Genomic DNA, 46,777 nt, shown 5'->3' on the forward strand with positions numbered 1-46,777 from the left:
CTTGACGTTGTGTCGAAGAAAGCCTTCCGCTTCCGGGTGATAGTCGGTGGCCGTGATATCCATCAGACGCTGATTCAGGACCAGGCTCGCCAGACCGATTCCGCACCCGATTTCCAAGATTCCCAAGCCTTCGACGTCCTGGTCGTGCATATGGTGGGCGAGAATCTCTCCCGATGGCCAGATGACGCCGAACAGCGGCCAGAGTGCCGAGGAGATACCCCGTTTCAGGGCCTCTCCGTCATCATCCGAATACTGTTGTTTGTCGCGCAGCGTCCGAACATGAATATCCGTATCGCCGAACTCGATGGTTTTGTAGCACACGCGTATTTTGGGCAAACAATGGACCTTTGATGTGAACGTCCTCTACGGCCCAAAGTGCAGCTCATAGCGGTTGATGTGACGGCCAGCGTTTAGACAGCCGTGATGGGTCGGTTCGAATGCCGGATTTCAGTTCGACGGGCAGGGATTCGACCGCGATCCGGCCGGCGGATACAGCGGCTGGCGCGCCTTCGCCTACTATCCGGTGCCCGGAACCTACTATTGGCGAGGTGGCAACTCGCCGAAGGGCAGGTCCATCTGGCCGCCGATCTCTTTCCCGACTGCGAGGCGGCCGAGCGGCGAGAGTCTGAGAATAACACCGTCAAGGCGGCACCTGGAGATTATGAGCGCGGACTCTTTCGAGCCCGACGGTACTCCCAAGGACGCAGCATTCGAGCGTCTACACACTGATCCTCCTCTTGAAAGTGGACTTAAGTTCGCTAGCGCACCGAAGTCGCGATCCGTTCGGGATAGAGTGCTGAGAACCGGGGGATCGTAGGCGGGCCGGAGTCATGCAGGCTCAGCGTCGAACCGCCGCACTCGATCTAACACGCCCGGCATCCGTCGTCGCGCCTAAGCCGATGACCTCATTGTGGCGCAGCGACAGCGGAACGAACCGCTAACAGGTAATGATGATGAAAAAGCTCGGAGCACTGATTTTTCTGATCGCAATGGCTGGATTGTCCGGCTGCAATACCATCGAGGGCGCTGGCAAGGATATTCAAAGCGGCGGTGACGCCGTGAGCGATACGGCCAGGGACGTCAAAAAAGAGATGTGAAGCGGCGCAGAGGCCACGACCAATCGTCAACCACTGGAGCGCGCGTGATGAATCTTTAGCGATATAGCACCGCTCTCCGGTTCGGTTATCTGGTCGGGCAGGGGCGCCGATATGGATACTCAGAAATCTTGTTACCCGCTGTCGAGAGATCACCCCATGACCAAAGAACGCAAAAGCAACAAAGAAGCAAAGAAAAAACCGGGCCAGACGCTGAAAGAGAAGAGGAATGCGAAGAAAAACAAGGAGGAATCCAAGACCTTGCTGGGTAACGTCAAGGGTGGACTGGTCTAGGCGGAGGACGGAAGAAACACCTTTGTTCCTGGACCGTTGCAATGGATCTCATTCGCCCAAATAGGCTCGCGAGGGCCAGTTTAGATCGAACCGAGTGGCCGACGCCCCAGCGAAGACGGGCAATCATCAACGACTGGTGGATAGCGATGAGAACGACAACGGCGATGCTGGTGGGGCTGTCGGTCCTGGGGGTGTCTGGTTCGGGTCTGGAGACCGCATGGGCGGCGTCCGACTCCACGCCGAACATCCTCTTCGTGATCATGGACGACGTGGGCATCGATCAGATGCGGGTGTTCGGCTACGGCAGCGTCAGTTCGCCGAGCACGCCGACCATTGATCGGATCGCCCGATCCGGGGTCCGCTTCCGCAACACCTGGTCGATGCCGGCCTGCACCACCAGCCGGGCGGTGGTGTTCGACGCCCGTTTCCCCTTCCGTACCAACGTCCTCGGCGCGCTCGGTCCCGACGACCTGGCCAACTCGATGGTCTCGCCCTTCGAAATGACGACGCCGAAACTGCTGGCGCAGCAGGGGTACGAGAGCGCCATGTTCGGCAAGTTTCATCTCGCCCTTCAGGGCAAGGATCCGGCCGGCGATGCGATGCCGCACAACCTCGGCTGGGACTATTTCGCGGGCTGGCTCGACGAGACCGGCGATCCCTCTTCGATCGACCTGACGGCCGGGGGCGTCGCCACGGACGGCAAGACCTATTCCTGCGGCTTCGTGCCGGGATCGCGCGCGGGCGGTGCCGATGGCGGCGCCTGCTACATGGCGGATGGGTCCTGCCGCAACCTGCGCGGCGTGGGATCGGTCCCGCCCGGTCGTCTCTGCCTGGATGCGGGCGGCATCCTGGATCCTGACAAGCGCTGCGAGACCTCGCCGCCCGAATATCTGGACTTCACCCGGCTCAACGGCCATTACGTGTCCCCACTGGTCTACAACTATCCGGACGGCTCGGTTGAGCGGGTGCCTCCGACCGACGCGCGCGCGCGTCGCTTCCGCGCAACCCTGGCGGTCGACGAGGCGATCGAATGGATCAACACTCGCCCGGAGGGGCAGCCCTGGATGGCGACGGTCAGCTTCGCCTCCGTCCACACCCCGATCATGCAGCCGCCCGTGGACCGCTCGCTTTTAGCCAACGTCAGGAGCAGCGACATGGACTGCTCCGACACGCTGGTGCAGCGCGTGCTGTCGAAGCTGATGCTCGAATCGCTCGACGCCGAACTGGGACGCCTGCTGCTGTCGGCACATCTCGCGTCCATCGGCCCGAGCGGCAACCTGGTCTATCGGCCGGAGCGCACCGATACTATGCTGATCGTCCTCGGCGACAACGGCAGCCTGGGGTATACCGTCAGGCGTCCATTCGATACCTCGCGCGCCAAGGGTACCGCCTATCAGACCGGCGTCTGGGTGCCGCTGATCGTCGCCGGTCCTCTGGTGGAGCGTCCGAGCCGCATCGTTTCCTCCATGGTGAACATCGCGGATCTCTACGCGCTCTTCGGTGAGATCGCCGGCATCGACGATGTCCGGAAGGCCGTCCCGAGACCGATCGACTCCGAACCCATGCTGCCCTATCTGATCGACCCCGGTCAGGACGGCATCCGGCAGTGGAACTTCACCCAAGTGGGAACGAATCTGCAAGCGAACGGAGCCATCAACGGCCCCTGCACCATCAGCAGCACCTGTACCCAGATCCCGGTCACCAAGGGCGTCTGCGAGGACAACAACGGGACCTGGTGGGGAACCGGTCTCGACGCGCCGGACACCGAGGGCGCGCCGTCCGAGGGCTTCAGCTATTGCTGCGAGGTCGATGCCTTCCTGGTCGCCAGGGGCGAGGAGCCCTACGATATCAGCCCGCTCTCGGCGGTCGGCATCCGCAACGATCGCTACAAGATCGTGCGCAACAGCCTGAAGGCCTATGTCTCTCTGGACCAGCCCTGCGTGGACACGACCACCACGGAATTCTACGCGATCGACGAGGAGATCCCGAAGCCCCAACTCGACGAGGCGGGCACCGAGCTTCCGCTCGACCAGCTGACCGCCGATCAGCAGCAGAATTTCGACGCACTCTCGGCGCAGCTGGAGACGCTTCTGGCGTCCCAGAAGGCGTGCCCGGGTGACGGCAATCTGGACCTGATCGTCGACCAGAAGGATCTTGACGACTGGCGTCATTACAGCGAGTCGAGCGGACTTTCGAGCGTCTACGACTTCAACCTCGACGGACTGACCGACGCAGCCGACGAGGCTATCATCAAGCAGAACCTGGGGCTGCAATGCCCGAACGATTGAAACGTCTCGTGGGCGATGGCCTTCAAGCGGCAAGCTGCTCCAGTCGGTGCCAAAGAACTGCAGACGCATCAAAGGGATGAGTGTGAGTGCATCAGGGCTGTAACGGTCACATGAAGTGAACATGCTGGCCCCTGCCGTCTTTGGGTTCGCTACGCTGCCGAGTCGTCCGGGATAGCGATCCGAACGTCGCCGCTCAACCATCCGGCGCTTTTTCGTGTTGGATCCTGTCAACACCGATAAGAAGATTCGAGTAGTGTATAGATCTCTCATTCGGGAAGGGCCTCCGCTTCCCGGCCGACGATATTCTAAGGAGTACGGTGATGGCCTCAGAACCGATCATCCGCGCCATGACGCGCAACGAGCTGGACACACTGGTGGACTGGGCGGCCGAGGAGGGCTGGAATCCAGGACTCAATGACGCCCAGATCTTCTGGGATACCGACCCCGATGGTTTCATCGCCGCCGAGCGCGATGGGGAGTTGATCGGCGGCGGTTCGATCGTCGCCTATGGCGAGCGCTTCGGTTTCATGGGGTTCTTCATCGTCCGTCCCGACCAGCGCGGCCAGGGGCTCGGTCGCCAGCTTTGGCACATCCGTCGCGATCGCCTCATCGCGCGGCTTCGCGAGCCTGTCACGATCGGCATGGACGGTGTGTTCGGCATGCAGGACTTCTATTCCCGTGGCGGTTTCGTACTGAGTCACCGGGATCTGCGTTTCGAAGGGGTTGGCTTCTCGGTCAAGCGGGATGCGCGTCTGGTCGATCTGGCCGAGGTGCCCTTCGAGCTCCTGGCCAGCTACGATGCCGCCCACTTTCCCGCCCCGCGCGAGGAGTTCCTGCGCGCCTGGATCGCCCAGCCCGGCAGCCGCGCGCTTGGCGCGATGGATGGCGTCGGGCTCCAGGGGTACGGCGTCATCCGTCCCTGTCGCCAGGGCTTCAAGATCGGACCGCTGTTCGCCGCCGACATCCAGACCGCCGAGGCGCTGTTTTACGGGCTTGTCGATCATGCGCCCGGCGCGCCCATCTTCCTCGACGTGCCAGAGAACAATCCCCAGGCATTGGCGCTCGCCGCGCGCCATGGTCTGCACGAGGTCTTCGGTTGTGCCCGCATGTACCTCGGTCCCTTTCCGACTGTGCCAGACGCGGAGGTTTTCGGGGTCACCACCTTCGAGCTCGGTTAGCCATGGACGCCTGGCATCCGCGCGATCTCCAGGGCTATGGCCGCCATCCACCCCACCCGCACTGGCCTTGCGGTGCGCGTCTAGCGCTACAGTGCGTCGTCAATGTGGAGGAAGGGGCCGAGCGCACCCTCCTCAACGGCGACGACGGTTCGGAGGACTATCTGTCCGAGCTGTCAGGTATCCGGCGGCGTTTCGGAGAGCGCCATTACAGCGCGGAAGGGCTGCACGACTATGGTGCCCGGGTCGGCTTCTGGCGTCTGCTGCGTCTGTTCGACGCGCGCAAGATCCCCTTCACCGCCTTCGCCTGCGGGCGGGCGCTGGAACTCAATCCCGAGATCGGCGCTGCGCTCGGCGAACTGGGGCACGAGGTCGCCGGTCACGGCTACCGTTGGATCGACTATCGCGATGTCGACGCGGCGACCGAGCGCGAGCACATCGCCCACACCTGCCGGATCATCGCCGAGACCTGCGGCCAACGACCGGTCGGCTGGTACGGCGGACGGGTCAGCCCAAACACCCGCAGGCTCCTGGTGGAGCACGGGGGCTTTCTCTACGACTCCGATGCCTACGACGACGAGCGGCCCTATTGGCTGACCGAGCGCGGCCAGTCTCACCTGATCGTGCCATACAGTCTGGTCACCAACGACATCCGTTATCTGCTGTCTCCCGGTTGCGCCACGGGGGACGATTTCTTCATCCTGCTGCGCGATGCCTTCGACACGATGAGGGCAGAGGGCCGGGAGCGCCCGGCCATGATGAGCGTCGGGCTGCATTCGCGGATCAGCGGCCATCCGGCGCGGGCGCGGGGCCTGGCACGTTTTCTCGACTATGCCGCCGGATTCGATGACATCTGGTTCTGTCGCCGGCGCGAGATCGCCGAGCATTGGGTCGCGCACTTCGGGCAGCCGACGGCCAAGCGGAGCACTGCATCATGAGCCTTTCACCGACCCCAGGTTTCGAGCCGAAAAAAGACACATGGCGAAGTTCCCTCGGTCCGCACGGCCGCGCGGGTGCGGTTCTGATCGCGGTGTTGCTCGGCGGTTGCGCGCAGCCGCTGGGCACGACGCGACCGTCCCTGACGCTGCGTGTGACCGCACCGATCGAGATCCCTCCGCAGCGTGCGCACGCGATCCTGCAAGGCGGACGGTTGGCCAACTACGGCAACCGGACCGAGCCGTATTGCGAGCTGGAGGTCCGTCGGGTTTCGGGCGAGGAGCCCCAATGGATCCGGCAGGGCGAGTTCCAGGTCGGTCGAATCAGTCAGCAGGTCCTGATCGATCCCACGACCCGGATTCCAGACTTTCTCGTGGTCAGGGGCTGTTCGGATCCGGTCTTCCAGGAAAGCGTCTGGTGGCTGGAGTCGCCTGCGCCGAGCGAGGTGCTCTTTCTGCGCTGCATCGCGCCTTACTTCGATTGCCGCTCTCGGTCGATCAGGTCCAGCAGGTAGTCGGTGAGTATCTGAGCGTCGGTATTGGCGAACCACTCCATGGGAGCGCCGACCCTGGGGGCGAGGCCAGGACGCCTTGAGTCGCTCGCCGAACTCTTGTCTGCTACCGGCCGATTCCTAGACCGCATAAAATACGTGGATTAGGACAGTCGAGTCGAACCAACCCTCATGCCAGAAACGGGTCAGCCATTCGGATTCAGCCCCGCCGCGCGTTTTCTGCTGGTCGCCGGCGCCTTTGTCGTGGTCATTGCCGGACTCAAGGCCGCCTCCAATCTGATCACGCCCTTCCTGCTCGCGGTCTTCATCGCCGTGGTGCTGCAGCCGCCCATCCGCTATCTGCGCCAGCACGGTCTGCCCGGCTGGGCGGCCATGCTGCTGGTCGTGGCGGTGCTCATCGGGGTCGGCGGCGCCATGGTCGGACTCTTCAGCGGGTCGCTGAACGCCTTCAATACGAGCCTCCCGGACTATCAGGAGCGGCTCAAGACCATGACCGGCGAAGCGGCGAGCTGGTTGGACCTCGTCGGGGTGCATGTCTCAAAGGATGCGCTGAACTCGATGATCGACCCCGCGCGCACGCTCGGTCTGGCGGGCGATCTGATCAAGGGGTTGGGCGGGGCGCTGGCCAACGCCTTCCTCATCCTGCTGACGGTCGTCTTCATCCTGCTGGAGGCCAACAGCCTGCCCAACAAGCTCCGGGCTGCACTGCGCGCGCCAGAGGTTTCCATGGGGCATCTGCGCGAGGTGCTCCAGACCATCAATCGCTATATGTTCATCAAGGCCAACACCAGTTTGGCCACCGGGTTGCTGATCTGGATCTGGTTGACCTTTCTGGGCGTCGATTTCGCGGCCATGTGGGCGACCCTCGCATTCCTGCTCAACTTCGTGCCCACCATCGGTTCGATCATCGCTGCCGTCCCGGCGGTACTGCTGACGCTGGTCCAGCTCGATTTGGAATCCGTACTCCTGGTGACCGCCGGCTATCTTGGCGTCAACGTCCTGATCGGCAGCTTCGTCGAGCCGCGCGTCATGGGACGCGGGCTCGGACTTTCGACTCTGGTCGTCTTCGTTTCCCTGGTCTTCTGGGGCTACGTCCTCGGCTCGGTCGGCATGCTGCTGTCGGTTCCCCTGACCATGGCGCTCAAGATCGCGCTCGACGTCAATCCTCAGACCCGCCCCTTCGCCATCATGCTCGGCCCGGAGATCGAGGCCAAGCACGCCTTCGACTCGGCTCGACGCGAGATCGCGAAAATAGACAAGGACCAGACCTAGAATTTCACGCAGTCGACGAAGTAACGTACCTCGCCGTCGACCGTTTCCTTCACCAGTCCGTGGATATCGGTCTCGAAGCCGGGGAAGCTGGTGTTGAATTCGCGGGCGAATTTCAGGTAGCGGACGATGGTGGCGTTGAAGCGCTCGCCCGGGATGAGGAGCGGAATGCCGGGCGGGTAGGGGGTCAGCAGCACGCTGGTGATGCGTTCTTCCAGGTCGTCGATGCTGACCCGATCGATCTCGCGGTGCGCCATTTTGGCGAATGCGACGGCCGGTTTCATGGCCGGGACGAAATCGGAGAGATACATGTCGGTGGTCAAGCGTGCGACGTCGTTGGCCTTGTAGATGCCGTGGATCTGGTCGCAGAGATCGCGCAGTCCCACCTTTTCATAGCGCGGATAGGCCTGGATGAATTCAGGCAGCACGCGCCAGAGCGGCTGGTTGCGGTCGTAGTCGTCTTTGAACTGCTGCAGCTCGGTCACCATCGTGTTCCAGCGGCCCTTGGTGATGCCGATGGTGAACATGATGAAGAAGGAATAGAGACCGGTCTTCTCGACCACGATGCCGTGCTCGGCCAGATATTTGGTGACGACGCCCGCCGGGATGCCCGATTCGGCGAACTTGCCGTCAACGTCCAGTCCCGGAGTGATGACGGTCGCCTTGATGGGGTCGAGCATGTTGAAGCCGGGGGCCAGGTCGCCGAATCCGTGCCAGCGATCGCCGGCCTTCAGGACCCAATCCTCGCGATCGCCGATGCCTTCCTCGGCCAGATAGTCCGGTCCCCAGACCTTGAACCACCAGTCGGCTCCGAACTCCGCATCGACCTTGCGCATGGCGCGGCGGAAGTCGAGCGCCTCCATGATGGATTCGTGTACCAGCGCGGTCCCTCCCGGCGGCTCCATCATGGCGGCGGCGACGTCGCAGGACGCGATGATGGCGTACTGCGGACTGGTGGAGGAATGCATCAGATAGGCCTCGATAAAGCTGTTGCGATCGAGTGTTCGGGATGCGGATTCCTGCACCAGGATCTGAGAGGCCTGCGAGAGTCCTGCCAGCAACTTGTGGGTCGACTGGGTGGCGAAGACCATGGATTCGTCGCAGGCCGCCCGGTTCTGTCCGATGGCGTGCATGCCGACGTAGAAGTCGTGGAAGGAGGCGTGCGGCAGCCAGGCCTCGTCGAACAGCAGGGTGTCGATCTTGCCGTCCAGCAGCGATTTGATGGCGTCGACGTTGTAGAGCACGCCGTCGTAGGTGCTTTGGGTAATCGTGAGCACGCGCGGCTGGGACTTGATGCCCTTGGCGAAGGGATTGGCATCGATCTTCCGCTGGATGTTCTCCGGGCGGAATTCATCGAGCGGGATCGGACCGATGATCCCGTAATGATTGCGCGTCGGCATGAGGAACACCGGAATCGCGCCGGTCATGATGATCGAGTGGAGGATCGACTTATGGCAGTTGCGGTCCACCACGACGATGTCGTCCGGTGCGACCGTCGAATGCCAGACGATCTTGTTCGAGGTCGAGGTGCCGTTGGTGACGAAGAACAGGTGATCGCAGTTGAAGATGCGCGCGGCGTTGCGCTCCGAGGCCGCTACCGGTCCCGAATGGTCGAGCAATTGTCCCAACTCGTCGACGGCGTTGCAGACGTCGGCGCGCAGCATGTTCTCGCCGAAGAACTGGTGGAACATCTGTCCGACCGGGCTCTTGAGGAAGGCGACGCCGCCGGAATGTCCAGGGCAGTGCCAGGAGTAGGAACTGTCTGCGGCATAGTGGGTGAGGGCGCGGAAGAAGGGCGGCGCCAGGCTGTCGAGATAGGCTCGGCATTCGCGCATGACATAGCGCGCGATGAACTCGGGCGTGTCCTCGAACATATGAATGAAGCCGTGCAGCTCCTTCAGGACATCGTTCGGGATGTGGCGCGAGGTGCGGGTTTCGCCGTAGAGGAAGATGGGGATGTCCTCGTTGCGGACCCGAACCTCCAGCACGAACTCGCGCAGGGTGGCGAGCGCCTCTTGGATCTCTTCCGGTGAGCCGCTGCCGAATTCCTCGTCATCGATCGAGAGGATGAAGCAGGAGGCGCGGCTCTGCTGCTGGGCGAACGATCTCAAATCGCCATAGCTGGTGACTCCGAGGACCTCCAGGCCCTCGCTTTCGATCGCCTTGGCGAGGGCGCGAATGCCAAGACCGCTCGTGTTCTCGGAGCGGAAGTCCTCGTCGATGATGACGACTGGAAAGCGAAAACGCATCGCGTTCTCCTGATGAGAATCAAAATACCCTGGGGATGCTAGACCCTGGAAGCCGGTGTTTGAACCGCAAAGGCGCAAAGAGCGCGAAGATATTCTTTGCGTCCTTCGCGCCTTTGCGGTTCAAGTCTTTTGGAAGTCGAATGGGGCTGCCTTGGGCCGGGCAGCCGTTCTCGATCAGTGCGGTTTGGGGGCGACGGCGATCATGGGATTCGCCGCCGAGACCGTGACGGTGGCCGTCGAATCGGCCAGTTCCGTCTCCAGATCGCGCACGCTTCCGTCGAATGAGCCCGCGCTGCCCGGCTCGATCTCCTTGACCTCGGTGGGCAGACCGATCCGGTCGAGGATGGCGATGAAGGGCTCGGGATCCAGCTCCTCGACGTTGACCATGGTCTTGGTGTCCCAGGTGCCATCGGCGATTAGCATGGCGGCGGCCACCGGCGGCACGCCGGCGGTGTAGCTGATGCCCTGCGACTCGACCTCCTCATAGGCAGCCTTGTGGTCCGAGACCTGATAGATGAGGACCTCGCGGGGCTTGCCGTCCTTGATGCCCTTGACGAAGTTGCCGATGCAGGTCTTGCCGGTGTAGTTGGGCGCGAGCGTCTTCGGATCGGGGAAGAGCGCCTTGACCACCTTGAGCGGCACCACTTCCTGGCCGTCGGCGAGCGTGACCGGCAGATGGTTGAGGAAACCGAGCGTGCGCAGCACCGTGAAGACGTTGATGTAATGATCGCCGAAGCCCATCCAGAAACGGATGCTGTCGGCATCGATGTTCTTCGACAGCGAGTGCAGCTCGTCGTGACCGTTGAGATAGATGGGGGAGGGGCCGACCACCGGCAGATCGTAGACGCGCTTGACCGAGTGGGTCGGATACTCCTTCCACTGGCGGTCGATCCAGGTCCAGACCTTGACGAACTCGCGGAAGTTGATCTCGGGGTCGAAGTTGGTCGCGAAGTACTTGCCGTGGCTGCCCGCGTTGACGTCGATGATGTCGATCGTCTCGATCGTGTCGAAGTAGCGCTTGACGGCCAGTGCGCAGTAGGCGTTGACCACGCCCGGATCGAATCCGGCACCGAGGATGGCGGTCACGCCCTTCTCGGCGCAGCGGTCCTTGCGCTTCCATTCGTAGTTGGCGTACCAGGGCGGATCCTCGCAGACCTTGTCCGGATCCTCGTGGATGGCGGTGTCGATGTAGGCGACACCGGTCTCGATGCAGGCCTCCAGGATCGACATGTTGAGGAATGCCTGGCCCAGATTGATGACGATCTGGGAGTTGGTCTCCTTGATCAGTGCAACGGTGGCCGGGATGTCGAGCGCATCGATCTGACGCGAATAGAGCTTGCGGGACGGATCCTTGACGTGCCCCTTGCGCTTGATGCTCTCGATGATGTCATCGCACTTCGACTGGGTGCGCGAGGCGATGCAGATGTCCCCGAGGACATCGTTGTGCATCGCGGCCTTGTGGGCGGCGACATGGGCGACGCCGCCGGCGCCGATGATGAGGACATTCTCTTTCATGCGTTCTCTTCTCGCTCAGGAAAGACTGCGTTTGAAATCGTCGTACCCGAAGGTGCGGACTACCTCGATCGTCCCGTCCAGGCGACGGACGGCGATCGAGGGCATGGCGACTCCGTTGAACCAATTGGTCTTGACCATGGTGTAGCCGCCTGCGTCGGCGATGCGGACCTCGCTGCCGACCCGCAGGGGCTCCGCCAGGCCGAATTCGCCGAAGACGTCGCCCGCCAGACAGGTCCGGCCGGCGATCATGACGCGATGCGGGCCCGCTGCGGGCGCGGCGACCGACGGGGTGGTGCGATAGACCAGATGATCCAGCATGTGCGCCTCCAGGGAGGCGTCGATGATGGCGATGTCCAGCTCGTTGTGAACCACATCGATCACGGTCGTCACCAGCTCGGTGCTTCGGGTGACGGCGGCCTCGCCAGGTTCCAGATAGACCTGGACGTCGAACGTCCGGCTGAACTCGCGCAAGGCCGTGCAGAACCGTTCCAGCGGATATCCAGTTTGGGTGAAGGATAGACCGCCGCCGAGACTGACCCACTCCATGCGGCGCAGCAGGTCGCCGTATTCGCGCCCGATGGTGTCGAGGGAGGCGCAGATGCTCTCGACCTCGGTGTTCTCGCAGTTGAAATGGAACATGAGCCCCTTGAGCAGGGGAGCGACCTCGGCGAGTGCATCCTTGTCCGCGACGCCCAGTCGGGAATAGCGGCGCGCCGGATCGGCGAGGTCGAAGTGCGAATAGCTGATCCCCGGATTGACGCGCAATCCCAGGTTGCGCCCCTCGACCTCCGCATGGTGCTGCCGCAACTGCGAGAGCGAGTTGAAGATGATCTTGTCGGCGAACGCGGCGACCGCTTTGACGTCGTCGCGGGAGAAGCCGACGCTGTAGGCATGGACCTCCTTGCCGAATTCCTCGTAGCCCAGACGGGCCTCGAACAACGAGCTGCTGGTGGTTCCGTCCAGGTACTGGCGCATCAGGTCGAAGACGCACCAGGTCGAGAAACACTTGAGCGCCAGCACCGATTTGGCGCCCGAGGCCTCACGCACACGCTGGATGAGTTCGAGATTCTGCTGGAGTCGGGACTCGTCGATCAGATAATAGGGCGTCGGCAGGTCTTTCATGTAAGGTGTTCGGTGGTCGTCGGGGGTGTCTTTTCGGGGGCGTGAAGTCTAGCATCGATCTGTTTCAAAAAAAGGGCAACGCGGCGCATCTGTCGCCTGGGTGCAGCTCAGCGAAACCCATGGGCCGCATGGGGGCTCCACCCCGACATCCACCGATGAGACTAGCCTGGACTCAGACTATGCCAAGACCCGAAACACCGCTTATTGCCGCCGATATCCTGATCGAGCTCGTCGATCGCCCTGGGCGTCCGATCGTGCTCATCGAGCGTCGTTTTCCACCCCACGGCTGGGCGATCCCCGGCGGTTTCGTCGATGTCGGCGAGCGGGTGGAGTCGGCCGCCGTCCGCGAGGCATTGGAGGAGACGTCGCTCAAGGTGAGCCTGCGCGCGTTGCTCGGCATCTATTCGGACCCGCGCCGCGATCCCAGAGGCCATACGGTGACCGCCGTCTATGTGGCCGAGGCGAGCGGCGAGCCCAGTGCCCAAGACGATGCCAAAAACCTGGCGATCGTTTCGCTCGGCGATCTGCCCGGCGAGCTCGCCTTCGACCATGCGCTGGTGCTCGATGACTATCGACGCTTCCGCGAGACCGGGGTGGCCGCGCCTCTTCGAGTCGAGAACGATCGGGATCGTCTCTGACCGCTTCGTGGTTCATTCGGATATCCGAATGCCCCAGGAATTCCGGTTTTGCGGGCTGATGCTCCTTGACCTCGATGCCGTTAACCTACGCTGAGTGAGACGTCCAGCTCGGATGCCGGAGAGAACGAACAGATGATCGGAGAACTGAGGATCACCCAACTGGTCGAGAACGCGGCCGGTGCGCCGGGGCTGCTCGGCGAACATGGCGCCGCCTTTCTCGTCGAGGCCGACGACCGGCATCTGCTGTTCGATACCGGGCAGGGCATGGTGCTGAGACATAATGTCGAGCGCCTGGGACTTTCGCTCGAACGGGTCGAGTCGATCGTCCTCAGCCATGGTCATTACGACCATACGGGAGGTTTGCTCGACGCCTTGGAGCTGACCGGTCCGGTCGATCTCTATCTGCATCCAAAGGCGCTGAGCCCGAAATTCAACCGCAATGGCCGCCCGATCGGCTCTCCAGTTGAGGATCTGGAGACGTTGCGTCCGCTGACCCGGCGTCTGGTCGCGTCCACCGAGCCGACTCACGTCGCGCCCGGAATCCTGCTCAGCGGAGAGATTCCCCGCACCCATCCTATCGAGGATACCGGCGGTCCCTTCTATCGCGATGCCCAATGCACCGAGCCGGATGCGCTGGCGGACGATCAGGCGCTGATCCTGGATACGGCGGCGGGATTGGTGGTTCTGCTCGGATGCGGACATTCCGGGTTGGTGAATACGCTCGACTGGGTGCGCGAGCTGTTACCGGATCGTCCACTGCATGCGGTCCTGGGTGGCATGCATCTTTTGCGCGCGGATCGGGCCCGTCTGGAATTTACCGCCCAGTCACTCGCCGAGCGTGGGATCGCCTATTTGGCTCCCAACCATTGCACCGGGCTGGCCGCAATCTGTCATCTCCGCCAGTGCTTCCCGGCCCAGTTCAGGGAATCGCCTGCCGGAATGCGACACGATTTCGGTAATCCCGGCGCGCGCTGAGGTCCTCTTCACCATGAAGCGCCTCAATGCATCCAATGCGGTCGTTCAAGGGCTGATCGCATTCTTGATTGCCCTGCTGTTTTCGCTCGTAATCTACTGGTATAGCCTGCGCTCCTCGGGGCAGACCTTTTTTCGCGCCCTCGATCTTCAGGAAGATGCTCAGCTTACCTTGAAGGCAGCCGCGCTCGATCGCGAAATCGAACGTCTGAAGCAGATGACGCAATTTCTCGCGGCGCTACCGCCCATTCCCGGAATTGGGCGGACCCTGCTTCACGGCGGGGTCGATCCGGTCAATGGCGAGACATTCAGCGTCTGGAAGGGGCGGCTCGATCAGATCTATCTCGGTTTTCTGAAGGCCGAGCCCAGGGTCTTTCAGGTGCGTCTCATCGGGGTACGTGACGGAGGGCTCGAACTCGTCAAGGTCGAACGGTCTTCGAATGACGAGCCGCTCGTCACACCGCCCGAAGGGCTGCTGCGCAAGGGGCAGCGAGCCTATTTCATGAGTGCCGTCCAGAGTGCACTGGGGACCTTGACCGTTTCCGAGATCAATCTGAATCAGACTCAAGGCACGCTCGAAACACCCTCTCGGCCGACTTTGCGGTTCTCGACACCCGTGGCGAACGAGAAGGGCGAAATCTTTGGCGTGGTCGTGGTCGACTACGATCTGACCTCGATACTGAAGAAGCTGCAAGAAGCCGATGGCGACACCCGTTATTTTCTGACGAATACGCGCGGGCAGTATCTGCTTCATCTGGACGAGTCGGCGTTCGGGCATGCGCATTCCCCTGGGGACATCGTCCGGTGGCAGGATGAGTTCCAACGACTGCCGGCTTCGATGCTTCCACCTGGATTCGCGGCTAGCCAGTTGGTGAGGGATGTGGCTTCCCAGGAGGCATTTCTCTATTTCGAGCGCGAAATTCTGGGGCTCGGCGAGAAGCGCAACATCACCTTGCGAGCCATCTATCCCGTCACGACGGCGATACTGCAGACTCGAAGCGATGCCCTGGCGGAGATCCTGGTCATCAATTTGATCGTCTATCTCTTGATCGCTCTGGTCGCCTGGCTCTACTCACGCACGCTGGCCTTGCAGCACCAGGCACAGCTCCAGCTCGCCTTGAACCAGTCGTTGGAGCAGGCGCGCGAGGCGGCCGATCTGGCGAACCAGGCCAAATCCGAATTCCTCGCCAACATGAGCCATGAGATTCGAACCCCGTTGAATGCCGTATTGGGATTGAGCCACCTATTGGGGCTCGGGACCATGGATCACGAACAGCGTGAATACGTCACCAAGATTCAATCGGCGGGCAAGGCGTTGCAGGGAATCGTCGACGACATTCTCGACCTGTCCAAGATCGAGGCGGGCGAGCTCTCGATCGAGTGCGCTCCATTCAACGTCGTCGAGCTTTGCGGCGAGTCGGTGCGGATCGTATCGGGAGCGGCTGAGCGCAAGGGGTTGTCACTGAACCTGACGATCGATCCGAGAATTCCGATTCTTCTGCTCGGCGATCCGATTCGACTGCGTCAGATACTGCTGAATCTGCTCAACAACGCGGTGAAATTCACCCGTTCCGGTGGTGTCGAGCTGCGTGCGACGATTTCGGACCTGTGCGAGCATCATGGCTCCTTATGTCTGGAGGTTGAGGATACCGGGATCGGTATTCCAGCCGAGTTTAAAGAGATGCTGTTTCGGCCTTTCGTTCAGGCGGACAGCTCCACCACGCGTCGTTTCGGCGGAACCGGCTTGGGTCTTGCGATCGTGCGCCAGATCACCGGTCTGATGGGCGGAACGGTCGAGGTCGAGAGCCAGGAAGGCGTCGGCAGCACCTTCCGTATCCAGGTCCCTGTCGATGTGCCTGATGCGCAGCAGCTCGATACGTTCGATTTTGGAATCAGGCGCTTGGAGATTCTCATCGCGGAGGATGACGAGAATCAGCGCCGGGCCTTGATCGCCATGGCGGTCTCGCTGGGATGGCATGCCGAGGGGGTCGCGGACGGACAGGCTCTGGTCGAGCGCGTGCTTGAGCGCGAGGCTTCCTCGGCCCCTGTCGATTGTCTGCTGTTGGATTGGCGCATGCCCAAATTGGACGGCTTGGATGCCTTGCACAAGCTCTGGAAGGTGCTCGGCTTGCAGCGGATTCCGGGGGCCATCGTGGTGACCGCACAGGAAATCGAGGCGTTGAAAGCCGAGCCGCATGCCGATCTGGCGGACAGCATTCTGCAGAAGCCGATCGACCCTTCGTCCCTGTTCAATCAGGTGAACGAGGCCGTGGTCAAACGCCGGGGCTGTAGCGACCGCGTCCTTGAGGGTTCGTCGTTCCGATCGACCGGTATCCAATGGTTGGCGAACGTCAAGCTGTTGTTGGTGGACGACAGTGAACTCAACGTCGACGTCGCGCGACAGATACTGGAACGCCAAGGCGCCTTGGTTCGGGTCTGCGCGAACGGGTTGGAGGCGGTGGATTGGCTTTCGAATCCCGATCACGAGGTCGATGCCGTGCTGATGGACGTGCAGATGCCGGTCCTGGATGGAATCCTCGCGGTTCAACGGATCCGGAACGAGCTGCAGTTGACGAGTCTCCCGATCATTGCGCTCACGGCAGGCGCGCTATCGAGTGAGCGTCAGCGCGCGTTGGATGCGGGAATGAACGATTATGTCACCAAGCCGTTCGAGCCGGACCAGATGGTCCGTGCGTTGCGTCGTCATATCGAATTGGTGCGCGGCGCACCCTTGCCCACGACGCATGATGCCTCGGCAGAAGGGACGTCACCCTCTTGGCCCAATATTCCGGGGCTGGCGATGCCTGAGGTCGAGCACCGCATGGGCGGCGATTGGCCGCTGTTCCTGGCGACGTGCAAGCGCTTTCTGGCAGAGTTCGCCGATTTCCAAGAGGCATCGCCGGTTCCGACGAACGAGTCCGAACGCGCCGTGCTCGCCGATCGTCTTCACAAACTGGCTGGCAACGCGGGGCTCATCGGGGCGCGAGCACTCTTGGGTGTGGCCAAGGAGTTCGAGTCGAGAGTCCGGCGGTCGGGCGGTGCCGATTGCTCCGGGTGTGTGACCAAGCTCGCCAACGCCTTGCGCTCGGTGGCGGAGGCGATGTCACCTTATATCGATGAGGCCGGTGGCACATCGGTTACGAACGCGTTCACGCCGGCGACGGACGCCGAGATCGCCTCGCTGATGGCGATTTTTGCGGAGCGCAATCTGGCCTCGGTGGCGGCGTTCGATGCGCTCGGCCCGAGGTTGCGGGCGCGGTTGACCGAGGATCGCTTCCGCGAACTGGAGGTGTCGGTTAGGGCATTGCAGTGCGAGCAGGCGATTAGGATCCTCCTGGAATCGATTCCATCGCTCGCGGATGTGTCTGATTCGCAATCCAATGCGGAGGCAGGTTCTTGAGTAAAATCCTCATCGTCGATGATGCGCCAGAGAACATCCTGGTGCTCGGGAAATTCCTGATGCGCCGTTTCGAGGTCGTGATCGCCACCTCGGGCGAGGACGCGTTGTCGGTCGCCCGCGAGCAGTCGCCATCACTGATTCTGCTCGACGTCAAGATGCCTGGGATGGATGGCTATCAGGTGCTGTCCCGGCTGAAGGCTGACCCGGAGATGCGGAGGATTCCGGTCATCTTCGTCACGGCCGACAGTAGCGCGAGAAGCGAGACCGAGGCGCTGCGCAGCGGCGCGGCGGATTTCATTCACAAACCCGTGAATCTGGATGTGCTCGAATCGAGAGTGTCGTTGCAGCTCGCCCTTCGGGACCAGGAGCAGGCCCTGCTGGAGCTCAACGAGGCGCTCGAATGCAAGGTCGAGGAGCGCACGCGGGATCTCCGGATCGCGAAGGAGGAGGCGGAGGCGGCCAACAGCGCCAAAGGTCATTTCCTGCGCAATGTGTCGCATGAAATGCTGACGCCATTGCATCAGATCTCGGGGCTGCTTCAGCTGATCCAGATGAAGGCCAATCACCCTCAGGTCACCACTTGGGTCGACCAGGCTGCCGATTCCGCGCGGCGACTGACGTCGATGATCAATTCGGTGCTGAGGGTGGCTCAGCTGGATTCGCAGTTGACGGCGACCGATATGGCCCCGGTGGATATTCCCGCGCTCATCGACACGGTGGTCGGGGAGTTGCAGGAGGCGGCTGCGGCGAAGCAGTTGTTGCTGGATCTGCGTCTCGATCCACTCCCGGATGCCTTGATCTCTGATGCATCGCTCATTCGCTCGGCCCTGCATGCCTATCTGGAGAACGCGATCAAATTCACGGAGACGGGCGCAATCGAGATTGCGGTGAGCGTTTGTGAGTCGGCGGAAGGCGAGGTGGTCGTGCGGTTTTCGGTCAGCGATACCGGAATCGGGTTCGATCAGGATGTTCAGAGGCGTCTCTTCCGTCTGTTCGAGCAGGGCGACAATTCGCTGACCCGTCCATTCGAGGGTGCGGGTTTGGGGCTGGTCACGGTCAAGAAGATCGCCGAGCGTCTGGGCGGAGCGGTGGGCTGCGAAAGTACACCGGGAGAGGGAAGCCGATTCTGGTTCTCCGTGCGCATGACGGGCAACCGATAGGCGCGGTCCGCGCGGCGATGTCCTCGCTCTGCGGGCCGGAACGCGAGACCCGCACCAGCCAGCGCCACGCTGGGGTGTTTTCGGGGTATATACTAGCTGACCTTGGCCAGAGCCCCGCCAGGGGCTTCCTTACGTGTTTAGAAGCCCTGGGGGCGTATCGAGTGGCAACTGAGTTTTTGATGGGTAACGAAGCGATCGGCTTGGGTGCGATCGCTGCGGGTGTGGGCGTGGTGACCGGCTATCCGGGCACGCCATCGAGCGAGATCCTTCCTACGATCGCCCAACGCAATCCGGGCGGTATTCACGTCGAGTGGTCGACCAACGAGAAGGTGGCTCTGGAGGTGGCGGCCGGAGCGGCCTACGCCGGGGCGCGAACCCTGGTGACCATGAAGCAGGTCGGACTGAACGTAGCCTCCGATCCACTGATGAGCCTCGCCTATGTCGGCGTCAAGGGAGGAATGGTCATCGTCGTCGCCGACGATCCGGGTCCCATCTCCTCCCAAACCGAGCAGGATACCCGCACCTTCGGGCTCTTCTCCAAGCTACCGGTCTTCGATCCGGCCTCTCCGGAGGAGGCCTACGCGATGATCGGCGATGCCTTTGCGCTCTCCGAACGTTACGGGACCCCGGTGCTCTTTCGTCCGACGACCCGCGTCTGCCACGGCAACGCACCGGTCGAGGTCGGGGAGAGCGGGGCACCGGCGGCCCCCGAGGGTTTCGTCAAGGATCCCAAGTGGGTCATCTTTCCCCGGCTCGCTTATCAGAGCCACCTTCGTATCGAGCAGCGGCTTCCACTGATCGCCGATGAATTCTCGGACTATCGCTTCAATCGCTTGAACGGATCGGGCCGGCTCGGTATCGCCACACAGGGTATCAGCGGAGCCTATGTCGCCGAGGCGCTCGCTGCGTTGGGCGATGCCGTCCCCGAGCACAAGCTGCTGCGGGTCGCAACGCCACATCCGTTCCCGCGCCGCCTGGGGCTCGATTTCCTCGAAGGATTGGACCAGGTGCTGGTCGTCGAGGAGCTGGACCCGGTGATCGAGCGCGAGCTGCTGCGGTTGGCGGGCGAGTGCCATATCCCGGTGACCGTGCTCGGCAAGGGCAGCGGTCATGTCCAACAGGCCGGTGAGAACGGCGTCGATTCCGTGACCCAGGCGCTGGCCGGGTTCCTCGGGGTTGAATTCACACCGGCCGCGACCTGCGCCGCCGCGCCGGACATCCAGGTTGCCGAACCTCCAGTGCGTCCGCCGGTGCTCTGCGCCGGTTGTCCGCATCGCGCCTCCTTCCTGGCGGTCAAGGAGGCGATGCGCAAGCGCAAGGCGGTCTTCGCGGGCGACATCGGCTGCTACACGCTCGGCAACGCCAAGCCGCTCGATATGGTGGATACCTGTCTCTGTATGGGTGCGAGCGTCACGGTCGCCCAGGGTCTTCATGTGGTCGAACCGGACAGGGTGCATTTCGCCTTCATCGGTGACTCGACCTTTTTCCATACCGGGATTCCTGGCGTCATCAACGCCGTCTACAACCAGACGCCGATCGTGCTGGTGGTCTTGGACAACTCCACCACCGCCATGACCGGATTGCAGCCGCATCCGGGAACGGGCGAGACCATGATGGGCACGATCGCCGCTAAGATTGACATCGCGACCGTGCTGCGCGGTCTGGGCGTCCAGCATATCGAGTCCTGCGACCCGCTCCAGCACGAGGCGTCCAAGGAGGCGGTATTGCGCGCGGTCGAGGCGACGGCGCAGGGCGTCTCCGCGCTCATCTTCGAGGCGCCCTGCATCCATGTCGCGCCGTCCGGTCCGCGCTATGTGATCGACGAGGAGGCCTGTCGCTGCAATCTCTGCGTCACCCGCCTCGGCTGTCCGGCCATCAGTCGGGTCGACGGCCGGATGCGGATCGACGACGATCTGTGTTACGGCTGCGACCTCTGTGCGCAGATGTGCCCCTTCGATGCCATCGAACGGATCGCACTAGTGGAGGAGGGACGATGAGCCTGCATACGAACATCATCATCGCCGGGGTCGGCGGTCAGGGGACGGTGCTGGCCTCCAAGCTGGTGGCGCGCGCCGCCATGGACGCCGGACTTCAGGTCCGCACCTCCGAGACCATCGGCATGGCGCAGCGTGGAGGCTCGGTCGTGAGTCATCTGCGCGTTTCCGATACCCCCATCGCCTCGCCGCTCATGGCACCCGGCATGGCCGACGTACTGATCGGCTTCGAGCCGGGCGAGGCGGTCCGCAGCCTCGGCTATCTGCGTCCGGGCGGTACCATCGTCACCAACGCGCATCCGGTCGCGCCCGTCGCAGCGTCTCCAGCCAGCGCCATTTACAGCGGCCAGGCGATGCTGGAGCGACTCGACGGCTGCGGTGCGCGATTGGCGGTGGTCGACGGAGACGCCATCTGCGCCGAGATCGGCTCGACGAAGGTGCTGAACGTCGCCTTGCTCGGCGCGGCTGCGGCATTGGGCGCGCTCGGCTTTACGCTCGAACAGCTCGAAACCGCCATCCGTGAATCGGTGCGGGCGCGTTTCGTCGATCTGAACATCCAGGCATTGCATGCGAGCGCCAGATCCGTGAGCGCCGCCTAATCACCGACAACGCCTTTCAGGCGAGAGTAGAGAGAATCTCCGTGAGCGAATCCCCATTCAAGACGCCGGCACAGCTCGATGCCATCCTCGGTCTGGTCAACGGAATCACCGACAAAAGTCCCTTCTATCGCGAGAAATTCGCGGGCATCGATCTCCACGGTATCCGAGGCTGGGAAGATTTCGAGCAGCTTCCATTCACCGAAAAGGCCGATTTGCGCGATGCCTATCCGCTTGGTCTGCAGGCCGTTCCGGATGAGGCGGTGGTGCGTATTCACTCGTCCTCGGGGACGACCGGCACCCCGGTCATCATTCCTTATACCCAGCAGGACGTTGCGGATTGGGCCGAGATGTTCGCCCGCTGCTACGGCATGGCCGGCGTGACCAACAGGGATCGCATCCATGTCACCCCGGGTTACGGTCTTTGGACGGCCGGGCTCGGTTTCCAGGCCGGCGCGGAGCGGATCGGCGCCATGGTCATCCCGATCGGTCCGGGCAACACGGATCGTCAGTTTAAAATGATGACGGACCTCAAAAGCACGGTGCTGTGCGCGACCTCGTCCTACGCGCTGCTGCTGGCCGAGGAGATCGAGCGGCGCGGTATCGGCGACAAGGTCCATTTGCGCAAGGGCATCATCGGCTCGGAGCGCTGGAGCGACAAGATGCGCCGCCGCATCGCCAACGAACTGGGCGTTCAGCTCTACGACATCTATGGGCTGACCGAGGTCTATGGTCCGGGCATCGGTATCTCGTGCGACCATGAATGCGGCATGCATTACTGGAACGACTTTCTCTATTTCGAGATCATCGATCAGCACAGCGGCAATCCGGTTAAGGAAGGGGAGATCGGCGAGCTGGTCATCACCACGCTGCGCAAGCAGGGCGCGCCACTCGTTCGCTACCGCACTCACGATCTGACGCGCTTCGTCCCCGGCGACTGTCCCTGCGGCTCGACCTTCCCGCGCATCGACGACATCCTTGGCCGCACCGACGACATGGTGAAGGTGAAGGGCGTCATCGTCTATCCGGCCCTGATCGACGAGATCCTGCATCAGATCGAGGGCGCGAGCAGCGAGTTCCAGGTCATGATCGACCATCTCGAAGGCAAGGATGTCATGACCGTCCTCTTCGAGACGCTGCCGGGCGCACACCTGGAAGGTGTGGAGGCCGAGCTGCGCCGTCTCTGCAAGGAGCGCGTCGGACTGAGCGTCGTTCCCAAGGCGGTCGCCATCGGCGATCTACCGCGCAGCGAAAAGAAGACCTCGCGGGTGTTCGACAATCGCTATTGAGCTTTCACCTTAGCGTGCACGCCCGCTCGCGCTCTCATTTTCACGATATGGTCGTGCTGTCAAGGTTCGAAATGGAACCTTGAGGCACGCGCTCCAAAACGTGAAGCTGAAGGTCCAGACCAAGATCGCACAAGGATGTGCATCCCTATCAACACGCTAATACGCTCGCTGCGCCTGACTGGAGAAGAACCGATCCTTGCACCTCGTTATGGGCAATCCGTCGAGGGCGAGGCAAGAGGTCCGCTTAGATGCGGCCGCGATCGAGCAACTCTTGGAGCGAGTGGGCGGTCCGGTGGAAGGCGAGCGGAGCGGGCTGGCCAGACTCGCCGAAGTGGATGCGATCCTGTCGGTTGTCCCCGAGGGGGAAAGCTGGGCGCGGCTGCAGCGCATGCGAGCCAATATCCTGGTGCAGATGCCGGGAGAAGGTGCGGCCGACTACATCGAGCAAGCGCTCGGCGCCTACGAGCAAGCCCTGAGGTTCTGCTCTCCCGAGACCAACCCTGTGACCTGGGCGCGGACCCTGAGCAACTGCTCAGTCGCCTGGCGGCGCCGTATCAGAGGACGGCGCGCGGAAAATCTCGAGCGCGCAATGGCCTGTCTCGCGCGCATCGGGGACCGCCTGAACCCGGAACGTCACCCACGCCTGTGGGCCTCCTCTCAAGCCAATCTGGGTAACGCCTTCCTGCAGCGAATCGTCGGCGATCCGCGCGAGAACATCGAGCGGGCCATCGATCGTTACCGGTGCGCGCTGACGATCTTCACCCCCCATGACTATCCGGATCTCTACTGCCGCTGTGCGGCGAACCTGGCCCACGCCTACGAGATTCGGATCGCCGGCGATCGCGAAGAGAACATGGAGGATGCGATCGCGCTCGGACGCCTGGCGCTCAGGATCCATGAAGCACTCCCCGCCAATACCGAGTGGGCGCGTCTCCACAACAATCTGGGAAGCATGTACCGCTCGCGCATCGCCGGGGATCGGGCCGAGAACGTCGAATCCGCCATCGGACACTATCGCGCGGCGCTGCGCGTCTGGAAGCGCGCCGGTTTCGCCGACGACTGGGCGCGCGTGCAGCACAATCTCGGTGTTGCATACCGCAAACGCGCTCGGGGCGATCCGGAGGCCAACCTGAAGCGCTCTCGGGGCCACCTGCGCGCGGCGCTTTCGGTACGCACGCTCGAACGCTTTCCCTCGGATTGGCTGCGCTCCCAGCACAGCCTGGCCCTGACCGAGACGCAGACCGGCAACTGGCCGCAGGTCGAGCGCATTGCCCGAGACATCATGCGATTCCTGGGGGATGCCATCGCCGGACTCGGCAACTGGTACGAGATGCGTCGCCTGATCGGTGCCGCCAGCGCCACCAAGAATCTTGGGGTGCTTGCCATTGCCGAGCAGGGAAATCTCGCGGATGCGTTCGCATTCCTGATCCAGGGGCGGGGGCTCGTGCATCGGGCGCTGCTCGGGGCCGGACAGACATCGGGTGCGCTCGACGCGGGCGATGCCGATCCGAGTTTTCCGCCTCCAGGGGAGGCCGTCATCGCCTTCTGCGTCCCGCCCCTGGACGGGCGCGACCTGCCGGTGTTCGTCGCCTGCGCGGACGATCGGGCGCAACCCGTGCGGCTGGTGCGTTTGACCGGACTCGACCGCGCGGCCCTGGAGTCGCTCTTCGAGCGCAAGGCCGGCCGCGAATCGAGCTGGCTCGACGGCTACCAGGTGCTCCTCGAACAGGGCGACCCCGCCGCATTCTCCCGGGCCATGGAGCGGGTCGCCCAGACATTGGACGGGGATCTCGCCCCATTGTGGCAGGTCCTGGATGCCTTGCCGGCCTCGGTTCGACGCCTGCGAATCGCCCCCTCCGGCGCCTTATCGCTGTTTCCTCCATCGATGTTGCGCGGCGGCGAGCGAAAGATCCTGAATCGCTTCGATCTGGTGAGCGCGGTGGGCGGGCTATCCAATGCCTCGGCGTTTGTTGCGCGGGATACTGGTCGGCGCCGGTTGCTCTCGGTCGCCGATCCCACCGGCGATCTGCCACACAGCCGGGCCGAGGGAAACATGCTGGGCGCCCTGTTCGAGAGCGAGGCGAGTCTGCTGGGCAAGCGCGCCACCAAACAGCGCGTGCTGGACGCCGTCTCCAGGGCCGGACCGCTGGATTACCTGCACTTTGCCTGTCACGGCCGCTTTCGGTGGCGCCACCCGGAGGCATCCGGTCTGATGATGGCAGGGGGTGAGATCCTGCGCCTGTCGGAGATCCTGGGGCGCATCCGACTCGGGTCCGAGACGCTCGTGGTCCTGTCCGCCTGCGAGACGGGGATTGCCGAATACCGCGAACTGCCCGACGAGACCTACGGTCTGGCGCTCGCCTTTCTCGGGGCCGGTGCGAGCGCGGTCATCTGCTCTCTGTGGCCGGTGTCGGATCGATCCACCAGGCTCCTGATGCTCAAGCTGTACGAATACCTGCATGCCGGGGTATCGGCCCCGGCCGCCCTGCGTGCGGCTCAGAGGTGGCTGAGGGATGCGCCCGGAGACGAACTCCAGTCGCTGGTCCAGCAATTGGATCCGAGGGTTCGAGCGGCCGGCGATCTGAATGCCGACTGCGGCTCGGGGTCGATGCGAATCAAATGGGTATCGGACGATCCTCCGGGCAGAGCGCCCGGAGAGCGCCCCTTCGCGCATCCCTTTCACTGGGCCGGCTTCGTGTGCATCGCCTGACCTCCTTGGTGTGCGGCCCGATTCAGGGCTTCGACAGCACCAAGAGGTTGACGCCTCCCAGATAATGGCGCTGGTGACATTCCTGGACCTCGAAGCCCGTGTCGCGCGACTGTCCGATCAGCAGGTCCATCTCCACGAAGGCGGCTCCCGGATTGTCGGCGAACTCGAGATTGAGACGCTCGAATTCGGGAAAGTCGGGGTGCGCCAGCAGTTCTCTGGACGATTCCCGGAGCAGGCGCGCCATGTCCAGTCGCGGGTTGGGCGTCACCAAGACGAAGCGCCCACCCGGGCGCATGATGCGATGGATATGCGCCAGGACGTCGAGCGGACGTGGCCACGCATAGTAGCTGTGAATGGAGACGGCGCTGTCGTATTGCCCCTGTACCGTTTCGATCGCGCCCTGCTCGATACCGAATCGCTCCCGGTCCAGCCGCTCGATCGTCCAGCGCGCCATCCGCACCATGTCCGGAGCCAGATCAACGCCGGTGTAGGAGGTCACCGCCGGATCGTCGGCCAGGAAGGGTGCGATCCGGGCGGTGCCGCAGCCGCAGTCCAGAACGTCTCCGTCGAGCTGGGCCGCCGCTTCGCGATAGAGGGACAATTGAAAGGAGGTCGTGACGGAGGCATGGGAGCGGGCGTAGCCGTTCCACAGCGTGCTCGGATAGGCTTCGGCACTCATCGCGCGTCCTCCTCCCGAACCCGCACGGCCGCTGCATCGCCGGATCGGCTCGCCCCGCTCCAGGAGAAGAAGCGTGGCCGCGTCCGGTCGAGCCACCATTCCATACACACGTAGGGATGGTTTCCGCCGAAGGTGAGATCGCGGAATGAGATCGCGACCTGGGCGTCCATCAACCGCCGGTAGAGCGTGACCTTGTTGTCCGGGACGAACATCAGATAGAGCTGGATCCCCCAGGTAGCGCCGAGCTCGAAATAGGCCCGATAAAAGGCATTGAGTAAGCCCCGGCCCTCGTCGTCGATCATGAAGCGGCCCAGCTCCGCGAACTGGATGCCGTCGCGCCGATAGCCGTCCACCAGCCGATCCACCAGGGCGGCCTCCGGGATGCCCAGGGCGCCGTCGAAGGCGATCCGAGCGGTCGCGCACACCCGTCCCTCGGGGGAGCAGGCGTAGATGACGCAGGATTGGGCGTCGTAAGGGTCGTTGCGCAGGGTGTTCACATCCGGAAACTTGCGCGAGTAGACGCGCTGACGCAGATCCCAGATCCCGTCTCGGATGCGACGCTGCTCGATACCCTTGGACCCAGGCTCCAGGACGAGTTCGGTGCCGCCTTGACTCATTCGGATCTCGCACAGGCTTCCCTGAGCGTCGCTCCAAGGCGGGGCGACGCACGCCGCTACCGGCAGCCTGTCGAGGACTGCCGCTGGGTTCTGAATTGTCATGCTTTGACCTCCGTTCGAAGAAGAAAACAGATGGTCAAGACGTCCTGACTGCTAATGCGCGAAGGGCAAGTTATCCCTGGACGCGGCTGTTGTGGGAACGGTTAAGGCGCTTTTAAGACGGTTAAGGGGTTGTCTGTCGCTTGCGCAGCCGGTCCATCTGAATCGCACCCTGATACGGCGCTGCAGATGCTCACCGTTTCTATGACTTCGCCCTCTTTCCCGGCCGGGGCGACTCCGGTATTTTTGGACCTCTTAGTCCCTATCGCGTGTGGAAGTGGGCCTCAATGGCAGCTCGACGAAATCGCTGTGTGACGCTCGATGCGGAGAAAGTGCGCTCCTATGCACGCAAGTTAGGGATCGATTCGCCGCAGCAGTTGGAGATCCTCTACCGAAAGCGGATCCGCGTGCCCGAGACCATGAGCGTCGGTATCGTGCGCAAGGCATGGAACGGGGAGTGCGTGGATAAGGAGCCGGCCCGCAAGCTCGCCGATTGTCTCGGCTTGAACGATTTCTTGCCGCTGTTGCGAACCGATCCGGAGGTCGGTCCTTGGGGGCGTTTGATGGCCGACGAATCGTTGCGGGCCAGCATCCTGAAGTTTGTTCCGGCGGCGGATACCGATCTGCGCCTGGTGCGTTTGGAGAGCGGGTCCCGCGAAGAGGGTCTGCCCAGAGTGTCATTGAAGACCGCGTGGTTTCTTCTCTGCTCCGGGAGGCGCGACCAGGAATTGTTCTTGCTTATTCGCAGTCGCACGCGTTTCGTGCAGCTTGCGCCTTTGGAGGGTGAGCCGTTCGTCAATCGTTTCGAGGGGAGCGGTCTGCGCTATCCCGCCCAAGGCAGCCTGGAGTTCGAAGCTTCCGACGGCATGGGCTGGCGTCAATTCGTGGCTCTGCGCGCACATCGCATTCCCATGCCCTTACGCGGACCGCTCACCGGCTATGACCTCACCTTGAACGAGCTGGATCAGCTTGCGCTGCGCGTGTCGATGCCGGTTCAAGGTCGCCCCGACCTCGCCGTGGATACCTTCGAGTTCGTGCTCGACCACTTCGCGGCGTAACGAGTCCAACGTATGCAACTGATTGTCGATTACGTCAGCGAACTCTGCGACGCGAAAGGCGTCGAGCAATGTTTCGAAGCATTGGAGCGAGCCGTCATCCGGCTCGGATTCGACGGCATTATCTATAGTTCGTATCTTCTGTGTTCCCAAAAGGAGGAGGGCGCTTCTCCCGTGCTCCTGCGCTCGGAAGGCTTCGATGCGGCCTTTCTGAAACACTATGTAGAAGCCGGGCTCACCGATCAGGACTTCACCATCAAACGCATCCTGCAGGGTGACGTGGCGCCGATCGATTGGTGGCTTGAGGACGAGCGCGGGATATTGGAGCCTCAGGAGCGAACCGTCATCGAGATCGCTCGCCACGACTACGGCCTATACAATGGGATCTCTATTCCGACGCTCAGCGACAAGGAGGAGATCGCTGGCGCCAGCCTGGTGAGTCGCGACAAGGAAGCGAGCTTCCGCAAGCTGCTCGATGAGCATTTCCAGGTGCTGCGCAATCTCGTTCGTCTGTTCCACGACCGTATCTATGCCGATCCGCTGTGCCGCAAGACCATGATGCTCGCCCATCTCTCGGACCTTTCCGAAAAGGAGCGGAAGATCCTCGAGTTCCTGACCACCGGACGTCCGTTGAAAAATATCGACGGCAAGGAAATCACCCCCGCTTACGCCAACAAACTGCTGAGTGGGCTGTCCCAGCGCCTGGGGGCGACCAACCGTCAACAGTTGCGCTACCTCCTCGGCCTGTATCGCATTCACGATTTGTGGGCGTCGTGACCGCGCGGTCGGGCATCGCTCGGGAATTGAGTAGATAACCCGATTGGAAAACTGACGGCCGGCCAGACTTCCGAAGAGACCGATCGATAGACCAACGAAAGACGTCCGTATCGCGTATCGAGTCTAACGATCTTCGCTCCTCACCTCGATCCGGAGATTCCATGACCTTCTACGGCATCCTCGATATCGGTGCCTGGCAGGCGGTGCTTGTCACCCTTGCACTGACCCACGTGACGATCGCTGCAGTGACGATTTTCCTGCATCGCTCCCAGGCCCATCGCGCGATCGATCTCCATCCGGTCGTGTCGCATTTCTTCCGTTTCTGGCTCTGGCTCACCACCGGCATGGTGACGCTGGAGTGGGTCGCCGTGCACCGCCGTCATCACGCCCGATGCGAGACCGCGCTGGATCCGCACAGCCCCCAGGTCTTCGGTCTGCGCAAGGTGCTGACCGAGGGTGCTGAACTCTATGCCGAGGCGACTGGCGATGCCGATACCCTGGAGCGCTTCGGAAAGGGGGTGACGAACGACTGGGTGGAGCGCAACCTCTACAGCCGTTTCCGCTCGCACGGTCTGGGTCTGATGCTGTTTGTCGATCTGCTGTTGTTCGGCGTCTATGGCGTTGTCATCTGGGCGGTGCAGATGCTGTGGATTCCTATCTGGGCGGCCGGCGTGGTCAATGGCATTGGCCACTATGCGGGCTATCGGAACTTCGAAACGCCGGATGCCTCGACCAATTTCATGCCCTGGGGAATCCTGATCGGTGGGGAGGAACTGCACAACAATCATCACGCCTTCCCGAGTTCGGCGCGTCTGTCGTCCACGTGGTGGGAGTTCGATCTGGGATGGCTCTACATTCGTCTGCTCTGCATGCTGCGGCTGGCGAAGGTGAGACGGGTCGCCCCCGAGCCGATCATTATTCCGGGGAAACGGCAGATGGATCTGGATACGCTGAGCGCCATCATCCTGAGCCGGATGCACGTGATCGCCCGCTATGGTAAGGACGTGCTGACGCCGGTCGTGCGCGCGGAACTCTGTCGCGATGCGCATCATTGCCGGCGTCTCGTACGCAGGTCGAGAAAACTGCTGGCGAAAGAGGGCTCGCGCCTGGATGCCGCCGCGCGGCTGCGTGTCGAGCAGCTACTGTCTCAGCACCAGACCTTGGCGACGGTCTATCAATTCAAGGAACGCTTGCAGGATATCTGGGAGCGGCGCGCGCCGACTCAGGAGGCGCTGCTCGACATACTTCAGGATTGGTGTCAGCAGGCGGAGGCAACGGGCATCCAGGCGCTCGAGCACTTCTCGCTCAATCTGCGCGGCTATTCACTGGAAGGTGCCCGCGCCGCCTGATCGGGTGCGCTTCCGTCGAGCCTGCCCGTGAGTTCCAGTCTGTCGAGACAGCGCTCGACGGACCGACAGAGGATCTGGTGTCCCTTGGGGCTGTAGTGGATGTCGTCTCGGGCGAGGAACAGTGCGCCGAGATCGCTTTGGCGGGCGAAATCGTCGTAGGGGTCGCAGTAGTGCAGACCGCGTTGGTCGAGCAGCTCACGGACCAGTCTGCGCGGGGCACCGAATTCTGCGGGATTGCGCAGCGCGTTCAGCTCCGGAAAGAGAATGAAGCCGAAGGGGGTGTACCTGCCTTTCAGCAAAGCCGAGAATGCGTCGAGCCCGGTTTCGAACCGCTGTCTGTTTTCGTCGGACTGCCAGCCCGCGACCACGGTACGCATCCATTTCGTGTGATAGTCCTCGCGCTCGTCGGCATTCAACATGGCATAGGTGAATCGCGTGCGGATCTCGCGCAGGAAGCGCACGGCATAGGTTCGGCCGATACGCTCCTGCACGCGGGCGACCCAGTCGGGCTTGTGCCATTCCTTGGCATAGCGCTGGGCACGTCGTGCCGGTCCGTTGTCGTCCATTGACGCGAAGTCGTTCAGGGTGATGCCGACCAGGACCGCATCCGGGTTCGCACCCAGGAAATTCAGACGCGCCAGCGTCAGATAGTGGCCGAAGGTATAGGAGTTCACGCCCAGGTTGAGTAGGCGTTGGCCCGTCTGGCCGGTTTCGTCCGCGCGGTCGAGGCACTCCGTGAATCGCTCGTCCTGGCGCACGCCCGCACCGAACACGACCGAGTCGCCCAGTACCGCGATCCGCATGCCATCACCGGGTTGTGCCTTGAAATCGCGGTCGCGGAACCCCTGAGCGTTGATCTCGATCGGGATGTCCTGGTACGCAGAGCCCTTGAAATGCCCCGAGAAATTCGGCTGGTAGCTATAGCCCAGTTGGGGATGCGCGACGATCAGACCTGCGGGATAGCCGTAATCGCTGATCGGCTGGCTGATTTCGAGCTTGTAGAACGCAAATCCCGCCCCCTCCAGAAGGAGGAAGACTAACAGCAGCCAGACCAAGACGAACAGCATTCTTCGCATCAGGGTATCCGCAGGTTGTTTTGTTTGCGTACTTGGGCGATGGCAGGGAATTCCAGGGCCACTGAGTCAGCCCATTGGGAATTCGCTATACTGCGCGCCCAATGTCCCTGTCGGTCCAGCGAAGTCCATGGCTGTCAATATTCTCGGTATTTCCGCATATTATCATGACAGCGCCGCATGCCTGGTGCGTGACGGCGAGATCCTGGCCGCCGCACAGCAGGAGCGCTTTTCGCGTAAAAAGCATGACGCCGACTTTCCGGTCGAGGCGATCGGCTACTGCCTGGAGGAGGGCGGTCTTGCGCTGGCGGATCTCGATCATGTCGTCTTCTACGATAAGCCGCTGATCAAGTTCGAGCGTCTGCTGGAGACCTATCTGGCCTATGCGCCTAGCGGACTGCGCTCGTTTCTGGCCGCCATGCCGATCTGGCTGAAGGAAAAGCTCCTTCTCAAGAGCCTGCTGCACAAGGAACTCGCCGCGCTCGGCGACATCGCAGCGGCGGATCTGCCCCCGCTGCTCTTTACCCGACACCATCAGGCGCACGCGGCCTCGGCATTCTTTCCGAGTCCCTTCGAGCGTGCTGCGGTGCTCTGTATGGACGGCGTCGGCGAGTGGGCCACCACCTCGGTCTGGCTCGGTGACGGTAATCGGCTGACGCCTCAGTGGGAGATCCAGTTCCCGCATTCACTGGGGCTGCTCTACTCGGCCTTCACCTACTTTACCGGCTTCAAGGTCAACTCCGGCGAGTACAAGCTGATGGGGCTGGCTCCCTACGGCGAGCCGAAGTACAGGGACCTGATCCTCGATCATCTGCTGTCGCTGAAGGACGACGGCACCTTTCGCATGGACATGCGCTATTTCAACTACGCCAACGGCCTGACCATGACCAACCGGGCCTTCGATCGGCTCTTTGGCGGTCCGCCGCGCCGGCCAGAATCGCCACTCACGCAGCGGGAGATGGACTTGGCCAGCTCCATTCAGTCCGTGACGGAGGAGGTCGTGCTGCGCCTTGGGCGGACGGTCCATCGGGAGCTGGGCGTCGACCACCTCTGCCTGGCCGGCGGCGTGGCGTTGAATTGCGTCGCCAACGGGCGATTGCTGCGGGAGGGGCCATTCAAGGAGATCTGGGTTCAGCCTGCGGCGGGCGATGCCGGTGGTGCTCTGGGCGCTGCGCTATCGGTCTGGCACCAGTATCTGGACCGCCCCCGGTCTGGCGCCGACAGCGACCGCATGCAGGGTGCCTATCTGGGTCCCTCATTCGACAATGACCGGATCGAGACCTATCTGAATGGCGCGGGCATCCCGTACCAGCGCATGGACGACGACGCCTTGATGACACGGCTGGCGGCGTTGCTCGATGACGAGCAGGTCATCGGCTGGTTCCAGGGCCGAATGGAGTTCGGCCCGCGCGCATTGGGTGGGCGCTCCATCATTGGCGACCCGCGCAGCGCCCGAATGCAGTCGGTAATGAACCTCAAGATCAAGTATCGGGAATCCTTCAGACCCTTCGCGCCGGCGATACTGGCGGAGCGGGTGTCGGACTGGTTCGCGCATGAGGGGCAGAGCCCCTATATGCTGATGGTCGCGCCGGTCGCGGAGTCCCGGCGTATCGCCATGACCGACGACCAGCAGCGGCTGTTCGGCATCGACAAACTGAAGGTGCCTCGCTCGCAGATCCCGGCCATCACCCATGTCGACTACTCGGCCCGGCTTCAGACCGTGCATGCCGAGACCAATCCGCGCTTCCATCGGCTGATCGCGGCCTTCGCCGAGCGCACCGGCTGTCCGCTGTTGGTCAACACCTCGTTCAACGTGCGCGGCGAACCCATCGTCGGCTCCCCCGAGGATGCCTATCGCTGCTTCATGCGCACAGAGATGGACTATCTGGTGCTGGAGAATTGCCTGATTACCAAATCCGAGCAGCCGGCGCAACCACGCGATCAAAGCTGGCAACACACGTTCGAGCTGGACTGAGGTACCGCCCATGCATCCTATTCCCGAGCTCGATGCCCAGGGACTTCGCCATTTCGCGCTGACCACCGCCGCCATCGTCGTGGCGCTGTTCGGGCTGATCCTGCCCTGGCTGTTCGACCTGCGGTTCCCGATCTGGCCATGGCCCTCGGCCGCCGTCCTGATGCTCTGGGGGCTGGCCGCACCGCGTTCGCTCCGCCCGGTCTATCGCGGCTGGATGCGTCTGGGGCTCCTGATGAGCCGCGTGACGACACCTCTCATCCTGAGCCTCGTCTTTTTCGTCGTTTTCGTGCCTGCGGGTTTCATCATGCGTCTGGCCGGGAACGACCCCATGAAGCGTCGTCTGCTGCTGGATGCCGAGAGCTATCGCGAGCCAAGCCAAGAGGCCACACCTGAATCCATGGAGAAACCTTACTGATGCTGGATCTTCTCAAAGACCTCTGGGGCTTCATGCGCGAGCGCAAGAAGTTTTGGCTCGCGCCGATCATCATCGTCATGCTGCTGCTCGGCGTCTTGATCGTCTTGGCGCAGGGTTCGGCTGTAGCGCCCTTCATTTATACCCTGTTCTGAGTCAGGGCCTCACCATCGGGCGGCGCCAGGTTCTGCTGGCGTCGGCCTCTGATTTGACCGGGTCTTTTCCGCATTCGACGCGCCGTCGCGCTCGCTAGAAGCGCGTGCCCATCATTCCCGTTTCCCATAACCAAATCGCAACAACATTATGCCAGTTCAACATTTTGTTAATAACACACACAAATAAAACAAACGACACCACCCAAAAAAACCGGACCATTCAGTCCGGCTAACAAAAAAGAACGAAATCTCAACGAGATCAGCCACTCTGAACATCAGTTCGCTGATGATGCTTGATCCAGATGAAAGCGGTTCCAATGACGGCCATGGTAGCTGTACCCCCAATCACGATCAGCAAGGCATTGTCATCCAGGAAGGCGATGATGACGCCGCTGAAAATGAGGAAAAGCCCGAAGACCGCCATTTTCCAGTCCAGATACACACCACTCAGAATGCTGGCCAGCCCCAGGATATAGATGATGACGAAGCCATCCGTCTCGGCCTTGAGGAAGTGCTGGACATCCGACTGAAAGAGCAGGTGAACAACCAGTAGCAGCGCGCCCCAGTGCACCAGCTGCCGCAAGATGTAGCGAGACCGAGTTTGCCAGATGTCGCCGGCGTGGTGGCCCCAGCTACTCACGGTGGAAACGATGGCGACAAGCGGAATAAAGTAATTCCAGATGTCTTTTGTTGAGGCTGGATTGTGGTCGGTCATGGCGATGAGTACGACCGCAATCACGTAGAGCACCAGGTAGGGAAGGGTCGCCATACCGAATTTGCCGACAGGAGTCGTGGGGCGTGGAATCAGACGATCGATTCCTTCGGTGATCGTACTACCGAGCTGCGCGAGCTTCTCTGAATGGATCAGCTTATCGATAGGGATACGCTTTTCGAAATGTGCGAGTTGATTCGACATGACTGTGATCTCCGGTTCGTATCGCGGGAATGCCTGGTTCGAATTTCAAGATGCCGGACGACCGGCCTCCTGGACTCGAACCGTTACGACGCGTCCGATCGCGCCGCTCTGACCAGCGCATTGCATCTTGTTTGCCAACATCGATGAGGCCGCATCGATGCAGGATGTCTCGCGCCTGCATGGCTGGAGTCGGGGGGAGATCGAGTCACTGTCTGGTCGACGAGACCCAAGGAGCTTGGTGCAAATTCACCAACGCACCTCGAAATTCGACGCCGTAGCCCGGATGAACGCAGGCGCATGATTCACCCTTACGGACGTGTAGAGCGGTCGAGTCTGAACTATTCCTGGTTTTCGCTGCGCGTTACCCAGTCTGGGCCGCGTACAGGTTGGCTCGATACGTGCTGAGAACAGGCCATCGACCAGGTGCGCAAGCGGCATGCGTGCCTGGGCTCATGGGTCGGCCATTGTTCCTCAACCTTAGGGGTACGCGTCATGTATCCATCCTCCTCGACACACTCGATGATCCTGCATCCCTTTTCCAGCATCATGCTCGAACTGGCACTGCTGATGACCATGGTTCTCATCGCCCGCTGGCTCACCGATCGCTACCGACAACCGGCGGTGCTTGGCGAACTGCTGATCGGCGTCCTAATCGGCAACCTGGGATACTGGGTCGGTCTGCCCTTTTTTAGCTTCGTCATGAACTATGGCGCCGCCAGTCCGGTGTTCGATCAGGTCTGGCAGGGCGGCGTCTCCGTCGCGCAGGCGGCAGGGCAGGTCTTCGGCGCCGGGGAGCTGGCACCGGGCGGGCGCGGACATGAGGTGCTGCGTTTGCTCACTGGGGACCATGCCCTGGCCAACGTGAATACCAGCTTGAGCCTGTGGCTCTTCTCCAGCCTGGGCATCATCCTGCTGCTCTTCCACGTCGGGCTCAAAACCGGCATCCATCAGCTGCGCAGCGTCGGATCGGACGCAGCACGGGTGGCCGTGGCCGGCGCGTTGGGTACACTGGTGATCGGGCTTCTGGTGATCTGGATGCTGCCGGTCGATCTCTCCGGCGCCGGGCGCTTCTTCATTGCCGCGACCCTGAGTGCGACCAGCATCGGGGTCGCCACCCGCATGCTCGAAGACATCGGCAAGGCCGACACCTCCGAGGGGCGGATGATCCTCGGCGCCTGCGTGCTCAACGATATGATCGGACTGGTGCTGCTCGCGCTCTCTATCGAGCTGGTCGTCAAGGGCCATCTGGACCTGCCCGCCGTCGCCTGGCTATTGGCCTCCAGCGGCGCCTTTCTCGCCGTCATCGTGCTCTTCGGGGATCAGTTGGGCCGCCCCCTGGCCCAGCAGCTCAACCGCATCCGGCCCGCCGAGAACCGCTTTCTCGCGCCGCTCGCCTTCGCCTTACTGCTCGGTTGGCTGTGCAGCTCGCTAGGCCTCAGCGGCACCGTCGGCGGCTTCGCGGCCGGGCTCATCCTCTCGGATGATTCCTTGCGCGACAAAACCAAAGAGATGCTGATGCCGCTGATTGCTGTCTTCACGCCCATCTTCTTCCTGCTGATCGGCATGCAGGTCAACCTGACGGTCTTTCTGCAGTGGCATACCCTGCTGCTGACCGCTGCGCTGCTCCTAGCGGCGGTGCTCGGCAAGCTGCCCGCCGCACTGCTGGCCGGACCGGAGGTCGACCGCGCAACCGTTGCGCTCGGCATGCTGCCGCGCGGCGAGGTCGCGCTCATCTTCGTTGGGGTAGGGCGCTCGCTCGGCATCATCGACGACAGCGTCTTCGCCGCCCTGGTGGCGGTCATCATCCTGCTGGCTTTCGGCTCCGGTCTTGCGCTCAAATGGGCCTTCGGACCCAGATCGGCCCGCGCTAAAGCCCTGCTGGCTCGGCTAGGCCGAGGCCAACGAATGGCGCATTGATGGGTCGAGAGTGTATTGAGCCGACTGAGGCGGCATCATCATGCGAATGCGGGATATGCGAAGAATGCAGCAAGACAGTCTCCATGGATCAGATCGCACCGTTCGCGCGGACGAGCCCCTTAACGACGATGCCAGCCCGGAACCCGAAACGCCGCAGGAGGCGGAGACCGGCTGGCCCAAGGACATCGGTCTGGTGCTGCGCTGGCTGCTACCCGTCCTGGCGCTGACGGCCGTCGGCGTCTTGGGCTGGCATGAGCTGCGGCAACTGGATATCGCTGGGATCCATCGCTCCTTTCAGTCCATCAGTTTGGCCGTAACCACCGCGCTGCTGCTCGCCGGGCTGGCGACTGCCTCGCTCAATACGCTGTACGATCTCCTCCTGCGGCGCTGGCTGATGCTGTCGTACATCAAGTCCTCCGACCTGATGCGCTGTGCCTGGGTCGCCAGTGCCCTGAACAATGTCGTCGGCTTCTCCGGGATGACCGGCTCGGGCATCCGCTATCTGGGGATGACCAACGCGGGCGTGCCGCCGGCCAAGGCGGTCGGCAGCGCGGCGCTGGTCGTGATCAGCATGCCGCTGGGGCTCTCCGTCCTGGCGACGATCCTGCTCCTCGCTCACCGCGATATGCTGCAATGGACGGCGATCCCCGAGCCTTTGGCCCTGAGCGTACTGGCCGCCGTGAGTCTCTACTGGCCGCTGTTCATGCTGATCGCCGGACGCGGTCCCTTGCATCGTCGCTGGCTCGCGGACACCCCGTCGCTGGGGACCGCACAACGGTTCGGTCTGGTTACGGTCTCCACGCTGGACTGGATCGCAACCGGGGTGCTGCTCTGGCTCTGTCTGAGCGCGGCGGGTGTAAGCCTGCCGCTCGACACGGTCCTGATGGCCTTCGCACTGGCGATGACCTTGGGGCTGGCGAGTCTGGTTCCGGGCGCGCTGGGAGTCTTCGAGGGAGCCATGCTGCTCATCCTGAGCCGGGTCGGCGCGGACTCGGCCAGTGTGGCCGCTGGACTCGTGCTGTTCCGTGTCGCCTACTACTTCGTTCCCTTCCTGTTCGCCGCCCAGTTGCTGCCGGGAACGCGTCTGCTTTCGGATGGACGCCGCATCGAGGAACTGTCGGGGCGCTTCAAAAGCCATCCGGTCCTGCGGATCGGCCGTATCCCGTTGCGTCTTCTCGGCCACCTGAGCACTCAGATCCTCGCCTACGCCACCTTCGCGGCAGGGGTCGTCCTGCTGCTGTCCGCCGCATTTCCAGGGGTGACGGAGCGCCTGGCGGTGCTGGATCGCTTCATGCCGCTGCTCGCGCGCGAGGGATTTCATTTCTCCAGCGTCGTGGTCGGAACCCTGCTGCTCGGTCTATCGCGAGGAATCGGCGCCGGAATGCGCGGCGCCTATCATGCCACCCAAACCCTGCTCCTGAGCGGCTCCATCATCAGTCTGCTCAAGGGGATCGACATCGAGGTTGCGGCTTTACTGCTTGTACTGGCGATGCTGCTGCGCGCTAATCGGGCGAGCTTCGATCGTCAGGGCTATGCACTGACCAGCGCACGCAATCTGCGCTGGATCGCCGGCGTATCCCTGACCCTGCTGGCGGCGGCCGGTTTGGGCAGCGTCCTCTATGGTCCCAGCACCCTGCTCAGTCATCTCGATCAGTTCGACCATCATCTGCACTCAGCCCGCTATGCGCGCGCGTTGCTCGGGATGGCGGTGACCTTTCTCGCCTGGCTGGCCTGGACTTGGTACTCCATGCCGAAGCCCGCCGTGGATCTGCCCGATCGGACAGCCTTGGAGCGCGCGGCGGACTTCTACACAGGTGTCGGCCACACGACTTACTCCTATCTGACCATGCTGGGGGACAAGTACCTCTTCTACTCGCCTTCGGGTAAGGGACTCATCCAATACGGCATTCGCCGTGGACATCTGATCGCCCTTGGGGATCCCGCCTGCGACGAGGCCGACCTTCAGGAGACCATCTACGCTTTTCGCTCCTTTGCGGATGCCTACGATCTGGCGCCGGTCTTCTATCAGGTCGAGGAAGGCCATCTGCACCACTATCACGAAGCGGGGTTCCGTCTGCTCAAGCTCGGCGAGAGCGCCCATGTCTCGCTCGCGGACTTCACGCTGAAGGGCAAGAAGGTGGAGCAGCTGCGCACCGTGCTCAATCGTGCTAAGCGCACGGAGATGACCTTTGAAGTCCTGTCGCAACCGCTGGACGAGATCGTCTGGGACGAGTTGCAGACCATCTCCGACGTTTGGCTCGCGGAAAAACACATGGCGGAGCTGGGCTTCTCCCTCGGCAGCTTCAAGCGAGACTTCCTGGCTTGGGGGCCGATCGCCGTCGTCAGACAGGGAGGGGCTCTGGTCGCCTTCGCCAGCATCGCTCAAGATTTCGGTCACCACGACGCACTCGGGATCGACCTCATGCGCCATGTGCCCAACGCGCCGTCGGGCACCATGGACTTCCTCTTCACCAATCTCATACTGCACGCCCAGGAGGCCGGGTATCGCTGGTTCGATCTGGGCATGGCTCCTCTGAGCGGCGTCGGACGCTCGCCCTGGTCGCCACGCGACGAGCGAGTTCTCAAGCTGGCCTACGAGCTTGGCAACCGTTTCTATAACTACAAGGGATTGCGCCAGTACAAGGAGAAGTTCAACCCCCAATGGCGCAGCATGTACCTGGCCTATCCGCGCGGACGCCCGCTGCCCGTAGTGCTGATGGACATTACGGCCCTGATTACGCGAGGCCAGCGTGGCAAGCGGGCAGGGCGCTGAGTCAGTCGCGCGACACTGGGCCGGGCGCAGCCTGGCAATCCTGATCGGCGCTCTGATGGCCGGCTTTCTGCTGCTCATGCCGATATCTGAAAACTTCGCCCGCTATCTCTGGTGGCGTCATACGGCAGATCCCGATCTGAGAACCGGCAGCGTCCATCGCGGTGGCGCCGACATCCATTACCAGCGCTACCTGGGGCGAGCCCCCGCCATCCTGTTGCTGCATGGCGGCTTGAGCCATCGTCTCAGCTGGTTTTCCCAACTGCCCTGGCTCGTCGCCTCCGGTCGCGAGATCGTCCTGGTCGACAGCCGAGGTCACGGACGCTCCGGGCTGGGCGACTCCGAGATGAGCTACAGCCAGCTTGCGTCCGACGTCCTCGCCGTGATGGATGCATTGCATCTCACCAAGGTCGACATCGTCGGCTGGAGCGACGGCGGCAACACCGCATTGGTCCTCGCGCATCGCTGGCCCGAGCGGGTCGAACGCCTCGTCGCGATCAGCGCCAACTATGACCCTAGTGGTCTGACCAACGAGGCGCAAACCGAGGCTGCGCGCGCATCCAATCCCTTGACCTATTGGCTCACCCGCTGGTGGACCGACGCGGGTCCAGGTACAGGCGAGCTGGAGCGGCGCATCAAACGTATGTGGCTGAGTGGACCGAGGCTGACAGCGGAAGACCTGACCGCCATTCGCTGCCCAGTGCTGGTGATTGTCGGCGGGCGGGATGTGATCCGACGCGAACACGCGGAAGCGATGACGAAGCTGATACCGATGGCACAACTGGAGGTGATGGCGGACGGCGGGCATTCGTTGCCGGTCACACATCCTGGCTGGATCAACAGCGAAATCGGCTGGTTCCTTGGTGTTCGGTTACCTTGACAGCGTAATGTCACGCGGGTTGCCAGCACCCACGGTGCTGGTGACATCTCAAGTCAAAGTAACCCGTCTCCGGCATGGTCCTCGAATTCATTGCTGCGACGGATATAGATCATCACCGTCTTGGGGTCCTTATGCCGAGAGACCTCCATCATCTTGAAAAGACTGGCCTTGGAGAGTGCGGCCGAGGTCATGAAACCGGAGCGGAGGCTGTGGCCTGCGTATTCGGACGGATCCAATCCAGCGTGTTGTGCACAGCGCTTCACCACTGCGGCAATGCTATGGGCGCTCAGCGGCATCTCCGCGACTCGATCGCCCCGATATAGACGCCGAAACACCCAGCCATCCCGAATGTCGGCGGCCTTCAGCCATTCACGGACGGCGCGCACCGGACAATAGTCCCGACCGCGAATCACCGGCACGATCTGACCCAATCCCTCCGCATCCGTCTTCGACTGGCGGACATGCACCCGAAATCCACCTGAGATCTCTTTCAGATCCTCCAGGCGTAACGCCACCAGCTCCGAGCGCCGGAAGGCCCCGGCGAATCCCAGCGTGAGGATAGCGCGATCCCTGAGCCCTTGAAGACGCGTGCAATCGAGTGTGTCCACCATCGCACGTAGCTGATCGGCGAGGGCGGGGGCCTTCTGATTCGGCGCCGAACCATGGGTTCGCGCGATGCCTTTTAAGGTCCCGCGAACCAGTTCCGATCCGGTCTGAGGCTCATGTCCGCATAGTCGATGCGCGAGCCGAATCGCCGCTAGACGTCGGCGTAGGGTGCTGGTCTTTCGACCAGACTCAGCCTCTGAGGCTAGGAAGGCAGAGATGGTTTCCGCGCTAGCGGGCAGTGCTTGGAGCGTTCGGGTTGCGCACCACGCGGTGAAGATCGACCAATCCGAGCGGTAGGCGCGTAACGTAGAGTCTGCGTGACGCGCAGCAAAATATTGATTTAGAAGATTTTTATCCTCTGGCGTTAGTGTCTCCACATTTGGAGTGGATGAGGGGCTTGTGATCGCCAATCTGCTCCGATCTCTTGTTGTCTCTTCGCTCACGTTCGCTCCTTTTTCGTTGCTCGATCCCGGACCTCAAGAGCTGGGCCAGTTCTCTGTGTCTGGCAATCCCTAATAATCCCATATTAGTTACGAGAATGGGAGTTATCGCAACTAATAGTCGGGATGTCAACGAAAAACACTGATATAGTAACAACTATACTTTAGTGTTTTTCACTATTTTGATCGAGGTCATCATGACTAGCACGCGTACCTTGGCCAAAGAGGCCGCCCTGAAGCTGTTACAGAACGGCGAACGGCCGACGGCTGATCGGATTCGAAATACGATCGGCAAGGGCGCTCAACAGACGATCCTGTCGGCGTTGGACGAGTTCTGGGGTGAGATCGGCGCGCGCCTGAACGAACCGCGACTGCCAGAAACGTTGCTCGAACCGATGAATATGCTCTGGTCGCAAGCCGTCACGGAAGCGGGGCGCCAGTGGCAGTCGGAAAAGTCCGTCCTGGAAGAGCGGGTCCGCGTCCTGGAAACAGAACTGTCAGAAGTGAAAGAAGCGCTGATCGGGACACAGACAGCCCTTCGTCAAAGTCAGGCCGAGGTCGGCGAGGCCCAAACGTGCATAAGCGAACAGACTGAACGGCTCACCGAGCAGACAGAGAACATCAGGGCGCTACAAGAGGAATTGGGCCGGTTAACCAATCAACGCGACCAATCGAATGAACTGCTGAAGGCCGAACGCGAGGGTAGGGAGCGTGACCAAACGGCTTGGCTGAATGAAATCGACGCCGCGCGTCAGACTGTCAAGGCCGTCAACATAGACAAGGACAGGCTATCTCAGGCGTTTTCAGAGGCGCGCGACACCCAGGTGCGCCAAGACTTGTTACTGAAACATGCGGAACAGGCCAGCGCCGAGCTCAAGACGCAGTTGGAAGCCAGGAACGCTGAGTTCGACATGAAAAGCCAGGCGCATGAACACCTGCTTGCCGAATCGGCCGCACGACTTAGAGAAATCCAACGTTTGGAAACCGAGCTAACCCAGAAACAGAACGCACTCACGGCATTGGAAGGCCGTGTCCAAGCCAGGGAAAAAGATCTGAACGCACTCATGGAGTCATTGAGCACGATGCGACTCCAGGTCGAGCGACTGAGTGCCGAGAATCAGATCCTCCGCGACGAACGCGAATCCCAACGATCGAACCGGGCCGAAATCGAACAGTTCTTCCTGCAGGCGATGGAGCGGTTGGGAGAAAAATAGATCTTGACTCGGCGGTCAGATTGACCGCGAGTTCGGAGGCGGTCGAGGGCGCCCGAGCCTTAGAACCACGCGGCCTGGACCCGGATTCAGTCCGCTCCTTGATTTCGCATAATGTATAGGCTGGTCGTCCCATGCTCCTGCAAACCCTGTCAATACCGCTACAGGCGAAATTTATCTTACGTCGCAGGAGAACACAACGCTGTAGTGACAATTTGACCGCTTATGATGCTTCTGCAGCATAACCTAGACTCATCCAGAGCATACAAAAGAGGTCCGTCATGTCACTGGGCAAGAACATTCGGCGATTGCGTCAAGACCAGGGATGGACCCAAGTCCAGCTGTCCGAACGGACCGGCATTCGCATCGGACATATCTCGAAACTGGAGAAAGACGACGGAGACCCGAAGCTCTCGACCCTCTACAAGCTGATGGAGGCGTTCGGTTGCTCGCCGGACGCGCTGTTGATGGATCTCGACAAGGCGCCGATGGACGCGATTCTGAAGCAGACGTTGGAGCGCGCTCTGAAGCTGCCCGAGGCGAACAAGGCAGCAATCATCGAGGTGGTGGACGGCTACATTCGCGCCTGCGGTGTCGAGCAAGCATTCAGCGACCAGAACCGTACCTGGATCAGCATCTGGACGAATCCACCCGAGCGGGTACCGATGCGTGAGCCGGAAGGTCGGCAGTAGTAACGACCCTCATTTTGAACAGCCAATCAGGCTGCATGCGTGCCGGAGCGGCTGCGCCGCGATTTGTCGTCACTGTTGCAAGATCGGCGAACCCTTGGAGCGGCCTGGATGACGCCAACGTCAAGCGCCGAGCGGTGCGTTCTCTCATCCCCGCATCGGCCGGCCCTAATGCGAGCGGACCCCGCCAGGCGGTTCTGAATCAAGGTCGTTCGTCCTCGGGGCGCTCCACCTTGATTCAGCCCCACCTGGCGGGGTCTTTCACTCGCGGGCCGACCGACGCGAGGATGAGAGAACACAGCAACCCTTATGCTTTCGTCTCGCTCGCTGAAGGTCAGTGGAGAAACACCCCTCAGCACTTGACCTGAAAGGACGGAAGGGGCCTCCCTCAGCTCAGATGAGAGTCGGGGAGCGATGCAAGCCACGGCGGCCCTAATTCACGTCACAGTGACACTTAATCGGCCGCGTGCCGCTTGAGGACGCTGCGAACGGTGCCATCCGAAATACCCAGCCGACGCGCGATCGGACGCTTTCCGAGCCCTTGGTGATACAGCTCGACAATCTGGCGATCGCGGTCGGAGAGGGGAACGGGCTCCACGATCGCCGATCTGAGCTCGGGAACGTCCTCGGACTCCTCGGTATTTTTCGCAACTGTTGCGGTCTGTCCCGATACGGACGTCTTCCGTTTCTGGTCGACCTGATTTTCCGCAACTGTTTCGGATAATTCGAGGTCGGCCGTGGTCGCCGGCTGAAACGTAGGGATTAGAGCCATACCAGCAACCGCTCGCGGATTCATGCGCCGGAACATCTCGACCACGGCATCCGCCGCCGCTTGAGTCATGCCCTTACGATAGGCCGTGGTCAAGATCTCGATCAGTCCGGTATCGCTCATGGCGCTGAAGTCTCCGCGATACTCATCGAAAGCGACAGCTCGGGCGCGTTCGCGAACGGCCCGCATGCGTTCGGCGGGCGAGAGTGCCCGTCCGGTTGGTGGACGTCCGCGCTTTTTCGGGGATGCTGGTTCGCTCATGATTGCGTCACTGTTGCGTTTATTGGCTTAGCCAAATACTAGCAACAGTGACGAATAATGCAAGCATATTGCGAAACTGTTGCGCAAATAGAGAAAGCTACAAAGGCGCTCGTCCTTGTCGGCGAGCAGTGCGCCAAGATTCGCTCTGTCCCTTCCAACGGCTAGCTTTTGAAAGAATGCCATAAAATTGATAATCCAATAATAGCTAATGTTGTCAATATGAATAACAACCACTTTGCCAAAATAAAAAGAGGTTCTCCTTTTAGAACTCTATTCCATTCTATTTGAAGTATCTCGCGTGCATATTCACGTAACCCCGGAATATGCTTGTTCGCATCCTGAGTATTTCTGTCATTTAGTAGAGATTTAATCTCATTGAACTCTGATAAAAATCCATCCACAGCAGATCCTTGCATAGATGCCAACTGAATCCTTAGCAATATTCTATTGCCACTGGTCTGCCATTCCATGTGATCAGAGTAGGTGTTTTTCCAAAACTCAAAGTCCCCCACAGGCGCTCCCGATTCGCGCGTATTTGCATTATATTGCTTAAGCGCTTGCTGGAGATTTGAGATTGAGGCAATAAATAAAGATACGTCATCTCGAAATGAATTAATCCATTCATTTCGTAGGTCAGAAATCTTTAGCTCTTTAGCCAAGATTAGATTTACTAAAGAAAACGCACCTGTTACTAAAGCAGCAATAACTGCTCCTATTGGAACAAGCAAGCTTAATGATATTGAAGACATAATAAATTCACCTCATGTTACATCAGTCATCAATAAATTATATCGTTCCGGTGCCGAATGATCCCGTATCGGCTGACGAGGACTTCGGTTCCGCTACGAAGATTGGCGTGATCGAGCCGGGCGGGATTCGCTCCGCAAGCTGCGCGAAGCCGCCCGGCTCGACTCTGCCATCCATCGCGTGCATGGACATGACGTCCTGAGCGGCCTTACGGGTGCTTCGGCCCCTGGTCGCTACCATCGCCAAAGTGCTCTAGCCACAGATCCCCGTTGCGCTCCCAGTCGTCATCCGTGAACCCCAGGTGGACCAGCTGCTCGAGCAGCAGCACGAACAGCCAGGCCGCCTTGAAGACGAGCCCGATCGCCGCTTGAAGCCCCGGAATCAGGAGCATGAAGACGGCCCGGATCCGATGGCCTTGCCACCAGAGCACGCGCGCCTCACGGGCGCCGATGCTCAGGAGCCATGACAGGCCCACGCTTTGAACCTCATAACCGTCGGCGTTGCGGTCCTGATCATAACGGAGCAGGCCATCACTGACGTTGAACACCTGGCCGAAGTAGCGCCGAGCGCGCCAATAGGAGGAGCGGAGGAGGGTGCCGATACCCAGATCTTCGACATCCGCCGCCGCAGGTTTGGTAAGCTGATCGAACATGACGTACCCCCAAGGGCGTTATGTGCCTCAGGCGTGCCCCCAGCGCCGCCAAGCCTCGGGGGCCACGCCTCTTCCCGTCAGACGTTGACCCCTTCGGGCCAGTCGACGAACCATTGATCTCCCACGTCGTAGAGCTCCACCACGAAGCGGTCGGGGCGCTCCAATTCCCGAACGCATTGTTCCGCCGCTTGCCGAGTCGGGAATACGTGAGCCAAATTCGGATGCATGGCCCAGCGCAGCAGCTCGGCACCCGCCTCCACCGTGATACGGCTATGCAGAAGCTCGCCATCCCAATTACCCACGCAATAGCCAAGCAATCGCTCTTTCAATCATTCCTCCCGAGAGCGACTGAACTCAGGCCGCGCGCATCAGCGCGAATTTTTCCCGTAAGTCCTGCCAACTCTCGACCGTTTGACATTGAATCAGGGGCCGCCGAATAGCGACCACATTACCTGCGGAGAGGTCGGCATCGGAGAGTCCCGCAGCCCGTAGTACCGAGAGATTCCGATACCAGGTCGTGCGCGAGGTCATGTCCCGCGCCTTCTCCCAGCCATACGCCTTGATGAGCGCCCAACATCCAATCGCCGCCTTCGCTTGGCCTTCAGTCTTAGCGACTTGCTGTACCTGTTCTTCGATGTTCATTTCAGTGACCTCCGCTTTACCCAGCATTCGATCGAAATAACTATGCCATTCACTCTTGAGGTCTTTCGCCGTTACTTGATACCAAGGATTACCAGCACGTTCTCGCCACCATTGCGCGCCAAGGGTGTGTTCAAGCCTCAACAGGCAGTCCGCCATCATCAGTTCTTCATCGCTATATCGCCTCCCGTGATAATCCAATTTGCGCATCTGATACCGTAAGTGCGGCCCCTTCGCATATGCCTTGCCCTTACGAAGACGGCTGCGCTGCGACCAATAGACCGTGTCGCCGGCCTGCTGCGAGACGCGATAGCGTCCGCCTTCACATCCCCGTAGCTCGGCTAGTCCGGCGCGCACATCGGCCAGCGACCCGACCAACAGGTTTTCCGTGACATCCACACGCGAAACTAAGAAGAACTCGGCCGAGGGCGGCTTGCGCCGCACATCGAGGATCCCGAACACGTAATCCCGCATGCGTTCAACACATCCGGGAAGATCGAGCGCCGCCGAGGCGCCGGAACCGAAGACCGCGTCACCGTCACCCATGACGCGGGCAGGGGAGCCCTGCATCCACAAGGCATCGGAACCGCAGCGATAGCTGATGGCGTGCGAGTCCGAGCGGATCGAGTCCCAAGCCGAGGTTTCCCAGGCCACTTCACCCGTGGCCGGGTTGAAGCGCTGGATGCGATCGCCGAGATCGCGCAGGCGCAGGCGATCTTTCGTCCTCAGACAGTCGAGCGGAACCCGTGCCGTGACCCAGTCGATCAGCATCGGCCAGGCCCGGCAGAAGGCTGGAAAGTCCCACCCATGGGACTAAGTGCCCGTGTTACAGGTACGGGCACCGATCGCGGCGAGTTCTTCGCCGAGGGCCTGCACC

The 46,777-nt window shown here is 61.7% G+C and carries 40 protein-coding genes (1 of these 40 only partly in view); 26 read left to right on the plus strand and 14 right to left on the minus strand.

The features are described 5' to 3' along the window. Positions 1 to 321 carry the 5' portion of a class I SAM-dependent methyltransferase gene (locus ACFSJC_RS02655; protein ID WP_386022807.1) on the minus strand. 318 nt of this gene lie to the left of the window's left edge, so the window shows 321 of its 639 coding nt (coding positions 1–321); its start codon is at positions 319 to 321; the stop codon falls past the left edge of the window. A gap of 626 nt (positions 322 to 947) precedes the next feature. Between ACFSJC_RS02655 and ACFSJC_RS02660 the strand changes: the two genes are divergently transcribed. The 7 genes from ACFSJC_RS02660 to ACFSJC_RS02690 all read left to right on the plus strand — a co-directional run bounded on the left by ACFSJC_RS02660 (position 948) and on the right by ACFSJC_RS02690 (position 7,570). Further along, positions 948 to 1,097 (plus strand): entericidin A/B family lipoprotein, encoded by a 150-nt coding sequence (locus ACFSJC_RS02660; RefSeq protein ID WP_386022810.1) that lies wholly within the window; start codon positions 948 to 950, stop codon positions 1,095 to 1,097. A gap of 156 nt (positions 1,098 to 1,253) precedes the next feature. Then, positions 1,254 to 1,388 (plus strand): hypothetical protein, encoded by a 135-nt coding sequence (locus ACFSJC_RS02665; protein WP_386022813.1) that lies wholly within the window; start codon positions 1,254 to 1,256, stop codon positions 1,386 to 1,388. Between the two features lie 146 nt (positions 1,389 to 1,534). Next, a complete protein-coding gene (locus ACFSJC_RS02670) occupies positions 1,535 to 3,676 on the plus strand; it encodes a sulfatase-like hydrolase/transferase (RefSeq protein WP_386022816.1) in 2,142 nt (713 codons plus the stop codon). 320 nt (positions 3,677 to 3,996) lie between these two features. Beyond that, positions 3,997 to 4,854 carry a GNAT family N-acetyltransferase gene (locus ACFSJC_RS02675; RefSeq protein WP_386022819.1) on the plus strand — a complete coding sequence of 286 codons (858 nt, stop codon included), beginning with the start codon at positions 3,997 to 3,999 and terminating at the stop codon, positions 4,852 to 4,854. 2 nt (positions 4,855 to 4,856) lie between these two features. After that, a complete protein-coding gene (locus tag ACFSJC_RS02680) occupies positions 4,857 to 5,789 on the plus strand; it encodes a polysaccharide deacetylase family protein (RefSeq protein WP_386022822.1) in 933 nt (310 codons plus the stop codon). After that, entirely contained in the window at positions 5,786 to 6,301 is a 516-nt protein-coding gene (locus ACFSJC_RS02685; protein WP_386022825.1) for a hypothetical protein, read from the plus strand. The genes ACFSJC_RS02680 and ACFSJC_RS02685 overlap by 4 nt, the downstream gene beginning before the upstream one ends. Positions 6,302 to 6,469: 168 nt before the next feature. Then, positions 6,470 to 7,570, plus strand: coding sequence for an AI-2E family transporter (locus ACFSJC_RS02690; RefSeq protein WP_386022827.1), 1,101 nt, complete (start codon positions 6,470 to 6,472; stop codon positions 7,568 to 7,570). Here ACFSJC_RS02690 and ACFSJC_RS02695 read toward each other — a convergent pair. The 3 genes from ACFSJC_RS02695 to nspC all read right to left on the minus strand — a co-directional run bounded on the left by ACFSJC_RS02695 (position 7,567) and on the right by nspC (position 12,453). Beyond that, positions 7,567 to 9,816, minus strand: a complete 2,250-nt coding sequence (locus tag ACFSJC_RS02695; RefSeq protein WP_386022830.1) for an Orn/Lys/Arg family decarboxylase — start codon at positions 9,814 to 9,816, stop codon at positions 7,567 to 7,569. The genes ACFSJC_RS02690 and ACFSJC_RS02695 overlap by 4 nt on opposite strands. A gap of 174 nt (positions 9,817 to 9,990) precedes the next feature. Beyond that, on the minus strand, positions 9,991 to 11,331 hold the full coding sequence (locus tag ACFSJC_RS02700; protein WP_386022833.1) for a saccharopine dehydrogenase family protein: 1,341 nt from the start codon (positions 11,329 to 11,331) through the stop codon (positions 9,991 to 9,993). A 15-nt stretch (positions 11,332 to 11,346) separates the two neighbouring features. Next, on the minus strand, positions 11,347 to 12,453 hold the full coding sequence (nspC, locus tag ACFSJC_RS02705) for a carboxynorspermidine decarboxylase (RefSeq protein WP_386022836.1): 1,107 nt from the start codon (positions 12,451 to 12,453) through the stop codon (positions 11,347 to 11,349). Between the two features lie 179 nt (positions 12,454 to 12,632). Here nspC and ACFSJC_RS02710 point away from each other — a divergent pair, with 179 nt between their 5' ends. From ACFSJC_RS02710 to ACFSJC_RS02745, 8 genes are all read left to right on the plus strand, one after another. Continuing rightward, the gene (locus ACFSJC_RS02710; protein WP_386022838.1) at positions 12,633 to 13,091 is read left to right on the plus strand and encodes an NUDIX domain-containing protein; all 459 of its coding nucleotides are present in this window, start codon (positions 12,633 to 12,635) and stop codon (positions 13,089 to 13,091) included. Positions 13,092 to 13,223: 132 nt separating this feature from the next. Further along, positions 13,224 to 14,066 (plus strand): MBL fold metallo-hydrolase, encoded by an 843-nt coding sequence (locus ACFSJC_RS02715; protein WP_386022841.1) that lies wholly within the window; start codon positions 13,224 to 13,226, stop codon positions 14,064 to 14,066. 13 nt (positions 14,067 to 14,079) lie between these two features. After that, a complete protein-coding gene (locus ACFSJC_RS02720; RefSeq protein WP_386022844.1) occupies positions 14,080 to 17,463 on the plus strand; it encodes a hybrid sensor histidine kinase/response regulator in 3,384 nt (1,127 codons plus the stop codon). Further along, the gene (locus ACFSJC_RS02725; protein WP_386022847.1) at positions 17,460 to 18,623 is read left to right on the plus strand and encodes an ATP-binding response regulator; all 1,164 of its coding nucleotides are present in this window, start codon (positions 17,460 to 17,462) and stop codon (positions 18,621 to 18,623) included. Before ACFSJC_RS02720 ends, ACFSJC_RS02725 begins: the two co-directional genes overlap by 4 nt. Before the next feature lie 179 nt (positions 18,624 to 18,802). Further along, positions 18,803 to 20,620, plus strand: a complete 1,818-nt coding sequence (gene iorA / locus ACFSJC_RS02730) for an indolepyruvate ferredoxin oxidoreductase subunit alpha (RefSeq protein ID WP_386022849.1) — start codon at positions 18,803 to 18,805, stop codon at positions 20,618 to 20,620. Beyond that, entirely contained in the window at positions 20,617 to 21,216 is a 600-nt protein-coding gene (locus ACFSJC_RS02735) for an indolepyruvate oxidoreductase subunit beta (RefSeq protein WP_386022852.1), read from the plus strand. The genes iorA and ACFSJC_RS02735 overlap by 4 nt, the downstream gene beginning before the upstream one ends. Before the next feature lie 41 nt (positions 21,217 to 21,257). Beyond that, on the plus strand, positions 21,258 to 22,502 hold the full coding sequence (locus ACFSJC_RS02740) for a phenylacetate--CoA ligase family protein (protein WP_386022855.1): 1,245 nt from the start codon (positions 21,258 to 21,260) through the stop codon (positions 22,500 to 22,502). Positions 22,503 to 22,698: 196 nt separating this feature from the next. Beyond that, on the plus strand, positions 22,699 to 25,212 hold the full coding sequence (locus tag ACFSJC_RS02745; protein WP_386022858.1) for a CHAT domain-containing protein: 2,514 nt from the start codon (positions 22,699 to 22,701) through the stop codon (positions 25,210 to 25,212). 22 nt (positions 25,213 to 25,234) lie between these two features. Here the strand turns inward: ACFSJC_RS02745 and ACFSJC_RS02750 are convergent, their stop codons facing one another. Both ACFSJC_RS02750 and ACFSJC_RS02755 read right to left on the minus strand, forming a co-directional pair. After that, positions 25,235 to 25,891 carry a class I SAM-dependent methyltransferase gene (locus tag ACFSJC_RS02750; protein WP_386022860.1) on the minus strand — a complete coding sequence of 219 codons (657 nt, stop codon included), beginning with the start codon at positions 25,889 to 25,891 and terminating at the stop codon, positions 25,235 to 25,237. After that, positions 25,888 to 26,610, minus strand: coding sequence for an N-acyl amino acid synthase FeeM domain-containing protein (locus ACFSJC_RS02755; protein ID WP_386022863.1), 723 nt, complete (start codon positions 26,608 to 26,610; stop codon positions 25,888 to 25,890). Before ACFSJC_RS02755 ends, ACFSJC_RS02750 begins: the two co-directional genes overlap by 4 nt. A 284-nt stretch (positions 26,611 to 26,894) precedes the next feature. Here ACFSJC_RS02755 and ACFSJC_RS02760 point away from each other — a divergent pair, with 284 nt between their 5' ends. From ACFSJC_RS02760 to ACFSJC_RS02770, 3 genes are all read left to right on the plus strand, one after another. Further along, positions 26,895 to 27,665 carry a hypothetical protein gene (locus ACFSJC_RS02760; protein ID WP_386022865.1) on the plus strand — a complete coding sequence of 257 codons (771 nt, stop codon included), beginning with the start codon at positions 26,895 to 26,897 and terminating at the stop codon, positions 27,663 to 27,665. 12 nt (positions 27,666 to 27,677) lie between these two features. Continuing rightward, the gene (locus ACFSJC_RS02765; protein ID WP_386022868.1) at positions 27,678 to 28,439 is read left to right on the plus strand and encodes an autoinducer binding domain-containing protein; all 762 of its coding nucleotides are present in this window, start codon (positions 27,678 to 27,680) and stop codon (positions 28,437 to 28,439) included. 161 nt (positions 28,440 to 28,600) lie between these two features. After that, positions 28,601 to 29,788 carry a DesA family fatty acid desaturase gene (locus ACFSJC_RS02770; RefSeq protein ID WP_386022871.1) on the plus strand — a complete coding sequence of 396 codons (1,188 nt, stop codon included), beginning with the start codon at positions 28,601 to 28,603 and terminating at the stop codon, positions 29,786 to 29,788. Here ACFSJC_RS02770 and ACFSJC_RS02775 read toward each other — a convergent pair. Then, the gene (locus ACFSJC_RS02775) at positions 29,758 to 30,864 is read right to left on the minus strand and encodes an SGNH/GDSL hydrolase family protein (RefSeq protein ID WP_386022874.1); all 1,107 of its coding nucleotides are present in this window, start codon (positions 30,862 to 30,864) and stop codon (positions 29,758 to 29,760) included. The two genes, ACFSJC_RS02770 and ACFSJC_RS02775, sit on opposite strands and share 31 nt — an antisense overlap. Before the next feature lie 127 nt (positions 30,865 to 30,991). Between ACFSJC_RS02775 and ACFSJC_RS02780 the strand changes: the two genes are divergently transcribed. Genes ACFSJC_RS02780 through ACFSJC_RS02790 form a run of 3 tightly spaced genes read left to right on the plus strand, consistent with a single transcriptional unit; the run spans position 30,992 to position 33,403 of the window. Next, on the plus strand, positions 30,992 to 32,836 hold the full coding sequence (locus ACFSJC_RS02780; RefSeq protein WP_386022876.1) for a carbamoyltransferase family protein: 1,845 nt from the start codon (positions 30,992 to 30,994) through the stop codon (positions 32,834 to 32,836). Positions 32,837 to 32,846: 10 nt separating this feature from the next. After that, positions 32,847 to 33,251 carry an SxtJ family membrane protein gene (locus ACFSJC_RS02785; protein ID WP_386022879.1) on the plus strand — a complete coding sequence of 135 codons (405 nt, stop codon included), beginning with the start codon at positions 32,847 to 32,849 and terminating at the stop codon, positions 33,249 to 33,251. Next, complete coding sequence (locus ACFSJC_RS02790) at positions 33,251 to 33,403, plus strand: DUF5989 family protein (protein ID WP_386022881.1); 153 nt, start codon at positions 33,251 to 33,253, stop codon at positions 33,401 to 33,403. The genes ACFSJC_RS02785 and ACFSJC_RS02790 overlap by 1 nt, the downstream gene beginning before the upstream one ends. Positions 33,404 to 33,662: 259 nt before the next feature. On the opposite strand, the gene ACFSJC_RS02795 is transcribed toward ACFSJC_RS02790, so the two are convergent. Continuing rightward, positions 33,663 to 34,319 carry a hypothetical protein gene (locus ACFSJC_RS02795; RefSeq protein WP_386022884.1) on the minus strand — a complete coding sequence of 219 codons (657 nt, stop codon included), beginning with the start codon at positions 34,317 to 34,319 and terminating at the stop codon, positions 33,663 to 33,665. Between the two features lie 519 nt (positions 34,320 to 34,838). On the opposite strand from ACFSJC_RS02795, the gene ACFSJC_RS02800 reads away from it, so the two are divergent. From ACFSJC_RS02800 to ACFSJC_RS02810, 3 genes are all read left to right on the plus strand, one after another. Continuing rightward, positions 34,839 to 36,236: a cation:proton antiporter gene (locus tag ACFSJC_RS02800; protein WP_386022887.1), complete on the plus strand. Its 1,398-nt coding sequence runs from the start codon at positions 34,839 to 34,841 to the stop codon at positions 36,234 to 36,236. A 64-nt stretch (positions 36,237 to 36,300) separates the two neighbouring features. Then, positions 36,301 to 39,009, plus strand: coding sequence for a bifunctional lysylphosphatidylglycerol flippase/synthetase MprF (gene mprF, locus ACFSJC_RS02805; RefSeq protein ID WP_386022890.1), 2,709 nt, complete (start codon positions 36,301 to 36,303; stop codon positions 39,007 to 39,009). After that, positions 38,987 to 39,886: an alpha/beta fold hydrolase gene (locus ACFSJC_RS02810; RefSeq protein ID WP_386022893.1), complete on the plus strand. Its 900-nt coding sequence runs from the start codon at positions 38,987 to 38,989 to the stop codon at positions 39,884 to 39,886. The genes mprF and ACFSJC_RS02810 overlap by 23 nt, the downstream gene beginning before the upstream one ends. Positions 39,887 to 39,939: 53 nt before the next feature. On the opposite strand, the gene ACFSJC_RS02815 is transcribed toward ACFSJC_RS02810, so the two are convergent. Continuing rightward, entirely contained in the window at positions 39,940 to 40,935 is a 996-nt protein-coding gene (locus ACFSJC_RS02815; RefSeq protein ID WP_386022896.1) for a tyrosine-type recombinase/integrase, read from the minus strand. Positions 40,936 to 41,129: 194 nt separating this feature from the next. On the opposite strand from ACFSJC_RS02815, the gene ACFSJC_RS02820 reads away from it, so the two are divergent. Further along, positions 41,130 to 42,146: a DNA-binding protein gene (locus ACFSJC_RS02820; protein ID WP_386022899.1), complete on the plus strand. Its 1,017-nt coding sequence runs from the start codon at positions 41,130 to 41,132 to the stop codon at positions 42,144 to 42,146. 278 nt (positions 42,147 to 42,424) lie between these two features. After that, the gene (locus ACFSJC_RS02825) at positions 42,425 to 42,835 is read left to right on the plus strand and encodes a helix-turn-helix domain-containing protein (protein WP_386022902.1); all 411 of its coding nucleotides are present in this window, start codon (positions 42,425 to 42,427) and stop codon (positions 42,833 to 42,835) included. A 451-nt stretch (positions 42,836 to 43,286) separates the two neighbouring features. On the opposite strand, the gene ACFSJC_RS02830 is transcribed toward ACFSJC_RS02825, so the two are convergent. The 5 genes from ACFSJC_RS02830 to ACFSJC_RS02850 all read right to left on the minus strand — a co-directional run bounded on the left by ACFSJC_RS02830 (position 43,287) and on the right by ACFSJC_RS02850 (position 46,671). Further along, positions 43,287 to 43,862, minus strand: a complete 576-nt coding sequence (locus ACFSJC_RS02830) for a helix-turn-helix domain-containing protein (RefSeq protein ID WP_386022905.1) — start codon at positions 43,860 to 43,862, stop codon at positions 43,287 to 43,289. Positions 43,863 to 44,023: 161 nt separating this feature from the next. Beyond that, positions 44,024 to 44,611 carry a hypothetical protein gene (locus ACFSJC_RS02835; RefSeq protein ID WP_386022908.1) on the minus strand — a complete coding sequence of 196 codons (588 nt, stop codon included), beginning with the start codon at positions 44,609 to 44,611 and terminating at the stop codon, positions 44,024 to 44,026. Positions 44,612 to 44,817: 206 nt separating this feature from the next. Then, entirely contained in the window at positions 44,818 to 45,261 is a 444-nt protein-coding gene (locus ACFSJC_RS02840) for a hypothetical protein (protein WP_386022911.1), read from the minus strand. 77 nt (positions 45,262 to 45,338) lie between these two features. Beyond that, a complete protein-coding gene (locus tag ACFSJC_RS02845) occupies positions 45,339 to 45,590 on the minus strand; it encodes a hypothetical protein (RefSeq protein WP_386022913.1) in 252 nt (83 codons plus the stop codon). A 25-nt stretch (positions 45,591 to 45,615) separates the two neighbouring features. Next, positions 45,616 to 46,671, minus strand: a complete 1,056-nt coding sequence (locus ACFSJC_RS02850; RefSeq protein ID WP_386022916.1) for a phage/plasmid replication protein, II/X family — start codon at positions 46,669 to 46,671, stop codon at positions 45,616 to 45,618. Between the last annotated feature and the right edge of the window lie 106 nt (positions 46,672 to 46,777).

Origin of the sequence: Thiorhodococcus fuscus (assembly GCF_042682685.1) — a bacterium.
Classification (GTDB): domain Bacteria; phylum Pseudomonadota; class Gammaproteobacteria; order Chromatiales; family Chromatiaceae; genus Imhoffiella; species Imhoffiella fuscus.

Excerpts from the sequence above, each read along its gene's own strand:
- ACFSJC_RS02660 (WP_386022810.1), top strand. The coding sequence starts at position 948 with ATGATGATGAAAAAGCTCGGAGCACTGATTTTTCTGATCGCAATGGCT.
- ACFSJC_RS02665 (WP_386022813.1), top strand. The coding sequence starts at position 1,254 with ATGACCAAAGAACGCAAAAGCAACAAAGAAGCAAAGAAAAAACCGGGC.
- ACFSJC_RS02670 (WP_386022816.1), top strand. The coding sequence starts at position 1,535 with ATGAGAACGACAACGGCGATGCTGGTGGGGCTGTCGGTCCTGGGGGTG.
- ACFSJC_RS02675 (WP_386022819.1), top strand. The coding sequence starts at position 3,997 with ATGGCCTCAGAACCGATCATCCGCGCCATGACGCGCAACGAGCTGGAC.
- ACFSJC_RS02680 (WP_386022822.1), top strand. The coding sequence starts at position 4,857 with ATGGACGCCTGGCATCCGCGCGATCTCCAGGGCTATGGCCGCCATCCA.
- ACFSJC_RS02685 (WP_386022825.1), top strand. The coding sequence starts at position 5,786 with ATGAGCCTTTCACCGACCCCAGGTTTCGAGCCGAAAAAAGACACATGG.
- ACFSJC_RS02690 (WP_386022827.1), top strand. The coding sequence starts at position 6,470 with ATGCCAGAAACGGGTCAGCCATTCGGATTCAGCCCCGCCGCGCGTTTT.
- ACFSJC_RS02695 (WP_386022830.1), bottom strand. The coding sequence starts at position 9,816 with ATGCGTTTTCGCTTTCCAGTCGTCATCATCGACGAGGACTTCCGCTCC.
- ACFSJC_RS02700 (WP_386022833.1), bottom strand. The coding sequence starts at position 11,331 with ATGAAAGAGAATGTCCTCATCATCGGCGCCGGCGGCGTCGCCCATGTC.
- nspC (WP_386022836.1), bottom strand. The coding sequence starts at position 12,453 with ATGAAAGACCTGCCGACGCCCTATTATCTGATCGACGAGTCCCGACTC.
- ACFSJC_RS02710 (WP_386022838.1), top strand. The coding sequence starts at position 12,633 with ATGCCAAGACCCGAAACACCGCTTATTGCCGCCGATATCCTGATCGAG.
- ACFSJC_RS02715 (WP_386022841.1), top strand. The coding sequence starts at position 13,224 with ATGATCGGAGAACTGAGGATCACCCAACTGGTCGAGAACGCGGCCGGT.
- ACFSJC_RS02720 (WP_386022844.1), top strand. The coding sequence starts at position 14,080 with ATGAAGCGCCTCAATGCATCCAATGCGGTCGTTCAAGGGCTGATCGCA.
- iorA (WP_386022849.1), top strand. The coding sequence starts at position 18,803 with ATGGGTAACGAAGCGATCGGCTTGGGTGCGATCGCTGCGGGTGTGGGC.
- ACFSJC_RS02735 (WP_386022852.1), top strand. The coding sequence starts at position 20,617 with ATGAGCCTGCATACGAACATCATCATCGCCGGGGTCGGCGGTCAGGGG.
- ACFSJC_RS02750 (WP_386022860.1), bottom strand. The coding sequence starts at position 25,891 with ATGAGTGCCGAAGCCTATCCGAGCACGCTGTGGAACGGCTACGCCCGC.
- ACFSJC_RS02755 (WP_386022863.1), bottom strand. The coding sequence starts at position 26,610 with ATGACAATTCAGAACCCAGCGGCAGTCCTCGACAGGCTGCCGGTAGCG.
- ACFSJC_RS02760 (WP_386022865.1), top strand. The coding sequence starts at position 26,895 with ATGGCAGCTCGACGAAATCGCTGTGTGACGCTCGATGCGGAGAAAGTG.
- ACFSJC_RS02765 (WP_386022868.1), top strand. The coding sequence starts at position 27,678 with ATGCAACTGATTGTCGATTACGTCAGCGAACTCTGCGACGCGAAAGGC.
- ACFSJC_RS02770 (WP_386022871.1), top strand. The coding sequence starts at position 28,601 with ATGACCTTCTACGGCATCCTCGATATCGGTGCCTGGCAGGCGGTGCTT.
- ACFSJC_RS02775 (WP_386022874.1), bottom strand. The coding sequence starts at position 30,864 with ATGCGAAGAATGCTGTTCGTCTTGGTCTGGCTGCTGTTAGTCTTCCTC.
- ACFSJC_RS02780 (WP_386022876.1), top strand. The coding sequence starts at position 30,992 with ATGGCTGTCAATATTCTCGGTATTTCCGCATATTATCATGACAGCGCC.
- ACFSJC_RS02785 (WP_386022879.1), top strand. The coding sequence starts at position 32,847 with ATGCATCCTATTCCCGAGCTCGATGCCCAGGGACTTCGCCATTTCGCG.
- ACFSJC_RS02790 (WP_386022881.1), top strand. The coding sequence starts at position 33,251 with ATGCTGGATCTTCTCAAAGACCTCTGGGGCTTCATGCGCGAGCGCAAG.
- ACFSJC_RS02795 (WP_386022884.1), bottom strand. The coding sequence starts at position 34,319 with ATGTCGAATCAACTCGCACATTTCGAAAAGCGTATCCCTATCGATAAG.
- ACFSJC_RS02800 (WP_386022887.1), top strand. The coding sequence starts at position 34,839 with ATGATCCTGCATCCCTTTTCCAGCATCATGCTCGAACTGGCACTGCTG.
- mprF (WP_386022890.1), top strand. The coding sequence starts at position 36,301 with ATGCAGCAAGACAGTCTCCATGGATCAGATCGCACCGTTCGCGCGGAC.
- ACFSJC_RS02820 (WP_386022899.1), top strand. The coding sequence starts at position 41,130 with ATGACTAGCACGCGTACCTTGGCCAAAGAGGCCGCCCTGAAGCTGTTA.
- ACFSJC_RS02825 (WP_386022902.1), top strand. The coding sequence starts at position 42,425 with ATGTCACTGGGCAAGAACATTCGGCGATTGCGTCAAGACCAGGGATGG.
- ACFSJC_RS02830 (WP_386022905.1), bottom strand. The coding sequence starts at position 43,862 with ATGAGCGAACCAGCATCCCCGAAAAAGCGCGGACGTCCACCAACCGGA.
- ACFSJC_RS02835 (WP_386022908.1), bottom strand. The coding sequence starts at position 44,611 with ATGTCTTCAATATCATTAAGCTTGCTTGTTCCAATAGGAGCAGTTATT.
- ACFSJC_RS02840 (WP_386022911.1), bottom strand. The coding sequence starts at position 45,261 with ATGTTCGATCAGCTTACCAAACCTGCGGCGGCGGATGTCGAAGATCTG.
- ACFSJC_RS02850 (WP_386022916.1), bottom strand. The coding sequence starts at position 46,671 with ATGCTGATCGACTGGGTCACGGCACGGGTTCCGCTCGACTGTCTGAGG.